The organism is Blastopirellula sediminis, from assembly GCF_020966755.1.
In the GTDB taxonomy this organism is placed as follows: Bacteria; Planctomycetota; Planctomycetia; order Pirellulales; family Pirellulaceae; genus Blastopirellula; species Blastopirellula sediminis.
In genome coordinates, this window is sequence record NZ_JAJKFT010000002.1 from 230,687 (window position 1) to 288,357 (window position 57,671).

Below are 57,671 nucleotides of genomic sequence, written 5' to 3' on the forward strand. Positions count from 1 at the left end.
AAACTCGTCTTTTTCGCGCTGCGCCAGCGGCATATCACGAATCGACGACATGTTGGCTAAGGGGGATTCGTCAGGCGGACAGAAGAAGCCTGTTCCGATCGTCGCCTGGGGAACGTTAAGTCCGCGAGCCGCAAGTAGCGCCGTCGGCGCGTGATCGAATAACAGCAGGTCGGGGCGAATGAAATCAAAGAGTTGACGCCAAGCCTCGGTCATTGCCCCAAGTTCCTCCACGTCGCGATAGCCTTTGTTCCGCAGAATATGCCCGAAGGTCGGCGGGTTCTGGATGTGCGGAATCGAGGGGGATGTCTTGACCGGGGCCTGGTAAGCGTCGAGCGGAATCTCGCGAAATGTCGCGCGCACGCGTGAAAGATCTTTGACGATCAGCGATAGCGAATGTCCGAGTTTCTGCAGGTGCCGAGCGATCGGCTGCAGCGGTCCGAGATGCCCATGACCCCCTCCCAATTCCCAGCAGAAGCAGATTCGTTTCGACTTGCGCATTCCAAGCAGGGGGGGGGCGAATCGGGAGGAAAAAAATGACGAACATTCGTCTTTTTATCGATGCAAGTATTTTGTGTAAAGCAGGTTGCGCAGTTTCCCGTGCTTTTGTAAAGAATTTATATTTTCTCGAAAAAGGTGATTGTACGACATTATCTACTCCCATAGACTGGGCCTCCGATTGGGCCAATACAAACCACACCATCGGCCCTTTCGGCAAAACCGTTCTCGTTGGCCACTTCTCTAGATCGTCCAAAGCGCAGGGAGATTCGCGCATGCGATTGCCGATTCGTTCGTGGAAGTCGACTCTTTCCAAGTTGGGACTACGTTTGGTTGAGGCGAAGCGACCGCGCCCGGGCCGCAAGGCTCGCCATTCGATCATTGAGACGCTCGAAACGCGCCAGATGTGGGCCGTCGATCTGGTCTCGCAAGAATCGAACGACGAGATCGGCTATGCCCAATTCGCAGCGGCGACAGCGGGCTCCGAATTCGTCATTGAAGGGGCGATCGGTTCGGGATCCTTTACGTATGACGTCGATCTCTATCGCGTCACGTTGAGCGCGGGACAAACGCTTGAAGCGGACGTCGACGCCTACGCGCTGGATGACTACGGGCAGCTTAGCTTGCTCAACAGTTATCTCCGGTTGTTCGACGCCTATGGAAATCAACTTGCGGCGAATGACGACGGCTATGATCCAGACACGTACGCCTACTCGCAGGATTCGCTGCTTTCCTATACGGCGATCAGTTCCGGCGACTATTACCTGGGGATCTCGGAGAATACGAATCCGAGTTACGAACCCAACGATTCCAGCATGATCACCGGGTACGGCGGATACGGCGGCGCCTACCAGTTGCAGTTGAATATCAGCGACGGCTCGAGCGGATCAGGCAGCGGTTCCGGCTCAAGCGGCGGCTATGGCGGTACCGACCTGATCGGCGATTCGATTTACGACTACCAGAGCGTTTCGCTAACAGTCGGGGGAACGACGCTTGAGACGTCGGCGATTGAGACCTACGACGACGTCGACATGTTCCGCGTCTACCTGACGGCGGGTCAGACTCTGACGGTCGACGTCGACACGCCGACCGGTAGCTTGGATAGTTACCTGCGGCTGTTCGACGACTACGGCTCGCAGCTCGCCTACAACGAAGACGATGGATCGGACTACGGCGATTCGTCGCTCCAATTCACCGCGTCGTATGACGGTTATTACTATGTAGGACTTTCGAGCAGCGGGAATGACGCCTACTCGCCTGGAGGTTCTTACGATGGCTATGGGGGCACGACCGGTGAATATGAACTGCGGTTTACCCTCGAAGATTACGGCGGTTCGAGCGGTTCGGGTTCGAGCGGCGGATATGGCGGGACCGACCAAGTCGGCAACTCGATTTATAACTACCAGAGCGTCTCGCTGACGATTGGCGTCACCACGTTGCAAACGTCGGCGATTGAGACCTACGACGACGTCGATATGTTCCAAGTTTACTTGTCGGCCGGACAGACCCTCACGGTCGACATGGATACGCCGACGGGCAATTTGGACAGCTACCTGCGGCTGTTTGATGACTACGGTTCGCAGCTTGCCTACAACGAGGACGATGGCTCCGACTACGGCGACTCGTCGCTGGCGTACACCGCCGGTTACGCTGGTTACTACTATGTCGGCGTCTCGAGCAGCGGTAATAACTCCTATTCTGCCGGCGGATCATACGCTGGTTATGGGGGCACAATTGGCGAGTACGAACTCCGCTTCACGCTCGCGGACTACGGCGGATCGAGCGGATCAGGGGGCAGCTCGGGGTCTAGCGGCGGCTACGGCGGAACCGATACGATCGGCGATTCCATCTACGACTTCCAAAGCGTCTCGCTGACGGTGGGCGGCACGACGCTGCAAACGTCGGCGATCGAAACCTACGACGACGTCGACATGTTCCGCGTCTACCTGACGGCGGGTCAGACTCTGACGGTCGACGTCGACACGCCGACCGGAAACCTAGACAGCTACCTGCGGCTGTTCGACGACTATGGTTCGCAACTCGCCTACAACGAAGACGACGGGTCCGACTACGGCGATTCGTCCCTGCAGTTCACCGCTTCGTACGACGGCTACTATCAAGTCGGGATTTCGAGCAGTGGGAACAATTCCTATACCGCGGATGGCTACTATCCGGGTTATGGCGAAACGATCGGCGAGTACGAATTGCGGTTCCTGCTAGCCGACTACGGCGGCTCGGGTTCCGGTAGCGGATCCGGTAGCTCCGATTTGATCGGCGATACGATTTACGACTACCAGGACGTTTCGCCAACGATCGGCAATACGACGTTGGAGACCTCCGCGATCGACACGATGGATGATGTCGATATGTTCCGCGTATACCTGTCCGCAGGCCAGAAATTGACGCTCGATATCGACACGCCCAGTAGCGACTTGAACAGCTATGTTCGGGCGTTCGACGAAACGGGCTCACCATTGGCGGCGAATGACGACGATCTCGATAGCGACTCCTATTTGGAGTACACCGCTTCCGTCGCAGGCTATTACTATATTGGCGTTTCGAGTAGCGGCAACGATAACTATGACGTGACGGGAAGCTATGTCGGCTCCGGCGGATCGGTTGGTGAGTACGAATTGCGATTCACCCTTGAAGATCCTGTCAGCGCAAGTCCCGACGCGGCCGGAGATGATTTGTCGACGGCCCAGGCGATCTCGCTGACAACCGACTCGCCGGTTGAAATTGACGCCGAGATCGGCGACGGCATGAATGCTGATAACGATACCGATCTCTACTCAGTGAGTTTGGTCGCCGGCCAAACATTGTATATCGATATCGATGCTGCACGTCTGGATGTCGGTAGCCAATTGAGCCTGCTGAATGGGTTCATTCGCGTTTTTGACGCAGCGGGTACGGAACTAGCGACCAATGACGCCGCGATGAGTTTCAATGACGCTGTCGGATCCGGAACTGATCCCTACCTTGCGTTCGCCGCCCCTGCGGATGGGACCTATTACATCGGCGTCAGTTCCGCACTACGCACCAACTACAACCCCGGCGTCGCGAATAGCGGCGACTCCGTTTCAAACGATGAAAGCGCGGTCGGCGCCTATAAACTGCAGTTGTTGCTGGAGGATCCTCCTGCGCCAGGGTTCAGCGTCTCTGACATTACGGTGAACGAGACGGATGGAACGGCGACGTTTACCGTGACGCTTACCGGCGGCGCCAACGGTACGACGACCGTGAGCTACTCGACGGAAGACGGCACCGCGACTTCGGGCATCGACTACGTCGCCACTTCCGGAACGCTCGACTTTTCCGATGGCCGACTGACCGATACCGTTACAGTCGTGATTCTCAATGACGGCCTCGTCGAGTCGCCGGAAACCTTCAAGCTGCTATTGTCTGATCCGGTTGGGACGGTGATCGCGACCCCTGATGCGGTTGCAAAGATTCAGAGCGACGACGAGCCCTCCGAGTTGGCGCCGCAACAGTTCGGTCATGTCCCGGATCAGTTTATGACCGTCGATCAAGTGGACGTCGAGATCGATTTGCTCGACTATTTTGAATCTTCGGACCAATTGAGCTTTGCGATCTGGAATTACAACTCGGCTTTGGTCGCGACCAACGAAGTCGATGGCGTCTTGACGCTTTCCTTGACGGCAGGCGCGGATGGCGAGGCGGAGATAACTGTCATCGCGACCGATAGCGAAGGTCGCCAGGTGAGTGATACGTTCCTCGTCATCGTCGAGCCTGAAAACGCAGCTCCGACTGTCGCCGCTCCCATTGGGGATATCTCCCTTGATGAAGATTTCGGCGAATGGTCGATCGATCTGACGACGGTATTTGACGATACGGAATTGTCGGATCCGGACGACTCGCTCCTCTATATTGTGCTTGGGCATTCGAATGATCTCGATCCCGAGTTGCCCGTCACGTCGACGTACATTTTAGACGATATCCTGTATGTTTCGGCGCCTGAGAACTTGCATGGGCAATCGACGATCACGGTCCGTGCGATTGATGCGCTAGGAGAATTCGTCGAAGAGACCTTTACGGTGACGATCGCGGCGCAAAACGATGCGCCCGAGGTGGTCAGCGAACTGGACGTCGTTACAACATCGTTAAACGCTACCGCGACGACGATCAACCTGAGCGGCCTATTCGACGATGTGGATATCGTCACCGATGCGGACGAACTAACGCTCAGTATCGAGGCGATTAGCGATCCAGCTTTGATTGGCGCGGCCATTGTGGGGAACGAATTGACGATTACCCCGCAAGCGAATCAGTTCGGCGACACGAACGTTACGATTCGAGCCACGGATCTTGCCGGCAGCTATGTGGAATACGTCCTCCCGGTCCATGTTCTTTACGAAGCCCAAGCTCCGACCGTTGCCGACGGTATCGCCGATCAGTCGGTCCAGGAGGATGCGAGTGATCTGACGATTGACATCTCGTCGTTGTTTGCGGACGCGGACTTCGCATTTACCGGGGATTCTCTCAGCCTTACGGCGTCGGTTGACGCGGCTGATTTGCTGACTGCGGAAATTGCCGGGACCGATTTAACGCTGCACTTTGCGCCGAATGCCGTGGGAACCGCCACGGTTACGATCACGGCGACCGATGAATCCGGGCTGACGGCGAGCGATGAATTCGTCGTGACGATTACGCCCGTGAATGACGCGCCGACCAGCGCCGGACCGATCTCGCTGTCCTATTCCGCCGCAAAGGAATCGTTAGTCGACCTGTCGCTCTTATTTAACGATGTGGATTTAGGCGATTCGCTCACCTATCAGATAGTTTCGGAGACGAACGCCGCGCTCGCCTCGTCTGACTTGACCGGCGACTTGCTAACGTTGACGTATGCCGACGCCGTTACCGGCGAAATGCAACTGGTGTTGCGAGCGACTGATACTGCGGGCGCGTGGGTCGAAACGACCGTTGCGATTACCATCGGAGACGCGGTCGCCGACTATTACGGAAAGGTCTACGACCTTGCGCTTGCGAACGATACCGGCAGTAGCGGGGACAAGGTTACCTACAATGCGGCCGTGCAAGGCCGCATCCTGTCGCAGGTTCCGTCCGGTCATATCGAACTTGAGTTTGACCACAACGAGGACGGAATTGCGGATGGTGGAAAGGTTCTCGAGTCGCCGGAATACTTCGCCTACGACTACTTTTTCTACGATCCACGCTACTTAGACGAGTCGCTCTATTCGTACGTTGGAAACTTTTCGCTGGGTTATCGCTCGGCCGAAGTCGACGACACCGGCGTTGTGCGAACGTACCACGAAGATTGGGCGCAGTTTGCGTTTGAAATCGTCGCGCCGCCAGTGTCATCCGTGACGGCGACCGTTTCTTTGGTCGAAGATACAGGCGTCAATACTAGCGATAACATCACATCCAATCCTGCGCTGGAAGGGGATGCTGGCGCCGCGTACGCCAATGCGCGAATCGAGTTCGATATTGACGGAGATGACCAGGCGGACGGTTATACGTACGCGGACGAGGATGGGAAGTTCGCCTATACGCCTCTCTTGTCGAACTATGACGATGAGAATAGCTCAACCGTCGTTTCGCATCGCGTCTCCTATTGGTCGAGCGACTTTGGCGGCTATTTGTCGGGCCCCTGGACCGATTTTACCTTTAAGCTCGTGCCCGAAGCGTCGCCGGATGTCGTCGAATTCCATTTGGCCACGCAAACGGCGGATGAAAATGGAAACTACGCAGATGGCGTCGACTCCGATTCGACGTCGCTCGTCGGCCAGATCGATCCGGAAGCGGAAAACCTTTCGAATGTCCGAATCGAGTTCGATAACGACGGGGACGATCAGATTGACGGCTTCGCTTTCACCGCGGATGACGGCAGTTTTGCGTATTCGCCTACCGGCGTAAGTTCGGGGATAGCGACGATGATCCGCGCTCGTAGCGTGCGTCTGGACTATCGAACGGACGAAGAGGTTTACGGCGAGTGGAAGTCTTTCACGTTCGTTCTGGAGCAGCCGGAAGTTCCGGAGGTGACCCAACTGCGGCTGGCGAACGACACCGGCACGCCGGACGACAATTCCACGACGGACGACACGTTGATCGGGCGGCTTACGTTTACGGAGGGGGTTAATCTCGATGAACTATTCGTCGAGTTTGATCACGACGGCGACGACGTGATTGACGGTCTGGCGATGGTCGAAAGTGACGGAACGTTCGTTTACCTGCCAGCCGGTTTAGCGGCCGATTCCTACGATGTCCGAGCACGCGTCGCAGTTTGGAACGACACGCTCGGGGACTTCGCCGAAAGCGGCTGGACGACGCTTTCGATCACGATTGAAGCGCCGACGAACGTGCCGGCGACGCTTGAGACATTCCAGCTCTACAACGACAACGGTTTCGACAAAGAAGACGGCGTCTCGACAGACGCCGCCCTCACCGGCCAGATTACCAACGATGGGGAAGTTGGATATTGGACCGTCGAATTCGATCACAACGATGATGGCATCGCCGATGGGACGGTGAACGCCGACGCATCCGGCAACTTCGTTTACGTGCCGCTTGGTCTTGGCCAGGGGCCCCATACGGTCAGTGCTCGCGTTCGCGAATGGGACTACGCCTCTCGACAGTTCATCTACGGGAATTGGCAAGACTATTCGTTCGAGATTGCCGAACCGATCAATACTGCGGCGGAAGTGACGCAGTTCTATCTGCTCGGCGCACCGAGCGATTTCGGCACGACCGGCGTTACCGGCAATTCGCTACTCGGCGGCGTTGTTGCGAACGACGAATACCTTGAAGGATTGATCCTGGAATTTGATCATGACGAAGACGGTACCGTCGATGGTCACGCTTTCGCCGCCGCCGACGGCTCGTTCGACTATGACCCGATCGCGCTCACCTATGGGCAACACACGATTCGAGTTCGTACTCGCGAATGGGATTACGGTACTAACGCTTATCTGGTCAGCGGCTGGTCCGACATTTCGTTTGATTTCCAACCGATGACGAATACGGCGGCGGAGATCGTTAGCGTAGGGCTGGCCGACGCGAGCGCCATCGTCAACAACGTTACCTACGACCCCACGATCGCTGGCGTCATTCGCAATGAAACCACCTTGGCGGGCGTAACCATCGATATTGATCTCGATGGCGACAATGTCGCCGATGCGCTCACGACGACCAACACGCGCGGTCAATTCAGCTACACGCTGACCGACCTTGCGGATGGGGCAGTCACGCTCCAGGTTCGCACGCGGGAATACGACTTCGAGACCGGTCAGGAGTTGACGAGCGTCTGGACCCCGATTTCGTTCGATTACGCGGAACGCACCAACGTCCCCATCTCCATCACGGAGTTTGGCCTGGCGACCTTCACCGTCGACGAAGAAGAGAACCTGATCACCTCCGATCCGACCGTTACCGGCAAAGTCGACAACGATCAATCAATTTCCGGGGTCGAAGTTCAAATTGACGTCAACAGTGATGGCGTGTTCGATCAGACCGTTTATACGGATGACGCAGGCGCGTTCCAGTTCACGCCGACGGGGCTGATCGCAGGCGAGCACACGATCACGATCCGCGCAAAGGAATACGACGACCATAACGTCGCCGTTTATAGCGGTACGTCGACCGTGACCTTCACCCTTGAGGTTGCTGCGACGACATCGTCCAGCGGCAGCATCACGCTGTTGCAGTTGTTGAACGACACTGGCAACGACGACGCGGATGGAGCCACTGCCGACGCGACCTTGTCGGGAACGCTTTCCTCCGCGCTCGGCGCAGGCAACATCACGATCGAGTTCGATCATAACGGCGACGGCGTCATCGACGGCACCGCCGTCGGCATCGCCGGGCAGAGCTTCAGCTATCTGCCGGAAGGGCTCGATGAGGGCTACCACAATATCAGCGCGCGAGTCGTTGGGACGAGCGATTGGCGCAGCCTTGGCTTCATTTCCAGCAGCGATCCCGATTCGCAAGAAGTGCAGGATCTTCTGGCGTCGTACTCGAGCCTCAACAGCCAACTCGCTGGAATCAGCGACGACTACAAGCTTGCGATTGACGGCTCGAACTTCCAGTACAATTCATCAATCACCAACGTAATCAACCAGTTCGACGCGTCGATCGCCTCCGCGACCGCCAGTTTTGAATCGACGATGGCGACGGCGCGCACCACGCTCGAAGGAATCGTCAACCAGGCCCTGCTGAACGTCAGCACCGCTACCGCCGCCGCGAACGCCAACTTCATTACCGACCTGGCGAACTACACCGGCGACAAAACCAGCTTCCAGTTCGACGGATTCACACTCGGTCCGGCGCCAACGGCAATCAGTTACAAGCTCAAGACAGGCGACGAACTGATCACCGCTCCGCAGTACGACGAAGTGGCGACCTACTTCCGCTTTGATCCGACGCAGGATCCGCTCTACAAGACGCAGACGCGCACCGCTGAACAGACGAAATTGCAAACCCAAAAGTCGGCCCTTACCAGTTACAAACTATCCCTAGACGATTTGCGCCAAACGGCAAATGAAGAAATCGCGACGGCGATGCAAGACCGGGAACTGGAGGTCAACGCCGCTCAGCGCCAGCACGAGCAAGAGGCGGCCAACGCCAATGACGTCGCCGCCGGACATGAGGAAGGATTGCCGGAAGGGGAAGAGTCGTTCGATCTGCAGGCCGAGTTGAAGAAAATCGATCAAGAGCGGGAAGAGCTTAATCGAGTTCATCAGCAGAAGCTGGCGATCCTGAACGCCGTAGAGAATTATGGTACTGAAATTTACGATGCGCAATGGGCGATTCAAACGCTCGTCAATTCGCCAGAGACTTCCGACTTGGTTCCTTACGACTTGTTCTTAAAAGCCTACCTATGGCTCGATGGGGACGTAGGGACCGTCGTCTCCTCCGAGTATTCGAGCTCGTTTAGCTCAGCACGTTCAGAGTGGTTTGACACGGTTGATGCGGCGACTGGTACGCCGGAAGAAATCGCCGCGATTCGTTTGGAAGCCTGGAAAGACTTCTATTCCGCCGTTGCGCCGGAAGACTACGACGACACGGAAAAACAGATCGAGATTCTCAAGGCCTTCAAGAACGAGCTGAACGCCACGAAGCATGAATTTGAGCTGCAAAGCAATGAGTTAGATGAGAAGGCGGCTCTCGCTCATGCGACGAATTGGAAGCTCACGCAATTGTTGAACGCGGAAGCCGACTACAAGCTGCTGAAAGGGGTTGCCGAAGCGAACGAAACTGCCCAATCGTCAACGGTCGACGCCAGCGAAGAGGAGCAGCAGGGAGAATCCGACGCTGCGGCGACGAATGAATCGACCGTCAATGACACGGAGATCGCCGCCAATCGCGCCAGCTCGACTGCGGCACTGAACGCCGTCAGCGAGTTCGCGAGTCAGGACGGCACTGCCAGCGGAACGCTGCAGCTAGCGCAAGAGACCCTGCGAGACGAGACGCAACAAGCGATTTATGACCAGGTCAAGCAAATCGGCGACAACGATGACGACTCCCGCTTTGTGACGCTCAACAATTTGACGAGCCAACAAGCCGATTTGTTCCGTACCTGGACCCAGTCGCAGGCGGAGCTTCAGAAGCAGAGCGCAAGTCAATGGTTGACTAGCTACAAAGCGTCGCTGGAGAGCGAGTTCGCCTTCCGGAAGGCGGAGATCACCGCCTATCGGACCGAACGTGACGCGTTCGTCGAAGCCGAATTTGAAGCGACCCAGTCCAAAATTGACCTCGTCGCGCAGCATCAGACCGAGGCCGCCACCACGCGGCTTTCCGAGGTCCTCAACTGGAGCGGTCCCGCCAATCAGTACGACTACGACTGGTACGTCACCTACGCCCCCAACAATCCGGGGCCGTATGACCCGTCCCAACCGTTTCGGGCGGTGCCGCGGGACATTGAAGATTCCAACGGGGACGCTTCGTGGGGAGACGCTCCCACGGTCAGTCATCCCAACGTCCGCAAGGAATTTGCCGACGTCGACCACACCGAACAAAAGGCGAAACTCGACGCCATTCAGGCCTACAAGACCTCCGTCGCCGAAGCGAAGCTGGCGTGGCAAAAAGCAAACGCCGAAACCTGGACCGCCTACGAAATCGCAATTTTGACGAAACAAGAGGAGGCCGCAGAGCAGCGGAGCGACCAGCAGGCCGCCGCCGATCAGTCCGCTTCCGAGGCGACGCAGCAATACGAGGTCGAATCGGCCGGCCGAAGCCGACAACTGCAAGACGAAATTACGACGCAAAATTCCGCCCAGTCGATCAGCGAAAACGCCCTGACGTCGCAGTACGAACGGCAGCGCGCGACCGAGCACCAGGCCGCCCTGACCAGCTTCGACGCCGAACAAGCGACCGCCTACTCCGCCAACGCGTTAGCCGACTTCACCGACTACGTCACCAATATCGTCAACTCGGCCGGCGACGCCTACGACACCTTTGTCGAAGCGGCGACGAATCTTGCCAGCACGTTGAACAAGGCCCTATCGGCGGCGGCCGAACAGGCCTCCGTCGCCGCCGCCCAGGCTTCCTCCCAGGCCGAGGCGAAATCGATCAAGGATGGCGCCAAGGCCAACGACGAAGAAATGTCCGCCAGCTTGGCCTACCAGATCGCCATGCTGGGGCACGAAAAAGAACGCGATATCGCCCAATACACCGCGGAGAAAGAGAAGTCGATTGCCGAGATCGACGCCGATCACACGCTGCAATTAAGCTATGCGCAAAACCTGAATACCTACGACAAGTTGCGATTCGATTGGGAGTACTACAACAGCCTCTCACCGGCGGCCCAGGCCAATGCGACCGCCCCGTCGGTAACGCTGGAGGCGGGACAACGAACGAAGCTCGAGGCCGATCTCACGGCTCAATCCACCTACGCCATCGACATGTCCGCCGCCAACGTCACTTACGTCACCGACAGCGAAGGCGCCAAAACCGACTTCGCCGACCACTACGTGACCGCCGCCGGCACGCTCGCCGATGCAATCCAACAGGCGAGCGACTCTCTCTCCGACGTCGACAAGCAGACGATCGACCAACTGAATGCCAAGCTGGCCGCGAGCGGAACCGCCGCCACACGGTCGCAGACCGCCGCTTATCAGCAGTACGACACAGGCGTCACTTCCGCGCAAAACACGTATGACGCCTCCGCCTCCTCGTCCAATAATTCGCATCAACAGAATGTCACGGCCAACTATGGGACAATGGTCACATCGGTAGCGACCGATCATCAGACGGCCCAGCAAAACGCCGACTTCGGCGATCCTCTATCGACTTATTTGATCGGCCAGGCTGCTGCCGCCGCTTCCTTGGTTACTGCCTCGGTAGCAGCGCAAAACGCCTACGCCCAGGCGACTTTTAACGCTCTCAGTACAATGGTCGGCTCTCTCGCGCCGATCACCACCGCGTTTGTTTCCGCGACCGCAACCGCCGCCAAAACGGCCTTAGACACCTATGCGGCGAACTCGGAAGCCTATTCCAACTCGACGACAAAGGCTTCCACGACTGCATCAAGTGCTAAAGTCAAGGCTGACAATGCCTACAATTTCGCGACGCTGAAAGCTGGCGTCGCCCACTTCCAACAGCAAGCCGCCGCCGAGGCAACCGCAAAAATTGCCTACGCCCAGGCCGACTATGAATGGGTGGTAAGCATTGCGCCGGCAAAAGTGCAGTACGAACTTAACAAGGACGAGAACCCGACGATAGCGGAGACGACCTACCTTAATGCGGTTTCTACCGCGGATGCAACTCGTGATGCGGCAAGCAAGGAAGCGATGAGCGCTGAAGCGCAGGCCCTTGGCGATGCGATCAACGCTCATGCGAGCGCGACTGGCGCCGCCATCGTCGCTTACGCAGCTGCCGTCGGTTCCGCCTGCATAGGCTTTGTTAGCGAGTTTTCTGCCGCTGCGATAAAACTGGTTGGGATGGATAATTCGGCGGAATCAACGGCGCTTCAGCAGACCATCACCGCTGAAACCCAGAAGTCCTCCGCCCGACAGGCAGCTGGCAACACCTTTAGCACTGCAGTATCCGGTGCTGGAACGGCGCAGTGGACCTCCTTCATCCCGACGATCCAAACGGCCGCGACCAGCGGCGCGTCCCTTTTGCAGTCCTACTATGAAGGAAGTGCGGCGAGCGAAACCGCGGCTTGGTCCAGCCTGTCCACGGCTCAGCCGGGCGTCCGAGCCAATATCGGTCTTGCCCAGGCCCAAGGAAAGGAAACCTTTCTCGCGGCCAGTGCATCCGAGTCGTCACGAAATCAACTGGAGCAGACCAATGCACGGATCTCTTTCCAGACCGCTCGGCAAAATGCGACAGACACGCTTCTCTCATCGATTGGCAGCAAATTGGGATCTTATTCTAGCGACTTACGCGGCAGCGGCAGCAGTCTGGAGATCACCAATTCCGCTGCGGCGCAAAAATATTCGCTTGATCTGACCAATGCGAAACACACGCTTGACGACAAAACCACCGCCGCCAAAGCGAAGCAAGAAGAGACTCTCGCTGCGGACTACAGCGACTATCTAACCAAGGTAGTCGCTGCGCAAGTCGCCTATCAAATCGAACACAGCGAGGATGACAAATCAGCCGGCGCCGAAGCGAAACGGGATGCCGCCATCCTCGAACTGGACCTTAAGCAGATTGAAAACACCGCCGAAACCGATTTTCAATACGCTCAAGATATTGCAAGCTATTTAAAAACGTATAACGCTACGGTGATCGGCTCCAACCACAGCTTGGTAGTTAGTGTTGACGGCGCTGAATATGCTTTTAGCCTGAAATCCGCCCAAAGTGAAAGGGCCCTGAACCTTGGACTGGAGAATGCGAGCAACTCAGCTAAATCCCAAAACAGCGCTGCCAGCAATGAGTTAAGCCGCCGCTTGACGACGAACGATTCCGTGCACCAAGCCACTCGGGCCGCCGCTCAATTGACCGGCGTCACCGTTGTGGATACGGCTCTCAGCAGTGGCTACACGAACTTCCTGAAGGCACAGTACACGGGGCAACAAACGGCCACTTCTAATCTGCTTGCTGAAACAACCAATTGGACTCTGGACAACATCGCCACAAGCGAGGCCTATGAGACGCTCACTGCAACAGCCGGCAACAACTATGCCACCGCTCGCGAAAACGCCATTTACACCCATAGCCGTCTAGCAGCTGTTAGTTTCAAGCAGGCCGAAGATTCGATTGCCAGCAGCTATCAGTCCAATGGAAATGAATTAGCGGACGCCGTTGCGGCCTATCAAATTGCCGAAGCCAAGGCGCTTAAGGATCACCGAATCGCCATCGAACAAGCTGATCGTCGCTTTGCAGACGACAATGATGTAACGACTCGTGACAACTCGATTAAGTCCGCCAATGATACGCTCGCATCCGCCCGTAAGAACTTGATCGAGGCCTACTACGCTAGCGCAATCCATGTGGAAGACGCTTATCAGCTAACCGTTGCTAAAGCCGAAGCCCGGAACGAAAACAATGTTGGCCAGTCCCGTGTTGCGACGACTAAAGCTATCGCCGACGCCCAACTCGAATTCGTCACTGCAGAAGCAGGTGCTTATCGCACTGAGCAGGAGGCGTTTGCAGCACGAGATAAAGAGTTCGCCGAATTCCAATTTGAAAACGAATACGACTCGCTGGTCGAAGCTCTTGCTGCGCTGATCGCCGCTAACAACGATACGGCTGATCCCTGGACGACCAAGACGCTAGAAGTCGCCGCCGCCGTCCGCACCGCCGCACTTGATGTCGCCGCAGGAGCATATAGCTACAAGGGCATTCAAACGGCGGCAAAGGAAGCAAATGAACTCGCCAAAACGCAAGCAGACCACGACCGGACCATTAGCGAAGCAAAGGCGAACGTAGGGAAGAGTGTTACTGAAAAGGATGCGGCCGTGGATTGGGTTGCTCGTAAGTTAACGTTGCGGGAACAAAAACCATTCGGATTCCTAATGCAGACGAACGGCTGGTTCGACACCGAGGAAACCCCAGCTAGTTCTGAGATGGGAGCAACTCCTAGAGAACAGAAACGAATCGTATATGGACCACAACTTCCAGAATCGACTTTTGTTCCTTCCCCAGATACGCCCGTCGTCAACGAGTGGGAGTTGGTTTTTGGTAATACTACGACAGGCCCTTCGCTCCAAGAGAAGGTGGAAATTATTGGCGTTGCGCCACAGGCGGGCGCATCGAATACGGCCAGAATTGCGGAGAACGGAGACGTTATACTCCGATTGCAATGGCGCGACAGGACCTACCTAGAGGCGCTTGGCCATGGCTTCCTCGGCTTTCCAGTGGACAACTATGTTGAAGTCAAAATCGGAACGATCGTCAATTCTCCGTGGAGTGGGTCACGCGCTTTCTTGGAAGAAACACACAACTTTTTCAACGCAGAAAGCATTAATTATTCAGAAGGATATGCCAGATCAGTCAAGCTGGATGAAGAGTATGGCGGCGGAACGGTGCTATGGTTCGAGGTCAATGCTGGGGTTACGCATGTCAACCTAGCAGACCTAATACACGACGCTACTGAGGTTGAGACACGCCAATATGTCGGATATTTCGTGGATGCGGTGCGTGAAGGAGTATTTCATACCGATGACCCTAGCGGAGATTATGCAGCGGGATTTCTGCAGCATTTTGCTGGCATGGTCGATGATGCCGGGGAGCTTGATAAGTTTGTAGTTGGGCCGCACGTTAGTGCCGCCAGGAAGTCGATCAGCGGTGATCGACCGGCAACTCGACTTCGTGAGTATGTCTTGCCCGAGACAAATTCTTTGGGCCCGGGTGTGAAAACAGGTAAGACGGGAGCCATGGCTACGGAGTTCGCGGCCGATTTTTACGGCGCCTTTCCAAAGTCGTTACCTTCAGGAGCGTCGATTGTTCCTGTCGCACCGGAACAGCTTGAGGACGTCGCCAGGGGGGTTGCTAAACTTGATAATTCAGTGGAAGTACTTGGGAAAACAGAATCACTCGGTTCACTTGACACGCTCAATGGCAGTTATCGCCTAACATCGCCTCCGTTTTCTGCCGAACGTGCTAGAGTGCTGACAGAGATATCTAATCTTAAGAACGCCTTCCGCTCGAGGAACGGAACATTCGTAACCAAACTCGATGAAGCGCCAATTGATGCGTTAACAGGACGACGGATTTTTGGCGAGTATAATTCAAGGACGAACACAATCACACTCTATAGGGATTTCGATCTGAGTACAGTGGCGCATGAACTGCTTCATTTTAAGCAGGCGGACGCGGCCAATCGCATCGGTAGGAATCTCGCTAGAAATGCGGCTGAGAAGGCGACTCTTGAACGTCAGGTAGAGATATGGCTTTATGAGTGGACGTTTACGCCACGATTCTAGGGAGATGACAACATGACAATCTTTTGCGTTAAGGAGTACGATAGCGGGGATTTTCAGGGCGTCGTTTGTGATGGGCGACTCGCTTCCGACATTGATGACGAGGAATTCATTACGTATTTTGCGGTCGACGGCAAACGTTGTGATATACGTCAACGAGGCATACAAGAGTTCGCGTCGAACCCGTCAGACGCGTTCAGCGATCTGGCCATCGAAAGTCTACTTTCATTAGCAATTCAAAACGCAACGGAGTTTGAGTTAAAGGAGGTCACTCAATCGATTGAAGGGCAGTTTCTATGTAAAGAGTCGCAGTTTACCAATCGTGAACAGGTTTGCAGGCTTGAGTTATCTACGGAACTGGTTGGCGAGATCGCGACGTTTAATCGTTCTATTCATGAAATTCGCACCTTTGAGGAAGTGATACAAGGCTTTGACTCTGATCCACAAAAATCGAATAGCTCATTGCCAAGGCTAAGTGAGGTTTTGACGAAACGGGCGACTAATCTGCGTTTGTGGTCGGGATTATGTATCCCAATTTGCTTTCGCGACCAGGGTTTGAACATATTTGGAATTGCGCAAATCTCTAATTTGTTGGGACACGAGGTAAACGTTAGATGGGTAAACGGCCCAATTCAGATTGAAAGCGGAACGGAGCTCTTTTGTCCCGGAGAATCGCGTCCTCTGTGGAGGTTTGGCGTGGTTACGTGACATGTTGTGAAAGAAAGAGGGATGGAACTCAAATTGATTGCGTCGAATTCCGCAAGCTCGAATAGCCGTATTGCAATGGTCAGCGCGGCCATTGGCCTGCCCCAGTTTTCTGTACCAAGCGTCATGAAAGATCGGGTTGGGAAACAGGTAACGATTCAATGGGGCCGCTGTGCTGCTGGAACGGAAGGAGCGCAGCGACTGGAGTGGAAGCGGCACAGCGACGCGCGAACTCGGCCGGGGTCAGGTAGCCCAAGCTGCTGTGCGGACGCCGCTCGTTGAAATCTTCTCGCTAAGCCCGTGCTTTGATCCTGGCGTCCTCCTCGTTCAGCAGGTCGGTCTGGTGCAGGTATTCGTCGCGAAGGCGGCTGTTGAAGCTTTCGCACAAGCCGTTTTGCCAGGGCGAGCCTGGCTCGATGTACAGCACCTCGACGCCGATCAGAGCCAGCCACGTCTTGATCGCGCACGAGATGAACTCCGGGCCGTTGTCGCAGCGAATTCGCTTCGGCACGCCATGCATCGAGAAGAGTTCGGCCAGCGTATCGATCGCATCTTCGCTTGTGATGCTGCGGCCCACCTTGATCGTCAGGCACTGCCGCGTGCACTCGTCGACGATATTCAAGAAGCGGATTGTTCGGCCGTCGATCGTCGACGACTGGATAAAATCCCACGTCCACACGTCGTGCATGAAGCCGGCCGGCTGAACGTGACAGGCGTTCGTTGAGACGCCGGTTGCCCGCTTTTTGCGGCGTTTTTGCGGAACTTTTAGCCCGGCCGCTTTCCACAGGCGGTACATCTTTTTCATGTTCAAGGTCTCTCCCTCGCGTCGCAACAGCTGACAGATCTGACGATAGCCCCAACGCGGACGCTCGCGCACCAACTCCAAAATTCGCTTGGTGAGACGAGCGTCTTCGTCCTTCGGCTTCCCCTCAAATCGCTGGCTCGATCGGGGCTGATCAAGCACGCGACAGGCCCGCCGCTCGGAGACCGAATAGTTCTCCTGAAGTTGCTTGACCGCATCGCGGCGTGACTGAGGGGTGGTCAATTTCCCTTGGCGATCTCCTTCAGCATCGAGATGTCGAGCGCCTGGTCGGCGATGATCCGCTTCAGCCGGTTGTTCTCTTCTTCGAGCGATTTTAACCGCTTCACCTCTTCGCTCTTCATGCCGCCGTACTGCGTTCGCCAGCGGCTGAGCGTCGCCTCGCTCACCTCCAACGCCTGCAACACTTCGCCGACGCTCTTGCCCGCCGCCAACATGGCGTCCGCGTCCCGCAACTTCTTGATGATCTGTTCGGCCGAATGCCGTCGTCGCTTCTTGCTCATGAAAAATCCTTCGCTGAAATTGGCACTGGATCTTTCATAACGAATGGATCAGGATTTGGGGAGCATTCCATTCCCCGGAATTGAGTTCTGATTGAGGCGAGATAAGATAATGAACGATCCAGCAGCAAACTGGCAATCCATAAGGGAACTCTTTCGTGTCTTTTTAGGCAATGATGTTGCGTTCCGCAAGTTTATTCAAACCTGCAATACGAAATCGCGAGAGAGCGGCCGTTTAACTTATGCACAAGAGGAACGTTGGAATTCGTTTACGAATGCCAATCCTGAGTTCAAGTCGTTGACGTTTGAAGAAGTCGTAGCGGCATTTCATGTGTGCCATATCCACCTTAAACCGCTACGTAGCGTCGAAGTTCCAATACGCAAGGATGTCGTTTCGGTTTCACGGACGCGTGAGTCGGAAGCGCAGATTTCGCAAGCAGCCTTCTACGCCATTCCATTCGTAGTTGATTCGCCAGCGTGGGGTGAGGCAACGCATCTCTCCGTGGACCATTGCGAAGATTGCGTTCGCAGGCGCAAGCAGATTGAGACTGGTCATGATCATCCAACCGCCGCGACAACAGGCGTGAATCCAAGGGGGCGGCAGGAGTAGCGGACGAATTCGGCAGGGTGGCCCCCGAAGAGCGTCAGGAGGCGGCCATTGAATAAACTCATCGGCGGCGTAGCACAAGCAGCCATTCTTTTTCGGGTGCCACCTATAGGAATTCCCCTGTCAAGGCGTACCTCGTCCAGGCCTTCCCTCTTCTTCTCTTTTTTGCAGGGGAAGGGGCTCGTAGGTTAACGGTGGATCCTGTGGTCTTGCTTCGTCGTTGAACTTGTCGTCGGTTTCGCTGGCACGTTGATTCGCTTTCGTCCGCTTGTTGGTCAGGGGCTTCAAGGTTCGCCCAGGCACCTATGCGAGACTCTCTCTGTTTTGAGATCTATGCGGATTTCGGAGCGTCTCCATGATTAACAAAAGTGCGGCGGGTTCATTCACTGGCAGGAACTCGAAGTTCAGGGGCACCCGGGGAACTCCGCCGCACGCTCAGTTTGCGTAGTTAACGTATCTCAAGCGACGACGAAGGTTCGATGCGACTTGCTTTGACCGGATCGTAATTCTCTTCATGTTTCCACATGCTCCACAGCGTAGCGGCGATGCTGCGCGCGACGTTGCGACGAGCGATCTTCGAATTCATTCCTTTCTGTTGCGTCCAGATTTCATATCTATCGGCCAAAGGACTGCCGGTCTGGGCGATCGCCGTTCTCGCGGCGCCGATTAAGACGTTTTTCAGCGGACGATTTCCTCCCTTGGCGAGTCGTACTTGCTGCGGACCGTTGCCGCTCCGCCGACGCTCTAAGCCAAGTCCGCAGTATCGCCAGAGGGCCGACTTACTGCGGAAGCGACTTGGCGTATCGATGTAAGCGTAAAAGGTCGCCGCCCAAATTGGCCCAACGCCTGGCGTCTCCAAGAAGCGGCGAATCGGCGACTCTTTCCGGGCCATTTGAATCAAGCGTGCTCGCAACTTCTCCTCTTGAACCAGAAGCAATTCATATACTTCCAGCACGCAGTGGAGATCTTCGTGCAAGACCTGACGGCGCGGCAGTTCTTTCCAAAGCTCATGCCGCCGCTCCGGATCGGTTACGGCGCTGATGGTTGCGAAGACGCCCTGACGTCGCAGCAGCGCCGTGAGCTGATGTCCCTGACGAACCCGTTCTCGAACACGATCGTGATAAAAGGCGACATGCTGTTTCAGCAGCGAACGATCGAGTCGACCTGATGCACTTCCTTGAGAAATCCGCCGCGCAGAAGTTGGGCGAGCCGCTGGGCGTCAATCGGATCGTCTTTGTCTCCCTCTTTGGCGACATAAGCGTTACGGCGCGGATCGCAGACGAGCAACTGATCGGCATAGGGACGTAAGTTCCGCGCCAGCCATCCGGCGAGCGGTCCCTCTTCGAAGGTCACTTGTCGCGGCCGCTTCAACGACTCGATCGCTGCGACCAGCGCCGGAATCGTTGTCTCGCAACGATGCTGGCGACCAGTTTTCCGCGAGAATTTGACCAGCCTCAAATTCCTGTACCACCCGTTATGAAGTTAAGGCCTGGGTAAGATCGCTGGGCTGCTGAAGCAGCGGCGTAGGCGTAGCCGGAGCCGATGCGGAAGCTGCCCAGCGAGCCGCGAACTCGGCCGGGGTTACGTAACCCAGCGAGCTGTGCGGCCGGTTCTCGTTGTAGTCCTCTTTCCATTGCCGGGTCAGTCGCTGAGCCGACGCCAGACTCTCGAAGATCTCCATCGCCAAGAACTTATCGCGAACGCGGCTGTGAAAGCTCTCGGCATAGCCTTTCTCCCAGGAGCTCCCTGGTTCAACGTACATCGTTTCGATCTCCAGCAGCTTCAATCAGCGCTGAATCTCCTTCGCCACGAACTCCGGTCCGTTGTCGCTCCGGATCCGCCGAGGCGCGCCGCGCATCGCGAACAGTTCGGCCAGCGTGTCGATGACGTTTTTCGCTCGTCACGCTCCAATCGACCTTCAGCGTCAGGCACTCGCGAGTGAACTCGTCGACGATTGACAGCCATTTCAACGTTACGCCTCGTTCGGTGATATCGAAAATGAAATCCCAGCACCAGACGTCGTTCGGGCGTTCCGCCTTGCGGCGATCGCAACCGTTCTCGCTCGTCCCGGCATTCCGTCGTTTTCGCTTCTTTTGCGGCACTTTCAGCCCTTCCCGGCGCCATAGCCGATAGGCCCGCGTGTCGCTGACGCGAAAGCCTTCGCGCCGCAACTGCCAGGCGATACGGCGATAGCCCCACCGCGGACGACTCGCCGCCAGCTCGCGCATTCGCTTCGCCAAAGCCGCTTCGTCGTTACGCGGTTTTGCGTCGTAACGTTGCGTGCTACGCGGCTGGCCGAGCGCGGCGCAAGCTCGTCGCTGCGAAACGCCGAATTTGTCGCACCGCCGCCCGCTTGCGAGAAGGGCTTACCAGTTTCCCTCCGAAATATGCTTCAGCATCTGAATGTCGAGAGCCTGGTCGGCGACCAACCGTTTGAGTCGCTTGTTCTCGTCTTCCAACTGCTTCAGTCGTTTCGCCTCTTCCGACTTCATTCCGCCATACTGATTCCGCCAACGCTCGTACGTCGACTGGCTGATCTCCAAGGCCTGCAGCACTGCCGCTTCGTCCTTGCCGGCATTGAGCATCGCGTCGGCGTCGCGCAGCTTCCGCACGATCTGCTCGGGAGAATGTCGCCTGCGTCTCTTCGTCGTCATCCAAAAGTCTCCTTGCAAAAAGCGGCCTCAGGACTTCATAACGGATGGATCAGGTTTTTGATAGCAGGCCACACCCGCTCGTACCGTTTGTAACGCCTTGAACTTCTTATGCGACACGCTGGAAAACGCCCGGTAGAAGCCGTCCTTCTGATTGAGATTCCATTTAGGAGAGCGACAGGCAAATGGACCCCGTTTCTAATTACGTAATTAGAGATCGAAGGACCAGAAATTCCAGATTTCACCCGCGGGTGAAATCTTCGTTTCCCCGCTAACAAGAGAAACGTTGTTAGTCGCGCACGACAACATGGACGAAATGGTTCGCTTATGCTGCCCCAATCCTTCGCAGTTCCATTTCGACCAATTGTTGGGTGATTTGGGTCTCGCTGGTATCCACGGCCGCAGGACTAGCGTCTTTGACGGCACTGTTCCGAGCATAGTCGTCAAATATCGCCGCCTTTTTCGCGACGAGCTGACGCAAGCTTTCGTCGATTGTTTCTCGTGCTAGAAAGCGATGAACGATGACCCGGTTTGTCTGCCCCATTCGATGGGCTCGCTTAATCGCCTGCCACTCCGTCGTCGGTTTGTATTGCGGCTCAAAGAGAACTACGACGGATGCCGATTGAAGATTGATCCCAACGCCCCCAGCTTCGATCTGGCAAACCATTGCGGCGAAGCCCTTGGCGTTCGTGAACTGGTCAATGATCGCCGATCGGCGAATCGCAGGGACGCTTCCGTCAATACGATGATGCGCACCGAGCAAATCCCCAATCGCGTCCAAAGTATTTCGAAAGAACGAGAAGATCACCAGCTTTCGGCCAGCGTCACGGTATTCATCAACCAGTTCGCTTAGACGCTCTAGTTTCGCGTTCCCGCCGGCGCCTCCATTAGCCGCTTGGCGCATTGCCATCGCATTTCTGGAGTGGACTTGATTGGCGTAGTGACGCAATTCTGGATCGCTTAGCGTGATCCACTCTTCGATTTCTATACACTCCGGCAGTTCTCGTAATACGTCGGTTTGGTTCCGTCGCAGATAGGCCGGCGCAACTAGCGTCTCGAACCGTCGGGCCATGCCTGGCAGGCCTAAGCTGTTTGTGACCGCGTTAGCCAGGTTAGAGCCCAATTGGTGATCGCAGATTCTTACTAGTTCCGCAAACTCCTTGGGATGATTTTCAAGTGCGGTACCGGTCATCAGGGCAATCCGGTCGCTTAGCTGCGCAAGTTGGCGAATATTGGCGTTACGTTTGGTTGCCCGGTTCTTGAGATAGTGGGCTTCGTCCGCGATCAGCAAGTGAATCGGCATATTTATCTGGTCGATCATCGCTCGCAACGTCTCAAAGGAAGTCACAGCGACGCCCCCTGAAGTCATCCAACGATGCAATTGATCCTGCCGTTGAGCGCCGTGCAGGATTCTCGCCGAGAATTTCGATCGCTTTTCGATCTCACGTGACCAGTTCCCGATGATACTGGCCGGGCAAACGACCATGAACCAGTTGGCGTCTTCGACGTTGTGCAGGTGCGTCATCGCCGCCAACGCCTGAATTGTTTTTCCCAAGCCCATTTCGTCGCCCAGCACCGTCCTTTTTTGATGAACAAGGTACTTTGCACCGAACTCCTGGTATCCACGCAAGTCGACGTCGAGAGAATCAAGCGACAGCACGACGGCTTCGACTCGTTCTGCGATTTGCGCTGGGACGCTCCCATGTCGGCCTTGTTGCGCAGGAGCAGACGTGGCGTCATCAACATGACGTCCCTCAAGTCCAGCCTCGAGGACCGCGGAATACTCGGCAAATCGATCACGGTATTCGTTACGGAGCGCGTCCCAATCGAGCGGTGGTTCAAGTCGCTGTACCGATTGGGCCGCTTCATTGAGCACGATGCGATATTCATCATGCCCGACCATCACATTCAAGCGTTCGAATGCTGCGGCAACTTTCGGCAGCGTAGCCGTCCGTTGAATCAAGCGAGCCCAAATGGGGCCCGCCGCCTTCACGTCGTTTATCGAACCTCGCAAAAAGCTTGCCGCTGCACGCAAAGCCTCGATTTGATCTCGGCTGATCCCTCGACAACGAATCCTCGTGTAAGCAGCGCGCAGGATAGCAGAATGCGAGATCTCGACGTCGTCAGGAAGCGGTATCACGAACGACTGGCGTCGGAGCGATTCGCAGATTTGTTGAACGGCCCGAACGATTTGAGGGGCGGTCGCTGGGCCGATTCCGGAAAGTTGCTGCAAGCGCGCGGAGGAAACGCCAACCAAATCGACGATGTAGCGGTAGCCGTGCTGCTTAAGGATCCCAACTCGAATCGACGTGGCGACATCCTTCAGTCGGTCGACCGGCATCTCCTTGAGCATCGCCTTGTAGTTTTCGTCACGAAAACGACCAATCGCGTTTCGAATTGCGGCGTCCGCGTCGCTCTTGGCGTTTGTGAGCCGATCGGCGAATTGATTCAGTTGCTTAACAAGGTTCGACGCGTTTTTGCGAATGGTTCGCTGTTCGCTAGAAGCGCCAAATAGGACCCACTCGAACCAAGAGACTTCGCTTTCGCGGTCGTTGTTGGAATTTGGAATTCGTCCGTTTGATTGGCCCGTACCTGCGGACGACTGCTGCGATGTCGCCGCTGAATTATTAACCGTTAAATCTGGATTTTCCGGCATCATCGTCTGGCCTATCCGACTGTCTTCGTGGCTAGGGGATCCCCAGGTAGAACCATAGTGTATATCGGCTATGGCGCCGGGAAGGGCTGAAAGTGCCGCAAAAGAAGCGAAAACGACGGAATGCCGGGACGAGCGAGAACGGTTGCGATCGCCGCAAGGCGGAACGCCCGAACGACGTCTGGTGCTGGGATTTCATTTTCGATATCACCGAACGAGGCGTAACGTTGAAATGGCTGTCAATCGTCGACGAGTTCACTCGCGAGTGCCTGACGCTGAAGGTCGATTGGAGCGTGACGAGCGAAAAACGTCATCGACACGCTGGCCGAGCTGTTCGCGATGCGCGGCGCGCATCATCGGATCCAGAGCGACAACGGACCGGAGTTCGTGGCGAAGGAGATTCAGCGATGGTTGAAGCTGCTGGAGATCGAAACGATGTACGTTGAACCAGGGAGCCCCTGGCAGAACGGCTACGCCAAGAGCTTTCACAGCCGCGTTCGCGATGAGATCTTGGCGATGGAGATCTTCGAGAGTCTGGCGTCGGCTCAGCGACTGACCCGGCAATGGAAAGAGGACTACAACGAGAATCGACCGCACAGTTCGGTGGGGTACGTAACCCCGGCCGAGTTCGCAGCTCGCTGGGCAGCTCCCGTACCGGCTACGCCTACGCCGCTGCTCCAGCAGCCCAGCGAGCTTACCCAGGCCTTAACTTCATAACGGGTGGTACAGGAATTTGAGGCTGGTCAGGTGGATAAGAGGGTGCAAAGTGAAGAAGACGTGTCGTAAAGAAGAAAATTCGTTGGCAATGGCTAATATCCTGCTCCATCGTAGCGTGAACTGAACGTTCTTAAGGGCATAGCAGCCTTGAATTCCACTACAATGAAGGAGCGATTCGATGCGAGGCCCGAAGCGTCCTAGACTGCACTCGATGCCGATCCCAGATTCGATTTTGCTGGGATGGACGGAGAAACGACCACCCAAGCGGCAGATCGGCTTTTTCAAGGACGTGAAGTATCGCGTTCAAAAACGGCCGATTTGGTATTCCGGTCATCACTTGGCGACAATTGCCGCTACCGGCGCAGGAAAGGCGGTTAGTGCGGCGATTCCAACATTACTTTCTTATCCAGGCTCAATTGTTGCGCTCGATACGAAGGGCGAACTGTACGACACCACGCATCGCTATCGCAAAGAGATGGGTCAACAGGTGATCGTTCTACGCCCATTCGCCGGAAGCGATCAGCCGAGCGATCGTTTCAATTTCACGGACGTTCGACATTGCCCGAACTTTGACGTCGAAACTGACTCTCAAGTTTTGGCCAGTCTTCTGGCGACCGACAAAGGGTTCTCGAAAGACCCGTTTTGGTCGATCACTGGAACGTCTTTGATAGCGGGGATGCTTACCTACATCTTCGCGCTCGAAGCACCCGAGAAATGCAATTTCGCCCGTTTGGTCGAGATGCTTTACGGCCGCGACGTCGCCTATGACGTGGCTGTTCGACTCGATACGCAAGAGTCGCGAATTCCGAAGTTCGCGTATCAACAATTCGCATCGTTTTTGAACATGCCGGAACGAGAGACGCGCCCGTCCGTGCTGGCGACCAGCCAGTCGTTCGTCGCGCCTTTGATCGCACCTCGCGTCATGGCGGCGATGGGGGAGTCGAGCTTCTCGATTCAGGACTTTCGCAACGGCAAGCCGATGACCATCTATCTTGTAATTCCTCCCGATCGAATGGTGAGCCATGCTTCGTTGATTCTGCTCTGGGTCGGTACCCTGTTGAAAATCATTTTCAGCCGCACCACGATCCCGCGGTTGCGAACGTTGTTGCTGATTGACGAAACGGCCGCCTTGGGAAAATTTCCCCTACTGCAGACGGCGATTACGCTTTGCCGCTCGTTCGGGGGAAGGGTGTGGACGTTCTGGCAAAGTCTTCAACAAATCCAGGCGTGCTATCCCGACAGTTGGCGAACGCTGATCGACAACAGCAGTTTGCAGGTGTTTGGAATCCGCTCGAAGCTAATGGCCCGCGAACTGGCCGAGGTGATTGATATCGACGCCCATTCGCTGATGCACATGTCCGCCGAGGAACAGTTCTTACAACTCGAGGGGCACAATTCGCTGGTCTGTCGGAAGATCAACTACTTGAAGGATCGGATTTTCGCCGGACGCTTCGATCCGAATCCGTATTACGCAGAAAAAATGTCCAAGCAGCCGTTAAACGTCGGCCGATGTGGACGCAAGTCGTGAAACAAAAGAAGTTTACGCTTTCTTGATCAATCTTTTGAGATTCTTAGCCAATAGGGCACTGATAAGCGTTTCTAGAAACAGTGCCCTGGGGTTTTGCAAAAGCACACCATTTCAAACATCCAATTTGGGAGTCGGTCGATGAACGAAAATTCGGAGCAGGATCGGAAATCGCAGGATGCGGATTCTGAAGTCTCTCCAATCCAGCATTTCCTGCACGACATTCAGCGGGCGTCGGGAAAGCTTACCGCACGTCCCGATGGCAAGCCTGCGACCGCGCTTGATTGCCGCATTTACCCAGCGGTGGAGGCGCCTTCCCCGCAGGCGATCGCCGAACTGACGAAGCTAGGCGACGCCTGCCGGTTGTCGTTTCTCGGTCAGGGGCGCCGCAATCGCTTTGAGGCCAGTCTTTCAGCAGTGCTTTACGAAACGGGTCATACAACGGTCGCCGATCTACAGCTCACCTTCGCGGAGCTCAAAAGAGGCGAAATCCTCGATCTGATCATCGTTGAACGCAAGCCAAGCGGTCGCAGAATGTTCGAACAACATATCGACTTCAGCGGCCCCAAAAGCAATCATCCCGCCGAACAGGAGCCAATCAGCGAACATCAAGGCGCCGAAAACTATGACATGGCGCTGCGAGGCGCGATGTCAGAAGGCAAGAGAGCGACGTCGACCGGATCGTATGTCGTGGGAGTCGATTGGGACGAAGCGGCGCTGAACGTCGCGACGAATGCACTTCCCAACGAGGAGGGATCGCATGTGGCGATGGTGCAATTCGGCGAAGAATCGCCGATCGCGGTCATTATGGAAGAAGAGGAAGAGAATGGTCTTCTGCTGGCCGCTCTGGTAGCGCTTCCCGAGGAGTTGGCCGATGGAAATGGCGCGTTCGAACACATAACTGTTCGAGACGTTGAAGCCCGTGATCTTCCCAATTTGACTCCCGCTCAGGCCGCCGTCTGGCTGGCCGGACAGCAGTTCTCGTCGCTGCCGTTTCGCCGCGAAGGAGATAGTTACGCACTAAGCATTGACGCTAGCGAGCGACAATACCTGTCGTCGCATCCCAATTTGACCATCGCCCTTCGTATCGCCTTTGGCCAGGAGTCCTAACATGACGAATTCCAATGACGATGTTCCCTTTCCGCACGAGAGCCCAGAGTCGTTCGAGCGGCTGATAAAGGCTGAAGAGCGGCCGACGATCGCCTTCCAAGCCTATTGGACTCTTCGCGCGGCTAAAATGTCTCGCAAGACATTCTTCAGCTCGAGTTTGGCTGAAGCTTATGCGATCGAATCAGTGGTACATGCCAACATGAAAATTGTTGCGGGAAAGTGCAAGTACAGTTCGGGCGACAAGTCGATTGCCTGGACCCGACGTACGATCGCCAGGTATTTGGTCGGAATCCAGCGTCGCGAGATTCGACACGATCGCATTCCGATTGAGAAAGGCGTCGACGTGGCCAATACCGACGCAACGACCAAATCGAACTCTTCGGGCGAACGAATTATTCGGATAGAGATCGCGGAGTTTCTACTGCGGTGCGAACTCGCTGAAGCGGTGAAAGCGAGCGTGAAGAGTCACGAGGAGATCGCTGCGGACTTGAAGCTGTCTCAAGCGGAACTCTTGGAATTGAAGAATCGCGTTTACAATGGCCTCAACGCGCAGATTCTCAATATGAAGCTCCAAGGGTACACCGTTACTGAAATCATGGCTGAATTGAGAATCTCAAGAGCCAAAATAAGGTATCGCGAAGATCAGATTGAAAAGTGGTTCGACCCGAGAATCGAGCCTCGCAAACGTTAGCCGAACGTTTGCAAAAGCCGTCGCGGCCGCACTTCAATCAGCCGAGGCCGTACAAATCAAGGTTGGCCATCGTGTTGATGCCAACCGGCAAGTCGACGTCATCAGCGCGAACCGCCCGATGCTGTTCGGCCCAACGTCGACGGACGGCGGCGATCGCTGATGCTCGAGGCCGGGTTCCTAGCCAGATCGCTTCGTCAATCGCCGAGCGTGGATATCCATCGAAGTAATGTTCCGCAATCCACCCGGCCAATTGCACGCTTTCGGCACCATGCAGCGGCCAACGCCCTGCGACGACGGAACGCGCGCGATTACAGAAAAGTTCAACACAAAAGCCGTTGACATCCTGGACCCCCGTCTGGCGAAGCCGCCCGATCGAGCAGCTCAACTGCAAAATCAAATCGACTTCCGCGAGTTGACAAGCGGCTCGCCGTTTCCAGACCGGCGGCGATTCCGATATCCGCTTCCAAACGGTGGAGCCGTCCCAGACGCCGTCCCCCATAATCATCCCCTGCGGCTGGTCATGACCGTGACCGCAAATCGCAAGCAAGGCGACCGGCCTTTCGCCGATTTCGGAAAGCGTTCGCGCAATCGCATCGTGCGTGACCTCCCGATGCGAGAGCGTACGCCACTCGAAGTATTCACGCGGCTCCAAGACGTCGATGAAGATGTCGTCGAACATTTCCGCAAGGCGATCGGCGTCGTTGATTTCATCCGCGTTCAGCCCATCATCCGGATCGCCGAACGGTGAGTCCAACCATGCAGCGGTCGCCGCAATCGGCCGTCTTCGTGGGGGGCGTCCCATGTCCTTTTCGTACATCCATTCGTCCAGCAGCGGAGAGACGATCGTACGGACCGATTGACTATACTCAAATAGAAACGCCGTCGACCCGTCGTCGTGGCGAACCGTCAAAAACGAGAGAGGAACGCCGAGTAAAATGTCATCGCCCCAAATCACGAGATGCAAATCGCGGTCGAGCGCGGAAACGATATCCGCGACCGGCAATAGAGACGAAATTTCGCCAAGGAAAAGCTCCGTCGCATCGTTCAGCACGGTTTCCACGCGACTGGGAGTCTCGCGAAGCGCCACGCGACCGGCGAAGTACGCATTGTATCGTTCGTACAAAACCAGCTTATCGTCCCACCAGGCTTTCCAATTCGGTTGGCGAATCGCCGTGTCCCACGATTCGATCTGGCCGAACTCAGCGATCGCCGCATCGCGCAGTCGCGGAAGGTTGGCGAGCCGCCTGACGATCCGGGCGAGAACCGATTCCCAATGATCGGTCGCCAACTTGTCCTGGTCGAATTGCAGCGATTTCACGTCGCCAGCATGTCGGGCGTCTAGATTGGGCGAGCGACGCAACAACTCGTAACAGTCCCAGATCGTATTTACGACGCAATCGAAATCAGACAAGATGGCAGAGATGGCGTCGCTGATCGCGTCATCGCATTCCCCTTGATCACAAGCCGCCACGACGACCTTCTTTTCGACCAGGCGAAACAGAGTCCAAACAAGATGTCCTTCCATGTCGAACCCCATACGCAGCAACATCTCGTCGGGCTTTAGCCAACGCGCAATGCCTTCCGGGGACGCAACCGGGTTAAGCAGCGAGATTTCTTCCGTAGTGGCCTGCTTCGTTGCATATGGCTCCCACTCGGTGCGAGGTTGCTTTACGCGATTCAAACGCGTTTGCGGCTGCTCCATGGGAATAACCCGCTCCGACATCCGCCGGCGTGATTGTTCGCGGTGTGCGAAGCCCAGATCTCGAACGGCGGCGCGGGGAGTGAGTCGAGGCAAGTCCGCCGCGTTGGGAATTTCCGCAATCATGGATCCAAAACGTTGTCTCGTCACAAGCGTCCGCTGCGAGAACTCGCTTTCGACCAGCAAATTCCAGATGCGCAGATCATGGTTGTCCGGATCATGACGCACAAAACCGTTTCCCAACGCGACCAAGCCGGTACGAATCTTCGTCGAGTGTTGCGCCGCCAACAAGCGATCGTAGTCGACGTGCGCATCGGCTTGAAAGTAGGTGAAATGTTCTCGCAAGCATTGAATGATCGACGTGTGAATTCTGTACGCCGTTGAATACTCCAGCGGCGTCAGCAAGTAGCTGATCTCGATCGCCAGCGTCATGCTGATCGGGTGGCTGTACGTCGAGTAACCGAACACCGTGGAAACATGCTTCTCATCGCATTCTTCAAGCTGACGAGTCGCAAAATCTCTCAGGCCGTTCTCACGGAGAGATCGTAGGTAGACGGCTATGAAAGCGATCACGCCATTTCTCCAAACCCAGTCCATGTATGCGGGCGACGGAGGATCGTCAACCAGCTCGATTAACATCGGCCATCCGGTATTGGGGCCAAATTGGCGTTCAAGCATCGCCTGGCTTAGCGCAAGAAAGCGCTCCGAGTTTTGCTGTGTGACGAAGTTGCTCATCATTATGACGCCAATTCGGATCGTAATGAATTCCTCCACAGAGCAGTTCCGAATCCGGTCGCATACTTCGACGACCGGCACCCCCCAAAACTCTAGCATGATCTCTAAGACTCGCATCGCATACGCACCGCCATACTCATTTCCGACGCATTCGGCGATGCCGACAAGCGAGTCGAATACGACGATGCGAGCGAGCGGCTCTTGTTCTGCTGAAATGCGGGGGCAGATAGCGTCCCGTAACTCCTCGTCGCTGCTCTCGACAAAATCAGGAAGTTGAAGCGACCATTGAGCGACTTGGCGAACCTGGTAATGAATTTTTCCAAGAGAGGCCGTTCGAATGAGTCCCCCGAGCAAGATGGGGAGTACGTCGGGAGCCAATTCGCGAAGCCTCACGAGTCGTTGCGGCGTCCATTCATAGTCATCCTCGCTTCCGAAGAAGGCGTGGGCTAACTCCTCGGCTCGGTCGATGTAACACTCGTTCGCCAGCAAGAACAACAGAAGCCCGAAACCGACCGCTTCGGCGTTCGAACTGATGCTTTGGGCGCCGCAGTTATGCAGGACCATGCGACACCTTTCACGCAGATCGGCGCCCTTCAAATTCTCGAAGTCGTAGGCGGCGACGAGCAACTCTAGCGCCTCTTTGGAGAAACCGTCTACGAGGAGCGTCCTGGCCAACATCGCCGCCGAGAACCGGGAGATCTGCACGTCATGCGGCGAATTGGCGTTCGCAAACATCGTCCCGATGAACGTCCAGTCGTCGACGCTAAGCTGTTGAAGAAGCTTCTGATTAGCGTGGATGTCCACCTCGACTTGCAGCATGCTTCCCGTCACGAAACCGGCGAGCAGAAGCAAGATCCCCCGCGGTTCGCCGGCGTGCCAGAAGTCTCCTTCCCACATGCGGAGCGTCGACTGAAACTGTTCGATTACCTGGCGCTGCATCGCCTCGGCCTCTCCGCGCTCAAAGAGCGTTTCGACCCAAACGAGTGTCAGTGCGAGACCGTAGTTCAGGTTCCGACTGGAAAGAAAGTCTAGCGACGCCCAGGGAATTTGACCGCCCGACGCCCCAATCATGCAGTCGACGATAAAGTGTGAGCCGAGGAGCGGGAATTCGTCGTCAGCAGCGATCCGAGATAGAAATATTTCATTTTCCCGCAACGCTCCCACGATTTCGACGTGGTTCCTTACCAACGAATGAACGATAAACTCGTGAAATGGATCCGAGTCGCGGAAACTCTCCAGGCGAAGGAGACGATCGACCTGCTGCGTTACAATCTGCCGAAATTGCTCGGGGCTTGGAAACGGAGTTTCAATTCGTAGCCGAAACATCAAGGCCGCGCGCGCGTGGAGATGATAGCCGCCAAGCGTAAGACTCTTGGCAAATTCCTTAAGAAACAAGCAAGCGGGAAACGTTCGCTCATCGGCCATTGTCTCTTTGAGTCTCCACAACATCGCTTCTGGAGATGGCAAGCCGTCATCGCGGGAAAACCCAAGCACGTCGAGCGCAAGCAAAAGTGCTTCTCGCCAATCTCCAAGTGAATGCAGAATTACGGAGAGATCGGCGACTGTACCGATACGGGCTTCCAGATCCGCAATATGTCCAGTCGACAGCGAGCCCATCGCTTGCCAATAAGCGGAAAACGCGCAGTTGAGGACGACTCGCTCGTACGTAACGTTCAAGTCGGCTTGCAACAGCAACAGCCCAGACTCAGCGAAGGTCTCAGCCGGATATCGCGCTAGTTCCTTATCGAGCACACCTGGTTGCGCGAATCGTTCGATGACGCTGGCCATCTCCGCCGATCCGTCGCTGAGTCGGCGAACGAGACGGTCCAGAACATCTTCCGTTATTTTCAGGTACCGGCTGATCGCATCGCGACTTGCGTCTTCCCAGGGGAGCTTGCCTATTTCTTCACGGATGATCGGAGGAATCCATGGGTAAACGGCCAGAGAGTCGGCAAGCGCTTCGCGGTCGACAAAAGGGGATGACATGAGACGAGCGGAGCCTCAATTGATGGAGGGGTAAAATCGATTCTACAAGAGATTGGATGAAGTCGTCTCGTCGACGAAGTCTTCCGCCAGCTTGGCGATCTCGCGCGATTGGAATCCGCTCAGCGAGATTCCATCGCCATTGATCACAACGGAGAAACCCTTCCCCTGCCGAACGAACGCCGCTGCGAGAGACGCCTCCTCATAACGTTCGGTCAGACAGTTCAGTCGCTGATTCGTCGAACCACGCCAAGCGAGTCGTTCATCGCGCAACTCCGGCAGAAATGGACCGTCGACGAGTAGATCGGTCGCATCCAACAGGCGGTCGATCTTGCTATCCGCCTGGCGCCGCAAATGAGTCAACGTATGGCCGGAGTACACCATCGTCGACAACCCCGTTGCGCGAGTGGCCTGACAGATGTCGGCGACCGGACTTGGCTGTTCGAACGGCTCGCCTCCCAAAACCGTGATCCCCTCTAATCGCGGCGCAGTCTTGGCGACTTCCAGGATCGCGGCGACCACCTCTTCGGTTCGATAGCGAAAGCCTCCTTCCGGATCCAGATAGTGTGGATTCAAACATTGCTGCGTGCAACGATGAACGCACCCCTGGGTCCATATGCACAGGCGTAATCCCGGTCCATTGTGTAGATTCGGGTGAAGTCGCGACAAGCCGTGCCCAAGGCGAATGTAGGTCATTTCAGGCTCCTATGGGGTAGGAAACAACTTTGCGTTCGCGAAATCGTCGGCCGTTAACATTACACGATTTTCCCAAGTGCCATCCAGGTCGGCGGTTCGCACGTCACGGGCGATGCATGCCATCTGAATTAGGATTCTTGCTTCCCCGGCATTGCCGAAGGACTGATTCTGCCGACGCCGATAGGAACGAATCTCCGTTAGTCGCTTCTTGATGATCGCATCGCATTCACCGTCCAACACTTGCTGCATTTTCCGCATCATCGCCTTGACGATCTGGGTCAGTTGGTCATCATCATAATCCTCGAATTTGAAGGTTTGCGGAAATCTTCGCCGCAAGCCTGCGTTTGAGTCTAGAAACGTTTCAATATCCTTTTCGTATCCCGCGATGACGAAGGCGATATCGCGGGGATGTTCATCCAGCCACTTCAGTAGCGTCGTGACGCATTCAACGGCGAAGTCATTCCCGTGCCGCGGCACAAGATCGTAGGCCTCATCGATGAAGAGAACTCCACCCAGCGCCTTCTCCACCACTTCATTGGTCTTAATGCGAGTTTGTCCGACGTACTCGCCAATCAAATCTTTGGAAGTAACCTCCGTGAATTGGGTGCCGCTTAACAGACCTTGTTCGGCCAGCAACTTGCCGACCAGTTTCGACACTTCCGTCTTTCCGGTCCCCGGATTGCCCTCCATGACGCAATTGAAGTGATACTCCAAACGAATTCCCAACGCCTCGCGATCACGATTCGCTTGAGCAACGCTGCACCACTCGTAAAATTGCTGCTTAACGCTTTTCAATCCGATCAGCTCGTCAAGTTCGTCTCGGACCGATACTTTACGCTGCGGCACGTCTTTTCGAATGACGTCGCAAAGTGACTTTTCGCCCAGTTCAGGCTGAAAGGCGGTATAGGCGCCGGGAAATGCAATATCCTTTTCCAGCGTACAAAACAGAGAGCTGGTGAGAGCATCGATCCTGAGCAATGGGAAAGTCGGTGAAAATGCATCGATCTTTCCAAAGTGCTCGTCGTCGAGGTGTTGAAATCGTTGATCTTGGATTCGCATATACTTGCGGGCGACGGAACGGATCAAATCCCCCGATTTCAGCAATTGGGGAGTTTCCTTGCGCCAGGTAAAGTAAACCAGATCGTTTCGCGCGTTTCGAATCTGATCGAAGAGTTGATCAAATTCATCTTGCAGATTCTGCGTCGTCGCTTGTTTAGAATGCGACGTGTCCCGCATCGATTCCTGAAACAAACTGCTCAATTGCTGGGTATCCGGCATTAACAGTTCAAGGTCGATGATGAATAGAGTTCGTCCAACGCCGGCGGCGGATTCGTTCAGACTCGTCAATTGGTCGATCAGCCAGCCCGCATGAAGGCCCCAGGAAGCCTCTTGGCGCTCGTCAATGATCCGTCGGCCCGCCTCATTCTGCGAGATGGCGAGCTCTTCGGCGTAACGAAGCTGTTGATTATCCCCGCGAGGACTTCCGCCGTTCGAACCCTGAGGCGCGTTCGACAGTTTTTGTCCGCGGTAATACCAGAACAACGGCACCGAACCGATCCGCATCGTGTCGTTTAGCATGATTTCTCGCGGCAGATGCTCGCCACGGGCCGTTCCCACGATCACTTGACGATACGTGGGACTCGAACCAATGGCGGCCAGTATCGCTTCAAGCAACGTCTTGGCCGGCTTTTGACGCAGACCAACATAGTAGGGTGGTTCGCTGCCGACGCAGCAGTGGAGCGATCCGCCCGATTCGTTCACCACTTTGCGGAGCTCATTCAGCGCTCGAGAGCTGTGTGACATAACATTCCCTTAATCTTGCAGGTGGCGAAGATCGCGGCGGATCGAGTTGAGCCGGTTTTGCAGGTAGCCGCCGCTGACCGTCGGTATGCGGCGAGCCGCGCCGCAAGCGCTGCGGGTCATTGGGAAACGCTGGAGAAAGCGTTGCACCGGCAGGAACGCCTGACCGCACTCACGATCCGAAGAATGGCCGAAGCCATCCATGGAAAACCCCTCCGTACGATCGAGCGGAAAGGTGATTTGCACGCGTCCTGACTGGAACTCGAGGGTCACAATCTTCGCCGACTTCGGATCGTTCGGGTCGGCCAATTCATCCTTGGGAGCGCTCAACAGCGTCCCCAGAGCAGACGGCTGTCGCAATTCGCGGATCATCTCCAGGATATGATCGTCGCGGGTCTGATACTCCGAATCGGCCATCGGAGTCAGGGCGACCATCTTTGCGACTCCGGCATCGATGCTTTCAAGTTGCCGATCGAAATAGCTCCGATCAACCTCCAGCGTCGCCGCCCGCTGAAAAGAGCGTACCAAGTCGGCATCGAGATCCTGCAGAAACCGCTGAACCTTCGCGGCTTCGACCGCAAAATACTTGCTCACCAACGGATCGGAAATCGCCTTGCGGAGGCGAGCGATCCGCGCTTCCGTACTCTGCCGCAAGCACTGAATTTCGGTAGCCTTGCGAGTGAACGCGTGCTGCGCAGTTTTCGCCTCCGAAAGGGCCGCTTGTGCCGTTGCATACGCCGCCGACGCCGCTCCTTCCTGGACCATGCGACGCGCACTGGCAAGGTCCAACTGCAAGCGATCAAGCGCCGGAGTTTCGCCAATTTGATGGGCCTGTTTTTGCAGACCCGCGAACATTTCCTCGATGAACTCGATGAAAACGTTGGCTTGCGCAAGCTGGTCCTGGTCTTTGGCGATCCGAGACTGGATCTCGGCGTCCAGTTTGTCGTCAACCTCGCGAATGGACTTCCGTAATTCCGCTTCCAGTTGATTTTGCGATTCGCGGGCTTCGGCCAACCCGGCGACAAGGTCCGACTCCAATTCGCCGAACTGTCGCTGCACTTCCTCTTTTTCCTGCTGCACGAACTGGTCGAGCTCGGCGACGTCCCGCTGCGTCGAGGTCAGGCAATCGCGAACGCGGGAGAATTCCTCCTCCACTTCTCGGGCCATCGCCTGTTGTGCATTGCCCAAGACGCGCAAGGTTCCCTCTTGCTCGGCAATCTGCTCCGCAAGCTGGGCGTTGAGCTGAACTTGTCGCTGGTAGTTGTTGTTCGCCTGCCGGAGCTCCTGCTCAGTGCGGCGAATCGCCTCTTGCTGGCGCGAAAAGTCGCGTTGCAGCGTGTCGAGGTGAGCCCGCACTAGTCGCTGGTCACGCAATCTCAGCGCTTGCTGATACTCAGCCCAGTCGTGATAATAAACGCCGTCCACCTTCCAACTCATGGAATCTCTCCTTGGGAAAACTCGACGTGAAATAGGCTTGTCTTTTCTGGGAAACGCAACATCACTCGGAAAAGGCGAAAAGATTTCACAATTTGGCGAAAGAATCTCCGTCTTTCTAGGAAAGCGGCTCGGGAGACGCGTCAGGTTCCTCTCCGGGCGAATCAGGCGGCAGCCGAAATCGTCGGTTGAGAACCGCCATTAAGTCTCGAAACTCCACGAGCATTTCGTTGACCTCTTCTTTGCGTAGCCGAATCGTTCTATTTCTCTCCAGCTCGTCGACCGCTTTCAGCGCTTCTTCGGCTTCCATCTCGATTTTGGACCGAAACTCATTGCGGGTAGTGAGCGAAAGAGGCTGCCCAGCGAAGGACTTAGCGACTTTTGCAATTCGGGGATCAACACCCCCATCAGAAGAATCGAGCAAGTCGCCGACGGAAAGAATTCCTTCTCGTAACCGCAATTTGACTTCCGGCATTTCCGCCTGGAAGGAAGCCTCGCCTCGCTGAGCGCATTCCTCTAAATAGGCAGTAAGATCCGCTCGAAGCAAACGCAGCATATGAATCTGTTCCGTGGCCGAAAGCGATTCGGCATCGGCTAACGCGGCATAGCGTTCCAGCAGGCGACGCCATGCGAGAACATTTGACGACATAGCGTCCATGAGTTGCTCGCTATTTGGACTTGACGTTCCAGTTTTCCCAGGGATCACAAAGATGCCAATCCAGCTCCAGAGTCGCGTCCTTTTTCATCTGGGAGATTACTATTCGGAAGGCGTTAAGATCGGGTCGGTCTTGAATCGCCTGGATGACGTCGTCTCGGACGCCATGTCGCTGGAGATCGTATAGCAATTCTTGTCGAACTTGATCAGCCTGAGCAATTTGCTCGAGAATTTTGGTCGCTTCTCTACGAGTGTCCGCGCTGCCTTGACGTTCAATCGAACGCAGGACTCGTTCGAGGTCGTTCCGCATATCGCTTCGAACACCTTCGAATTGGGGGCGGTGAAATTCCAACAATTCCTCAAATACGACAAGCGGCATCGTTTCTAGCTCGCGCTGTGCGACGCCCGTCAATTCGGCAAGCTCCGCCATCGCGTCGCGAAACGTCTGGCCGTGATTGCAAACTACTAGCTGACGACATTCGGCCGTCAGCCGTTGGCAAAGCTGCTCCGCGTTATGCTGGTGTTGATCTCGCTCCGTTTCGAGCTGACTGACGTCTTTCTCCAAACGCATCACTTCGTCTTGAAGATCGGAGATCTCGCGTCCCAGCTCCGGGCCTTGCTCCACCGCCGCTAATTGTCGCTGCAAATCGGCGATTCGCGCCTCTAAGTCGGCCAGTTTCTCCGCTTCGGCCTCGCGAAATGAACGTTGCAGCGATTCCACCCATTGCTGCAATATCGCTTTCTCTTCGTTCATTTCGTTCCCTCCATGACGGCTCTCAGCATCTCGATTTCGGTTTCAATTAGTACCCCTCGCTGAACCAGGGCGTCTCGCTGCGCCAGAAGTCTCGCCTTTTGGTTCAAGGCTTCGAGAATCTCGCCGTTCTGGTGCGCGGTCTGCATCAGGCGATGTCGTAGGTTTTCCAGCTCTCGAAGCTTATTGACGACAGCGGGAGAGTACTGCAAAAGGTCCTGGCGGCGCCCATCCGTCTTTTTGAGCGACGTTAGCAGCGTTGGAAAGGAAACGTTTGCAGATCCCGCCAACTTCCAGAAGATGTGCATGTTGAACGCTTTCTCCCCAGGATCATCGGCGGAGCGATCCTCCTGGAGGACGTAGCGAGTCCACTCTTCCAACAAGGCGTTGACCCCTTCGGACAACGCCTGCTTCCATTTTTCGAAAAGCAGAGCGGACTGCTGAGGATCAATGGGCATTGTCGTCCTCACCAATTTGGATTCGGAGATAACTGGGCTCGGCTAGCAGCGACATCGCCCGCTGGAATCCGCCCTGCACGCCGACATGGTTCGCTTCGGCGTCAATGACCGGAAAATACTCGCGTAACGCATCGCTGAGCAACTGTTGCAGATGGAGAAAGTTGTCGTACGATGAGACCTTGTTCGTCGTAACATGTCCGCGCAGAAACAAGTAAATGATCTTAGCTCCCTGCTCTTGCAAGAAATCGACGTCCCACTCGAAGGTGCTGGAAGTCGCCCCCGATGTCGAAACGAAGTGAGGTTCGCGTCGGATCCGCTTGAAAGGGTTGTTCAGACTCTCCGGCATTCGCGGCGGGGAATTCCCCACGATGATCACCGGGTAGAAGTTCTTATCTTGCCGCATATTGTCTAGTGCGAGCCGAATCGCCCCGTCGAGCGGATCCCAGACGTCAAGTCCCGGCGAATACCAGAAGCTGCTCGTTTGCATGCGATGTATCGCTTCTTCGTTCGACAAAGTTCCGACGCAAAAAGTTTCGCGAGCCGGCCTGTCGAATAATTCCGGAAAATCGAGTCCCCCCCCTTCCTTATCAGCGAAAGCGTACAGGCGAATTTGGCAGCGTTCCATGGGCGTTAACCGAAACGCAGCCGCCAAGCCTTCGCGAATCTCCGCGTTCAATGCCGCAACTTGATCCTGATTCGTCGAGCTGCGGTCATCGGAAGATCGTTCTAAACGATCTTCCGACATGATCGCTTCCTCTTCTTCCTGGATTGCCTTACCAAGTCCGCGCACGAGGAAATATGCCGAGTCCCATTCGCACGACGACGGACATGTCCGATCAAAGATCAAGGCAATCTTTCGGGGAAAGCGGGGTTTTTCGGGGTCGACCTTCTGAATCGCGTCGACGAACCTCACGGGAAGAAGCTTCAAGCGATTTCCATCGCGTAAGTCCGGCACCAAACGGACTTGCGCTAGTTGTCCGAACGTGCCGGCGACCTGAAAACAAGTTTCGCTATCAGAGACGTCTTCCACCGATGCGCGAAAGTAGTTCTGGTGTTCCTGGACCAATTGAAAGCTGAGCGTAACCGGCAACAGATCTACACATTCGACCGTCTCCACTCCGTTCACAACGATCTCGGCTCGCCGCGGTCCTGGACGGCGCGGCGGCGCCTCCTGAGGCGGGTCAATCGGTACGATTCCGGCTGCCGTATGGCGGAGGGCGATACAGTTTCCCTCTCCTAGCTTTTCGGCCAGACTTGCGTAGTAGGCCATGTATTCTCCAGACAGTTCATCGCGTTCCCGCATCAGGCAAACGTGCTTCCAGTCGGTCATCGGAGCCGATAACGGGTCTGAACAGGCATCGCTGTAAACACCATCGCGGCAATGCGGCAGGAATCCGACGAGCCGATACGTCGGCTGCGACTCGCGCAGATCGACGACGACGCAGCGATCTTGCGGGTAGACGACCTGCCAGATGGCGTCATACTCAACGGGCGTTAGCGGCATAGGGAGCTGTCTGGGAATCGGAGAAATTAGTAGTCGAATCAATTACAATATCGTGCCAGCCCGGCAGCTCCCGCAGTCGCGCGATCCAATCGCGATGCTGCTGGACAATATGCGCCGGGAGGGGAGTCGGGGGAGGAAGGCTGATGCGGAGCTTGTCGAGCAACGCTTCCAGCAGCGCCGGCGTGTTGCGGGAAGCCTCGCGCCGGAGGCAGAGCCGCAATACGCTCATTGGATCAACGTTGCGAATGGTGAGAATGGTCGCCAAATCCGCCGCGGCGAAACTGTCGGGAAGCGGGCCGACTTCGCCCCACTCCAGCAACAGACTGCGCAGCCAGATCTGCTCAAGCTGACTTAGTCGAGGACTGTTGCAGAGTAACGTTAGGGATCGAAGGCTGTCCGGGTTTGGGGCGACGGTCGACCATACGGCGATTTGGGCGAGAACTTCACCGCGTGACGTCATTCGACGGAACAGTCCCAATTTTCGTGGAGGGAGCGGTTCCGACTTGGATCGAGAAAAAAAGTTACGCATCCGGGTCACCAAGTTGGCCATTTCGTCATCATCCTGTCTCCGCTGGAGCCAATTGAAAAGCTCTTCTCGCCAGGCGAGAAGATCCGCCGAATATGGATCGGGCCCGAGCCGCTGAAAAACATTGCCTTGCAGACCGGACGGCTCGGCGCCATCATCCGCCATCAATTCCCGCAGGTCCTCACGGATAAGCGAATCAAACGCCGGATGCCATTGCGGCGGCGGCAACGACAGCGACTGTTCATCCCTCTTCAAGAATTGCGCCAGCTGTAGATTGCATAAGGAGGCCAATTCATACGAGCGCCGGCGAACCGCCAATTCCAAAAGTTCGTGCGGCGAAATCTCGCCACACGAAAGTCCCTCGCGAATCGCCGCCGACCAGTAAGAGCGGTCGCCGGCTTGCGACTGCAGAAAGCCCTCCAGGATCCGATCGATTTGAAATGCAGGGAAAGCCGCGACGGCCAGACGTTGACGTAGCTGCGGAGCGTTCCGTTCCACAGTCCCTTCGCCGAACAAGTAGCGCACGGTTTCTAAAGCGAGTCCATCCTCGACCAGCCTTTTGCCTAACGCAGAGCGGGCCGCAGAGCTTCCGCACCTGGTGCCGCAGGCAAGAACCGTCGTGGGAATAACCTGTGAGGTCATCTCGCCAGGGAGTTCGCGCAGCATTTGATCAAGAGGGGCTGCGTTCGCGTCGCCCGATTTTCGCTCGAGCGCCTCGAGCGACTGTCGACACTCAAGCGGGACCAGCATCTTCAATCGGTCATAATTCAGCGTTTCCGGCAATACCTCGGCCAGCGTTCGGACGGTCGCGAAACTCCCATCGACCTGCGAGGCCAGACGTTGCACGATGGACCGCTCAAACTGGAGCACCTGCGACTGCGAAAGAAAACGCAGCTGTTCGATGCGGAACGCGGGAGATAGCAGCCACGTCCCCCACTGCGTTTCAGGAATGGTTTGAATCAGAACCGGAACCAAGGCCGGCGACTCAAGAAGCGTGCTTCGAGACTGCCAGGAAAACTGTGCCAGTTCCGTCATCGTAGGTTTTTCGCCGCTCAACAAGCGGAGCGCTGCTGGTCGATCGCATGGGGCGACCCTGGCTAGGAGCCTGCCCTGAGATTCGCCGTTTGCCTGAGCGACGAGTTGCAAGAATTGGTTCAGTAATGGAGGCGACTCGGCAGGCTCACCGGAAGGCACCGTATGGGCGACAACCAGACTAGTCCCTTCGTAGACTCGCCGCGGCGATTTGCCGCCGAAGACTGCTATCCAATCGACGTTCTCCAGACCAGCTCGCACAAGAACTGCGACCGCTCGTTCCAGGCTTGAGACGGAGGCGGATCCGCCCTGAAACCAAATCTGAAAAATGGCCCTCCAAACATCGGGAGCGACTACTTCCGAAAACGACAATTCGGTTTCGATTCCCTGGAGGAAACCGGCGGCGTTAGGGCGTTGGGCTCGCACGACTTCAAGCAGCGTCGGAAAGTCGGCCGACTGCAAGGCTGTGCTGATCTGCGCGACAGTCGCCGTGAAATGGGCGCGGCCAGTCGAATCGGTCGCCGTTTCGAGTTGAGCCCGCAGCACCCACCAGGCGTCGCCAAATCGCTTCAGGACGACCGAAGTTCGTTCGATTTCGCCGCAAATCATCGTCAACTGTTCGGCGTCGGCGCGAACCGAAGGGGGAATCAATTCACCGGCTTGATCCTGCCAGCGGTGTTCCCCGCGTCCACCCAGCTTTCCGTAATCCGCCGCCGTGCGAAACTCAATACGCATTCGTCAACCCCTCCAGCATCCATTCCAAAGGCTGACTAACGTTTCGAGGCTTGATGTGCAGCGGAACCAATTGCCCGAATTCATCCAGTATACAGTTGGGCTGCCCGATCTCGTCAAACCCAAAGACCGACGTAGGCCAAACCGCTGGCCCCGCGCTTTCCAGAATCATGGGCAACTCCCGCGCCATCGGCAGCGGACGATCGCGCCACCACCCCGGCGCAAAGTTCCATGCCGGGTCTTTGACGTCAAGGTATTGCTCGCATTTCGTAAATACGATGCCGACGCGTTGCGTCGAATGGTCAAGCGAATGCCAGTACTTTGAGATTGCGGCGAAGTCGTCGAAATCTTGCTCCATTTCTCGCGTCCATGGAACGATAAACAGGACGCCGCGGGCTTCAATAATGCGATTGCGAACGTGGGGAGTATTGTCTTCCAACATACGCCCTCCGTATCCATCGATCAGCGTCACCACGCCTTGACCGTTCTCCAAGACCAATTCGCAGTCGACGAAACCGCTGGTAGACTGCGTTGGTCGGCTTTTTGAGATCGTCCCCCAGTGGTGCGAAAACACGCTGGGATAACCGCGCTCTCGCGTCATCGACTCTCGGAAATCAATGTACTTATTGAGACTACTCTTGGTCGACTCGTGATAAAGCGCAGTCGCCAGCAGGGTAGTCTTTCCCACGTTCGTATTGCCCCATACGACGATCGTGTCGGTCGACTGGGCTGTCTGTGATTCTTGATCAGCCGCCATATCTAAGAATTCCCTCTTCGTACAACGATTCCCATGTCCTGCAACTGACGAATTGGAGCGGAGTCGGGATCAATCCGCTCCAATTCGCCAAGGGCTTGGGGAAGATCGCTTTCGTGCTTCAACTGTACCAGAAAACCAGGATGCTGGTTGTGCGACGTCCGCAACAAGCGATAGAGCAGATCACGCAATAATTGATGAAATTCCTCTAAGGTGAGCTTGGCCGCGGTCAACGACTGGCAGTGCTCGGAGACACGCTCCGCGATCGAGTCCAGGCCGTCGAGATCCCGCAGCGAGGCCGTTTCGTGCAACAGAAATTGCATCGTGCGGACGTACTGCGCCAGATCATCGTGGGACGGTTGTCGGGAAAAACCGCGTAGCTCCCTTGCCGTAATCTTACTCGTCCAGCGCAGAGGGTCGCCGACGCCAATGAGCGCTTCCAGCGATGGCAGTCCGCTCAACTGACGGACCTGATCCGCGGTCTGGCGGATGGCGTTCAGGGCGTAATTCAGATCGCCAATTGCGCGACAGTTCCCCGCTTCGACCTGGCGTTCAACCCAGTTCTTCGAGTCCCCTTCGCCCACATCCAGGTTGAGCAATTGAAGATTAGCGAGCAGCGACGTCGATGCGATGTCGCAGAGTTCGCGATATCGCTCTTCCAGTCGATCGATCCGCCGCGACGCTTCCGCGAGTTGTTGGAGAGCGGTCATTTGCAGAGCGAAGAGATGTCGTTCGTCTGGCAGCGGGACCAATTCCTCGGCCACCGGCGACGAAGACGGAATATTGAGCGTCACGTCCAGGGCATCGCAGCGCGTTTGCAGCGTCTGAGAACGGTCGATCAGCTCGCGTCCCAGGTTTTCCGTCAGGTGCTCGGCCATCCAATCGAGATCGAACGTATGAGCTCTAACAATGGAACGGAGATGCGGCAGCGCAGCGACCGACTGAATAGCACGGCTGAAATCGGTTTCATCGGATTTCAGCTGATCAATCTGACGGAGTCGCTCCGGCACGTTTCGCCACTGCGACAAATCAGGTAAGTAGGCGAGTGCGGAATCGATCACAACCTTCGCTTGCTTCTGGCCGATTCGGCTGAAGAACTTGGCGCGGGTCCGAATCTTTCGCTCCAGCGATTGGCGGGCAAAGTCCTGATTCAGCCAGAATGCGATGCTGGCCGAGCGGGCCGACAACTCGTTCAAATACGCCTGCAACGGACTTTGCTGCAGGCGTTCCGAAATGCGATTGAATTGGGCTCTCAGATGGGCCGCCACATGCTGACAATCCTCCAGCTCTCCAGTTTCTTCTGGGAGCTGTTCGAGTTGTTCGATGAACTGTCGTAACTGCTCCGGGGTCGGCTCCTTACTGTCTTCAAGCGACTCGAAGCGAAACGGAAGTGACCGGTCGAAGATGATCTTGCCCAACCATCGAATCGTCTTGCCTTCCCATGTCGGCAAGTGCGACAAATTGAAAGCGTCGGATTCATACCATATCTGCTCCATGCGAGTTTCGACGTGCTCCGGGACCGAGAAGTTGGCGCGGTCGCTGCTGGTCGACCAACAGCGAACGAATTCGTTGCGCATTACGCCGGCCACCTGGTCGAATGACTTCGACTCGACGCCAGCGACGATCTTGCCAATAGCGTCCCGACGCCGCTCATGCTCAGGAAGATCCCATCGCAACTCCATTTCCAAGAAGTGCTTCAGCAGGCGATCGACGAATTTTCCAGGCGGCGGTTGCGCGTGCTCACGCTCTTGGCGGAGGAGCAGCGCCAAGGGAGAGTTGCGGATCAGTTCCGGTTCGATCAAGCTAATTTCGTATTGCATTCTCGACCTCCGCCAGAGAGCTGTTATTCAGCGTGGTTAGCCGCCGCGTAGGCTGCCTTTCCGATGAAAGTGCCGCCGGTGTCGTGGGACAACGACGTCAGGAATTCCATCAGTCGGGGGCGGACCTCCCCTCGCTTTACGGCCGCCGCTAAAGTTTCATCGCGTACCTGGGGGCGATATACGGGATAGCCGTAGTCCCCGAGCGCAACGGTGACGATCGGAATCTTCTTCTCTTTGGCTAGTGTCAAAATTTTTTGCGTCAACTCTTCCGGAGAACCATGATTCCCGTCGCTGGAAACGGTCGGCTCGCCATCGGTAAAGAGAATGATCGTGGAAACTCCGCGTTCGTACGCTTTCTCGAGCGCACCAAGCGTGTTCGTGTATCCGCCCGGCTTCAAGCTGTCGAGTTGCGCTAATAAGGCATCGCGATTCTTGCGACCGACGTCATCCTGCCCTGTTTCGAGCAACCCCGCTCCTTCTGGAAACACTTTGACGTCGGTACCGAATGTGATCAACACGCTTCGTTCCATATCGAGCCCCGCCAGCCAGGTTCGGACCGTCTCTTTGGCGACCTCCCATCCTCCTTGCGCCGCCTCCATATTCTTACCGTCGTCCTGAGCCTTCATGCTAAGGGAACGGTCGACGAGGATCGCCACGGACTGGAGATCGCTGGGAATCCCCAGCAACTGCCGTCGGACGATGAATTCTTCGACGCGGAATCGCTTCGCCTCCGTCTTGAGGCGGTCAAGCTCCTCCTGCATTTCTTGCATCTTCTTCAATATTGCGGCCAACTCCTGCTGCATCTTCAGGTTCTGGGCTTCGAGAGACGCATTCTTCTTTTTCAATTCATTCGCTTCAGCGAGAATAATTTCAAATTCCCGCTTCATTGCCTGGAGTTCGGCGTCGATTTGTTTGATTTGGGCCAGCAGTTCCGACTTCGTCTTTGACAAATCTTTCAACTGTTCAAACTCTGTTTTTACCTTCGCAAGCTCTTCCCCTTTCAGCTTCAGACTTTGCTCCAGCGCCGCAATCCGTTTGATGAGTTCGTCGAGTTCCTTCCGCAGCGTCTCCACATCGGCTTTGGCGGCTGCGTAGGCCAGCTTCCATTCGTTTTCGGCCGCTTCCAAGGCTCTCTGGTGACTTTCCAACGCGGCGATTGTTGCATTTCGCTTTTCGAGTTCCGCTCTCAGTAATTGGATTTGCGATATCAGATCGGCGATCTTTCGCTCCAGATCGTTCACCTCTGCGACGCCGGCTTCTTCCTTAAGATTCTTCTTGCGAAGTTCCGAATCCGCTTGGGCATAGGCGTACAACGCGGCGATCGCGACGAAAAACGTCAGAATCGAACCGATCATCAAAGCGTCAAGGTTTGAGATCCAACCCAGGGCGCCGTATTCACTTGACTCATGCTCGCGCCATGGTGATGACATGTTAATGCTCCGATAAACTCTGTTACTGCTTGTACTGCGAAAAGAGAGGACCAGCGTGGAGGGGCTTACCGGCGGAACGGCCACCATCCGCTTCCATTGGTAGCGTGTGAATTGTTCACCTGGTTGGCGCCGTTCCCATTGTGGTTCAGATGCTGTTGAAGGAGACTGAGGGCAGCAGCAATCTCGACCATGCCGTCGCGAATGGCCTTCCGGTCTTCTTGCGCGGAGGCGGCCGCCTCCGCGCAAGAAGCGTTGAATTGCATTCGAAGCGTCTCGAAGGTCCTTGCTGTTTCCGCCACCTGCGCTTGAGCGGTGGCCAGGGTCTTCTCGTTCGCCTCCTGCATCTGACCAAAACTGTTCCGCAACCTCTCGAACGACTGCGACATATCCTCAAGTTCGCGACGCAGTTCCTTACGGACTTCCGCGTTCAGGTCCGATTCGCGTTGATGAAGCTCCGACAGTTTGGGAATCGCGGCGGCCGATTGCTCCAATCGTTGGTTCAGTTGCTGCAATAGCTCGGCCGAGCGTCCTGCGTTGTCAAGCTGGATTTGCTGCGATTCTGCCAGATGGCCGATGCCTACCGTTACCGCTTCATTCAACGATTCGAGCGGACTTACAATGGCGGACTGCAACTGCGCTAGGCCAGCTACCGAGCCGTGAAGTTCGGAGTTGGTCTGCGTCCAACGTTCCGCGAGGCTTCCCAGTTCTCCCAGCATCATTCGAGCGCTGGTCTCGGTCGTAGAAATCGTCTGGTGCAATGAATCGACTGCCTGCTGGAACGAGTCCTGAATCGCGCCGCGGTACAGATCGCTGGCCGAATGGATCGTCTCGCTGGAAGCCTGCAACTGACGAGCGGCCTCCTGGCTCATTTTGCCCGCTTGCTGATAGTGCGCCAGCATCTGCTGTGAGGATTCAGCCGTTCCGGTGAGCGTACTGACGACCTGGGCGAATACGGCCGAGATTTCTCGCAATTCTTCCGTTTGGTCGCGGGCAGCCTGACCAAGATTATGTGTGGTTTGGGCAATGTCTAGGTCGCGTTGAACCGACGCTTCCATCGTGTCCGCTACTTTCGACAAGCGGTCCGCGACGTCGATCGACGTCATTTGTAGGTTCTGCGACTGCATGGCCGAGTCAACGATTAGGCGATCGAGCGCGCTAGCGGAAGCCAGTAGCCCGTCTCCGATGTCATCTCTCAACTTCAAAGCGGCGTCGCGCATCGCACTACCCGCGGAATCGAAATTTTGCGAGGCCTCGGCGGCTCGCAGGCCCAGGCCGGAAAGCTGTTTTAGAAATAGATCGCCCTCGGCGATAGAGTCGATCAAACGAGTCGACGTTTCCGTGAGTCTTTTGAAGACGTCACGATCGATCAAATTGGCGGCGCTGGAGAAATTCTCGGCGGTCACCGTCAGTTGCTTGACGGCCGGGGCCAGGCCATTGGTCGACGAATCGATGTTCTCGAATGCCCGTTGCAGCGTGAGCGTGTTTTTCTCCAGGGCCTCCCCAGCGGATGCGAGCGCGCGGACGGAATTCAGCACATCTTGCTGCGCGTTATTCATCTGTCCGCAAGTTTCACGTAGCGTCGCCGTCGCGGAGGACATTTCAACTCCCCATCGCTCGATCGCTAGTTCAATTCGGTTCGATTGCGACTCTCGCCAATGCTTTCGGAAAAGTACGTCGTAGTACTCAAGACATACGTTGCGTAATCGATCTCCCCAGTACTGTAGTATCAGGAGCAGTAGCAGATTCAAGATCGCGAGGGCAGCGCCAGCCAACGTGCCCCAAAGAAGCGGTTGGATTTCGCGAAGCAGGCCGTCCAGGAAGCCAGTAAAGGAAGCGTTGGCCTCTTGGCTCGCAAAAATCGGGCCGAGATTCAACATCAGAAAACTGACCGCCGTCACGACGACGCCCAGGAGCGGTGCGACTGGCCCGATGCGTTGCAAGATGACCAGTCCCGGATAGCTGCCGAGTCGGCGATCGAGTTCTCGCAAGGCTGCCCCACGGTCGCCGGAGTCTCCGCGATAACCGAATTCGGCTTGCAACCAGGTGAGCCAATCAAATTGCGACGTCGATTGGGGTGTTCCCGCAGTGCTGTTCGGTTTCGCTTCCAATGCAAGTTTTGCCCGGACGATTCCCAGATTCCTCCATAGCCACACAAGCGAAAATCCGAAACAGACCGCCTGAATTGCGAGGAAGGCACCGACGATGACAAGGATGATGGTAAGGGAGTAGGTCATGGCTGGCACTTTCAGGTCCGCCCCCGGGAGGTGGGGATGGGGGCGTAAAAAAAGGGAGTAGGACAATTCTACCGGGTGTAAATAGTAGTCTAAAGAATCAAACATCCATTTTTCCCGATATTTAATAGCGGGATTAAAATGGGACTCAGCCGCTCCAATTAGAAGGAACGACCGCCCCCCAGGAAATTGGCTACAGGTCGCAAAGAAAAATCGCGACTTTGAGAAGACGCCATTGCCGCGCGCGACGACAGTAGAATTAGTTGATACGAGAATGACTGCGAGGAGAGCACGTCATGGAAAACAGGTCGTAGCCGACGTTGCAAAAGCCGACGCTCCGCCGAGTCAAGTCAATCGGCAAGCTGCTAACGACTTGGTACATGGTGTTCACTCCGCGCCCCTGTAGACGTTCTACTGGCAGCGTCTTAACTTCAACGGGACTAGGAAGGCTCCGGCCCACGATCGCTTGGTGAAGCAATCCGACCGAAAACCTACGGAAATTCGCCAAGGAAGCCGTAAGAATTGTAACTTCGGCGACCGATGACCTCGAATTCGTCGCAACGCATGTCAATCCTCTCGACGAGTTTAGAGAGGGCGTTCGAGCGAACCAACTGACGGCAGTCGATGTTCGTGACGATGAAGAAAGTTGGTGGCCGACAGCGGCCCCGGATCTGCCGGTAGAGGAAAAACGCCCAGCCCGCCGTGGTAAGTACTACTACGAGCTGGACTGGGCTTCTCGCGGAATTTCTCGGCCCTAGGAGGCGCTGCGGGAGCCGCCGTTACGGCGTCCGCTTCGGTTCGTTCTCACGAACTTTCCACCCCGTTTCCCAACTTGGCCGCGCTGTTTGCTGCCCCGTTGAGCGATGAAGCCGCCCGAAAACGGACTTGCATCGACGGCTTGGTCCGCACAGTGGAGCTGTCGGTTCGAAACTCCGTCGATCGAAGCGGCTTGTTGAGCCTTGGCCGGATCGTAGGGGGCGAGAGTGTGAAGCAACAGGCTAGGCACCTTCCAATGGGCGACGATTCGCTTCAGTTGGCGGCGTGATTCGAGCTGGTTTTCCGAAACAGGTTTGAGAAAGCGGTTCAGCCGCGAGTTGGAACCTGAGATCGTCAGCATCTGGGTGCGGGCCACGATCGCGAACTGGCGAATCCCCAAGTGCTGAAAAAACTTCGACTGTTCGTCCGGAAAACCGATACCGCTCAACTTGGCGGCCGCCTTATACGTGAAAACTGTCGGACGTCCCGTAGAATGTTGCAACACATCGTCGAGCGACAAACGTTGGACGACGCGATAGTTAACGATCCAAATGCGCCCGATTGTACACCGCAACTTGTTGGCCGGCTTTTCTAACTGGCATTTCATGAGACCCGTCTCCTTGAGATTAGGGGGATGATCTTTCGTCTATAGGCCGCGTTGACCGCGGATATCCAGAGGAACGCTAACTTCCGACGTTGATGTTCGGAAAATCGACACGCTAGTGGCAGAAAATCGTAAATTCCTCACCAACATCCAATTCGCTGCCTGGCGTTTTAGCTGTTCTCGCTCGTCGCCGGATGACCTTTTGGAACTAACTGATTTTCGATGAGGACCGACGACCGCAAGTGAGACTCCGCCGGTAAAGCCGGTTGCCGGCAATTGGGACGAGAGCTATCGCCCTCCTCCCCGCCATGGTTACGGTGCAGGGACATACGGTGATGCGTGCTTGCGAAGTCGTTCTGTTGAGAAACTGGATATCGACATGACGGGAGAAGTTTGGATCCATCAGCCGCATAGTCGGTAACAGAGCTTTAGAATTCGTGACATCGCACGCACGACCTGTACGTTTCGTCAAGAAGCTTGCTTTCGAACTCGTGGACGGCGAACGCAAGCATTTCACCTGCAAAGGTCGTCAAGTCACCGTCGTGAACCGGGCCGAGTACGATTCCTCGGCTGTTCCAAGGGAGATTGCGGCATGGATCCCAAAACAGGCTCAACTGATAGGCAGTGACGCTTCCGATTTCTAATTACGTAATTAGAAATCGGAAACTCAAAACGCCCTGCTGTAGGCGGAGGATGCACTTCATGTGGTGCGATAGTCATTTACAAATACAGGTTGACGCAATCTGTTCGAAGACAAGCGACTTTCGTGTTTGCAAATTGGGTTGGCTTCATCAGAAATCGCCCCAATTTTCACAAAGAGCCGTACAGTAGTTTGTGGAGAATGCGGTTGAGATCCTCAAACCTCCCAGCGGCCGATCTCAGCAGTAGCAACTCGCAGCACCCGGCCGATCCGTCCCCCGAGAATGTTTGCCGAGCCCCCCTTGGCTTGGTACATTCAGAAACGCATCCGTGCTCAACACCTAGTCTCGCTCTGGCTGTTTGTGAGGGGATTGCAGCGCCTTTGGCGTCGCCTCCAGTTTCGCGATGCGCCTCCCGCACCTTGGTCTCGCCTGCGAATGACCCCATCCCCGCCAAACTCGCCGAATTTCTCATTCCTGGGCCTGTTCGATGACGTTCTTGTCCGTCACGCCGCTCTCGCCGAGCGTTACGTCTTCGATGACCCCAATTCGGCCCTGATCAAGCTCCGTCAGTTCGCCGAATTGCTTGCCGATCACTGCGCCGCCTTTTCCGGCATCGCGGTCATGGAGCGCGACTCCCTCCTCGATACCATCAACAAGCTCCGCGACGGCCGAGTTTGCAACTACGAAGTCGCTCAAGTCTTCCACCAACTGCGAAAATCGGGCAACGACGCCGCTCACGCAAACGCCGGCGATCGCCGCGAAGCTCTCCAGCAGCTTCGCATGGCCCACAAGCTGGCGATTTGGTTCTATGCGTCGTTCAGCGGGGATCGCTCGTTCAAGCGTCCCACGTTCGTTCCGCCCCCGGATCCCAATCAGGCCGCAGTCGACCTCCAGGTAGAGCTAGAACGTCTACGCGAGGCTCTAGCCGCCGCCCAGGCAACCGCCGACGGCGCCCAGGCCTCTGCCGAAGAACATGCCCAACAGCGTCAAGCAGCAGAGGCCGCTGCCGAAAAGGCTTACGAAGACCTCAATGCCGCGCTCGATCTCGCCGCTGAGACCGAGCAGCAACTCCTCGCTGAGCAGGCCCAGTTCCGCGAAAAGCTGAAACTCGTCCAGGCCGAGGTCGCCGCTGCGCCCGCCGAGCAGCGCGAACAGGTAGCCGCCGTCGCCCTCGAAGAATCGCAGAACCTCGATCTCGACGAGACCGATACCCGCCGCATCATCGATTCGCAGCTGCGCGACGCTGGCTGGGAGGCCGACTCCGAGACGTTCCGCTACGCCAAAGGAACGCGTCCCGTCAAAGGTCGCAACCTGGCGATCGCCGAATGGCCCACCGACAGCGGACCGGCCGATTACTGCCTGTTCGTCGGGCTGACGCCCGTCGCGGTCGTCGAAGCGAAGCGTCAGAACAAGAACTGCGCCGGCGCAATTGTTCAGGCAAAACGCTACAGTCGCGATATTCGCCTCGATGAAACGCTCCCCAGCAACGGCGGTCCCTGGGAGAACTACCGGATCCCGTTCCTCTTCTCCACCAATGGACGTCCATTCCTGCGTCAGATCCAGGAGCTAAGCGGCATCTGGTTCCTCGACGTCCGCCACAACCATCACCACTCCCGCGCCCTCGAGTCGTGGTACTCCCCGGAAGGGCTCACGCAGCTCCTTGCCCAAGATCAAGCGGCCGCCCAGCGTCGACTCGAAAAGGAGCCGTTCGACTATCTGCCGCTACGCGACTACCAGGTTGCCGCCATCCGAGAAGTCGAGCAGAAGATCGCCGAAGGCCGCCGCGATATGCTCGTCGCCATGGCGACCGGCACCGGCAAAACGCGCACCTGCATCGCGATGATCTATCGGCTCATTAAATTGGGACGCTTCCGCCGCGTGCTGTTCCTCGTCGATCGCAGCGCACTCGGCGAACAGACCAGCAACGCCCTCAAAGATCTCCGGATCGAGAACTACCAGTCCTTCAGCGACATCTACGACGTCAAACAGCTCGGCGACTTGCGCCCCGATACCGAAACCAAACTGCACATTGCCACCGTGCAAGGGATGGTCAAACGCCTGCTCTACCCGGAAGAGAATAGCCCGCCAGTTCCGGTCGATTGGTACGATTGCATCGTCGTCGACGAGTGCCATCGCGGCTACAACCTCGACCAGGAGATGAGCGAGGGCGAGCTCGCTTTCCGGAGCGAGAGCGACTACATCTCCAAGTACCGTCGCGTGATCGATCATTTCGACGCCGTCCGCATCGGCCTGACCGCGACCCCCGCTTTGCATACGACCGAGATCTTCGGCGCCCCGATCTACCAGTACTCCTACCGCCAGGCAGTCGTCGACGGCTGGCTGGTCGACCACGAGCCGCCGCACCGGATCATCACCAAGCTTTCGGAAGAGGGGATCCGCTACGATCGCGGCGACGAGATGAAGTATCTCGACTCCGACACCAATCAGCTGGAGCTGTTCAACACCCCTGACGAAGTCAATTTCGAAGTCGAAGCGTTCAACCGCAAAGTCCTCACCGAGAACTTCAATAGCGAAGTCTGCAAAGTTCTCACTGACTACATCGATCCGACCCTCCCCGGCAAGACGCTCGTCTTTTGCGTCAATGATCTACACGCCGATATGGTGGTCCGTCTGCTCAAAGAGTCGCTCGACGACGCCTATGGCGCGATCCATGACGACGCAGTGATCAAGATCACCGGCGCCGCCGACAAGCCGCTCCAGTTGATCCGCCGCTTCAAGAACGAACAGCTGCCGAACGTCGTCGTTACCGTCGACCTGCTTACCACCGGCATCGATATCCCCTCGATTGTCAACCTGGTATTCCTCCGCCGCGTGAAGAGCCGTATCCTGTTCGAGCAGATGCTCGGCCGCGCGACGCGACTTTGTACCGACTTGTACGCCCCTGGCGAGGACAAAGAGCGGTTCCAGATCTTCGACGCCGTCGATCTCTACGCCCAGTTGCAAGACGTCAGCCAGATGCGTCCCGTCGTGACCAAGGCCAATATTTCGTTTTCGCAGCTCGTGACCGAGCTGTGCGAAATCGACGACGAAAAGTATCGCATTCAGATCAAAGACCAAATCCTCGCCAAACTGCAGCGCAAAAAGCTCTCGGATAGCCAGCAGCAGCGTCTGGAAACCGCGACCGGCATGAACCGCCAGCAGTTGATCCAACACATTCAAGCGACCCCGCCGGCGGAACTGGCCGCCTGGCTCCGCGACCGCACCACTACCGGCGAAATCCTCGACGACGTCCGCCCCCGCGGCGCCCGCTACGTCGTTTCCGACCATCCCGACGAATTCCGCCGCATCGACCGCGGCTACGGCGAAGCGACCCGCCCGGAAGACTATCTCGAAGCGTTCCGCAACTTCGTCACCGAACACCTGAACGACCTGCCGGCCTTGCTAGTCGTCGCCCAGCGTCCCCGCGACCTGACTCGCAAGCAGCTGAAAGAACTCCGCCTGGCCCTCGACGAAGCCGGCTTCACCGAATCGAACCTGCAAACCGCCTGGCGCGAGACGACCAACCAAGACATCGCCGCGTCGATCATCGGCTACATCCGCCACGTCGCCTGCGGGCAGCCCCTTTTGGCGCACAAAGATCGTGTCCAAGCGGCAATGAAGCAGATCCTCGCCAGCCGAGCCTGGACGGCGCCGCAGCGCATCTGGCTGGAGCGAATCGGCAAGCAGTTGGAACAGGAAGTGATCGTCGACCGGGAAGCGTTAGAGTCCGGCCAGTTTAAGCAGCAGGGCGGATTTTCGCGGCTCGATAAGATTTTCAAGGGAGAGCTGGCGGCGATCTTGCGAGAGATCGCGGATGCCGTTTGGCAGGCGGCTTGATCAAGTCCCCAATTGAGACACAACATCCCTCATTCCTCATATTCCGCTAGGAACTTTCTATGGCTGACAGTCAAGATCCTGGGGTAGTTGCGATAAACAAGCATTCCAGTCCATGCTGCGCGAAGTGCGGATCAGACGCTTTTTGCTATGTAGAGGTATTTGGTCCCGCCGCTGAATCCGTTTCTCTTCGTACGCGGATGGCCCACGTCGAGGATGAGCGAAGTCAGATCGAATCCTCTCTTCATCAGCTGGAATTGGACGCCAATGCGCAGGTTGCTCGCATCCGCGCGGAGTCCGACGACAAGCTGAAGACGCTAGCGGCTCAAGCGGAAGCCAAGCGAGTCGAGATGGAACGGCGAATCGCCGAAGAAATGGCGGCCGAAACCGACGAGGCGATGAAGTACTTGATCGGCGATGACGAAAAGCAGCAGATGACGGAGTTCCGAATGCGCGAGTTTCTGGCGAAAGTTGACGAGCGCCGAAAGTCGATCCAAGAACACTTTTCCGCCGAAGCGGATAAGGTGGTCTCCAGCAGGCTGTCTGCCGAAGATCAACTCCAGCAGCAACTGAAAGAGATCAATGAGGCGAGCCTGAATACGCTCGTCAAAACGTCAATTGCCGTGATCGTTTGTGAGAATTGCGGTCACGTCCACGGTGCAGCGCCAATCCCGCAGGTAACTTATCGCCTGGTCGAGATGCAAATAGCGACGATGCGCGAGTTCATGGAGTCTTCAACAGCGCGATTGGACCGTGCGGTAGGACGACTTGAACAAATTGGCCATGACGTGGATAAGCTCAAGTCGAATCAAATCAAAATCGGCAACGCACTGTGCGAGCGTCTTGATCGATTGATTAGCCAGATGGCCATGGTGAAAACAGCTTCAGCGGTTTCTGGCGTTGCAGACGTGGAAGGAGCTGCAAACGCCGTAAGAAAGATGTTCACGGGGGACGAGTAAAAGCGATTGATTGGCTGAAGTACTATTCGGCGATTCAGGGTATTAACGCTGCCTCGCGTGATGCGTGGCAGCCTTTTGGAACTTGCTTCTGCTGTGCTGAAGCAGGTCCTTTCCCGTATATGGCATACGGCGACGTAGCGGTTTGCGACTTGTGCGCAGCGATTAGTGGATGGAGGGATTAGCTGACTTTGTTCGTGGCGCAACCGATTCCCGATAAGCAAGGCGGGGCGAAGATTTCTCGTAACTCTATATAGTTATCGAGATCGAGTTCGCGGTTACTTAGCGAAGACTCACCCATGCAATCTGTGGAGCTGCAGATTATAGATGCAACAGTCGCAACTTGATTCAATGCTACAGGCGCTTCGGAATCAGCTGAAGGAGCAGTCTGTTCAAGTAGCAATCGGCCTCGACTTCGCCGCCCAGGAAAGCAATTGGGGACTTTGCGTCTTGGTCATAACCGAAGGGCTCACTGTCGGTGAACTATGTTTATTGCTGCCGCAGCCGCGGGTTACTGCCAAAGGGAAGAAATCAAAGACGCTCCTTTGCAGGCCCAGTCAGCAAGCATTCGTTGAGATACTTGGTATCGTTCGCGAGGCGAACTGCGTGGCGTCGGTAGCGGTCGACGTTCCTTTTGGTTGGCCGACGAATCAAGCTGAATTTCTACAAAATTGGTCTGCGGAGAGTTGCGTCGAAGAGATGACCGCAATTCCTGACGGAAAGAGGTTCGCGTTTCGTTTCTGCGACCGTCAACTATGTGAAAGGTTCGAGAGTATTCAACCTCTAGCTGTGGGAGCGGATCGTATTGCCCTCGCGGCCAGATCTTGGGCGGAAACTAGACTCGGATTGAAGTCGATTCCGCATTCCATTGATTTTGGACTAGAGCTCTGTAAAGATCGTTTGGCTCTGTTTGAATGCTATCCCGGCGCGTTTGTCAAGCGAGTTGCTGCCAAATTGGGAAACTATAAAAAGATACCAGCCATACGTCGTCAGCTTCTTGAAGAACTCCTTGGGAAATACCAGATTCCACTTCGTGAAGAACAGCAAGAATGGCTCGAATGGGCGATTGAGCAAAAGGGTTCCCCCGACGCTTTCGATGCGTTTTTGTGCGCACTGTCCGCATGGGATCATCTGAAATATCGAAGAAATCCAGACGATGTTTGCCTGACAACGCCAAGGTTCATGTTAGACCGGGATTTGCGTGAAGAGGAGATCGATCAAGTGCGTCGTGAAGGCTGGATTCTAGTACGAGCAGAATAAAGAAAACCCGTAAATGAACACCCAAGACATCGTCGCCAAGCTCTGGAACCTCTGTCATGTCCTTCGCGACGACGGCATTACTTACCACGAATACGTTACCGAGCTGACCTATCTTCTCTTCCTCAAGATGATGAAGGAGACCGGTCAGGAGGGGATGCTTCCTGACGGTTATCGCTGGGACGATCTCGCTCAGCTTGATGGCGTCGATCAGCTCGGTTTTTATCGGGCTCTCCTCGTTCATCTCGGCAACGAAGGCGCCGGCCGGATTCAGGCGATTTTTCATGACGCCAATACGTCGCTCCGGCAGCCGAAGAACCTGGCCAAGCTTGTCAGCGATATCGACAAGCTTGATTGGTACTCGGCTCGCGAAGAGGGGCTCGGCGATCTCTACGAAGGGCTTCTCGAGAAGAACGCCAGCGAGAAGAAGTCGGGCGCCGGCCAGTACTTCACCCCGCGTCCGCTGATCGAGTGCATGGTCAACTGCCTGCAGCCGCAGCCCGGCGAGGTGATCCAAGATCCGGCAGCCGGCACCGGCGGCTTTTTGATTCAGGCCGACCGCTACATCAAACAGCGGTCCGACGAGTTGTTCGATCTCCCTGAGAAGCTGCAAGACTTTCAGCGCCGCCAGGCGTTCGTCGGCGTCGAACTGGTCCCCGATACCCATCGCCTCCTCCTGATGAACGCGATGCTGCACGGCATCGACAGCGATCCGAAGCTCGGCGATACCCTCTCGCCCGACGGCATGCAGCTTCCTAAGGCTGACCTGGTCCTGACCAATCCGCCGTTCGGCACCAAACGGGGCGGCGGCCGCCCGACCCGCGACGATTTCACCTTCGTCACCGGCAACAAACAGCTCGCCTTCCTGCAGCATATCTATCGCACCCTCAAGCCCGGCGGCCGGGCCGGCGTCGTCTTGCCCGACAACGTCCTGTTCGAGGAAGGGATCGGAACCAAGATCCGGGCCGACCTGATGGAGAAGTGCAATCTCCACACTATCCTGCGACTACCGACCGGTATCTTCTACGCCCAAGGGGTCAAGACCAACGTCCTCTTCTTCACCCGCGGCAAAACCGACGCCGGCAATACGAAACAGGTCTGGGTCTACGACCTACGGGCCAACATGCCGTCGTTCGGCGTCCGAACTCCCCTGACGCATGGGCACTTCGCCGAGTTCGAGAAATGCTACGGCAAGAAGGCGGATGGAACCAGCAAGCGAACCGACCAGGGAGAGGAAGGGCGCTTCCGCTGTTTTACGCGGGAGCTGATCGACAAACGGGGCGATAATCTTGATCTAAGTTGGTTGAAAGACGAGAACGCCAGTGATCACGATGATTTGCCCGAACCGGATGAAATTGCCGCGGCGATTCGGGAGCGACTGCAATTGGCCCTGGAAGAAATTGATGCGCTCGCGACAATTTTGAAGGAGAAACCGGAGGTGGGTGCGTGAGTCGATGGAAAATCCCTGCAACATGGAAGTGGACTACGGCGGAGAAAATTGCAGACATAGTCGCGGGAGGAACGCCACCATCGAAAGATCCGACGAATTTTGCAAGGAATGG

Annotated in this window: 34 protein-coding genes and 1 pseudogene (2 of these 35 running past the window's edge); 14 read left to right on the forward strand and 21 right to left on the reverse strand. The window is 56.2% G+C overall.

Going from position 1 to position 57,671, the window contains the following annotated elements; all coding sequences use genetic code 11:
* Nucleotides 1–360: the start of a glycosyltransferase gene (locus LOC68_RS01590; RefSeq protein WP_230214883.1), read on the reverse strand. Its footprint begins 705 nt before the window's first position; 360 of the gene's 1,065 nt are visible here — the first part of the coding sequence; it begins with the start codon at nt 358–360; its stop codon lies beyond the left edge, outside the window.
* Nucleotides 361–770: 410 nt separating this feature from the next.
* On the opposite strand from LOC68_RS01590, the gene LOC68_RS01595 reads away from it, so the two are divergent.
* Both LOC68_RS01595 and LOC68_RS01600 read left to right on the forward strand, forming a co-directional pair.
* Nucleotides 771–15,845 (forward strand): pre-peptidase C-terminal domain-containing protein, encoded by a 15,075-nt coding sequence (locus tag LOC68_RS01595; protein ID WP_230214889.1) that lies wholly within the window; start codon nt 771–773, stop codon nt 15,843–15,845.
* A 12-nt stretch (nt 15,846–15,857) separates the two neighbouring features.
* Complete coding sequence (locus LOC68_RS01600; RefSeq protein WP_230214890.1) at nt 15,858–16,550, forward strand: hypothetical protein; 693 nt, start codon at nt 15,858–15,860, stop codon at nt 16,548–16,550.
* Between the two features lie 289 nt (nt 16,551–16,839).
* On the opposite strand, the gene LOC68_RS01605 is transcribed toward LOC68_RS01600, so the two are convergent.
* Nucleotides 16,840–17,592: an IS3 family transposase gene (locus tag LOC68_RS01605; RefSeq protein WP_230214891.1), complete on the reverse strand. Its 753-nt coding sequence runs from the start codon at nt 17,590–17,592 to the stop codon at nt 16,840–16,842.
* Nucleotides 17,589–17,870, reverse strand: coding sequence for a transposase (locus tag LOC68_RS01610; RefSeq protein WP_230214894.1), 282 nt, complete (start codon nt 17,868–17,870; stop codon nt 17,589–17,591). The genes LOC68_RS01605 and LOC68_RS01610 overlap by 4 nt, the downstream gene beginning before the upstream one ends.
* Nucleotides 17,871–17,979: 109 nt before the next feature.
* Here LOC68_RS01610 and LOC68_RS01615 point away from each other — a divergent pair, with 109 nt between their 5' ends.
* The gene (locus tag LOC68_RS01615; protein WP_230214896.1) at nt 17,980–18,477 is read left to right on the forward strand and encodes a hypothetical protein; all 498 of its coding nucleotides are present in this window, start codon (nt 17,980–17,982) and stop codon (nt 18,475–18,477) included.
* A gap of 445 nt (nt 18,478–18,922) precedes the next feature.
* Here the strand turns inward: LOC68_RS01615 and LOC68_RS01620 are convergent, their stop codons facing one another.
* Nucleotides 18,923–19,429 carry a transposase gene (locus LOC68_RS01620; protein ID WP_230214897.1) on the reverse strand — a complete coding sequence of 169 codons (507 nt, stop codon included), beginning with the start codon at nt 19,427–19,429 and terminating at the stop codon, nt 18,923–18,925.
* Nucleotides 19,430–19,444: 15 nt separating this feature from the next.
* Between LOC68_RS01620 and LOC68_RS01625 the strand changes: the two genes are divergently transcribed.
* Nucleotides 19,445–19,642: a hypothetical protein gene (locus tag LOC68_RS01625; RefSeq protein ID WP_230214898.1), complete on the forward strand. Its 198-nt coding sequence runs from the start codon at nt 19,445–19,447 to the stop codon at nt 19,640–19,642.
* Here LOC68_RS01625 and LOC68_RS01630 read toward each other — a convergent pair.
* The 3 genes and pseudogenes from LOC68_RS01630 to LOC68_RS01650 all read right to left on the reverse strand — a co-directional run bounded on the left by LOC68_RS01630 (nt 19,615) and on the right by LOC68_RS01650 (nt 22,785).
* A complete protein-coding gene (locus LOC68_RS01630; RefSeq protein ID WP_230214899.1) occupies nt 19,615–19,845 on the reverse strand; it encodes a hypothetical protein in 231 nt (76 codons plus the stop codon). The genes LOC68_RS01625 and LOC68_RS01630 overlap by 28 nt on opposite strands.
* A 103-nt stretch (nt 19,846–19,948) precedes the next feature.
* Nucleotides 19,949–21,128 (reverse strand): annotated as a pseudogene (locus LOC68_RS28715) (IS3 family transposase).
* A gap of 322 nt (nt 21,129–21,450) precedes the next feature.
* Complete coding sequence (locus LOC68_RS01650) at nt 21,451–22,785, reverse strand: DEAD/DEAH box helicase (RefSeq protein ID WP_230214908.1); 1,335 nt, start codon at nt 22,783–22,785, stop codon at nt 21,451–21,453.
* A 444-nt stretch (nt 22,786–23,229) separates the two neighbouring features.
* Here LOC68_RS01650 and LOC68_RS01655 point away from each other — a divergent pair, with 444 nt between their 5' ends.
* From LOC68_RS01655 to LOC68_RS01675, 5 genes are all read left to right on the forward strand, one after another.
* A complete protein-coding gene (locus LOC68_RS01655; protein ID WP_230214910.1) occupies nt 23,230–23,640 on the forward strand; it encodes a hypothetical protein in 411 nt (136 codons plus the stop codon).
* Between the two features lie 450 nt (nt 23,641–24,090).
* On the forward strand, nt 24,091–24,495 hold the full coding sequence (locus LOC68_RS01660) for an integrase core domain-containing protein (RefSeq protein WP_390623334.1): 405 nt from the start codon (nt 24,091–24,093) through the stop codon (nt 24,493–24,495).
* Between the two features lie 178 nt (nt 24,496–24,673).
* The gene (locus LOC68_RS01665; protein WP_230214914.1) at nt 24,674–26,023 is read left to right on the forward strand and encodes a type IV secretory system conjugative DNA transfer family protein; all 1,350 of its coding nucleotides are present in this window, start codon (nt 24,674–24,676) and stop codon (nt 26,021–26,023) included.
* A 138-nt stretch (nt 26,024–26,161) separates the two neighbouring features.
* Complete coding sequence (locus LOC68_RS01670) at nt 26,162–27,130, forward strand: hypothetical protein (RefSeq protein ID WP_230214915.1); 969 nt, start codon at nt 26,162–26,164, stop codon at nt 27,128–27,130.
* A 1-nt stretch (nt 27,131) separates the two neighbouring features.
* Entirely contained in the window at nt 27,132–27,821 is a 690-nt protein-coding gene (locus LOC68_RS01675; protein WP_230214916.1) for a hypothetical protein, read from the forward strand.
* A gap of 37 nt (nt 27,822–27,858) precedes the next feature.
* Here the strand turns inward: LOC68_RS01675 and LOC68_RS01680 are convergent, their stop codons facing one another.
* The 14 genes from LOC68_RS01680 to LOC68_RS01745 all read right to left on the reverse strand — a co-directional run bounded on the left by LOC68_RS01680 (nt 27,859) and on the right by LOC68_RS01745 (nt 49,424).
* Nucleotides 27,859–32,241, reverse strand: a complete 4,383-nt coding sequence (locus LOC68_RS01680; RefSeq protein ID WP_230214917.1) for a hypothetical protein — start codon at nt 32,239–32,241, stop codon at nt 27,859–27,861.
* A 42-nt stretch (nt 32,242–32,283) separates the two neighbouring features.
* Entirely contained in the window at nt 32,284–32,934 is a 651-nt protein-coding gene (locus LOC68_RS01685; protein WP_230214918.1) for a 4Fe-4S single cluster domain-containing protein, read from the reverse strand.
* Nucleotides 32,935–32,943: 9 nt separating this feature from the next.
* Entirely contained in the window at nt 32,944–34,695 is a 1,752-nt protein-coding gene (locus LOC68_RS28470) for an AAA family ATPase (RefSeq protein ID WP_230214919.1), read from the reverse strand.
* A 51-nt stretch (nt 34,696–34,746) separates the two neighbouring features.
* Entirely contained in the window at nt 34,747–36,171 is a 1,425-nt protein-coding gene (locus LOC68_RS01695; RefSeq protein ID WP_230214920.1) for a hypothetical protein, read from the reverse strand.
* A 115-nt stretch (nt 36,172–36,286) separates the two neighbouring features.
* Entirely contained in the window at nt 36,287–36,826 is a 540-nt protein-coding gene (locus LOC68_RS01700; protein ID WP_230214921.1) for a hypothetical protein, read from the reverse strand.
* A 10-nt stretch (nt 36,827–36,836) separates the two neighbouring features.
* Complete coding sequence (locus LOC68_RS01705; protein ID WP_230214923.1) at nt 36,837–37,577, reverse strand: hypothetical protein; 741 nt, start codon at nt 37,575–37,577, stop codon at nt 36,837–36,839.
* A complete protein-coding gene (locus tag LOC68_RS01710) occupies nt 37,574–38,032 on the reverse strand; it encodes a hypothetical protein (protein ID WP_230214925.1) in 459 nt (152 codons plus the stop codon). The genes LOC68_RS01705 and LOC68_RS01710 overlap by 4 nt, the downstream gene beginning before the upstream one ends.
* Complete coding sequence (locus tag LOC68_RS01715) at nt 38,022–39,536, reverse strand: hypothetical protein (protein ID WP_230214927.1); 1,515 nt, start codon at nt 39,534–39,536, stop codon at nt 38,022–38,024. Before LOC68_RS01715 ends, LOC68_RS01710 begins: the two co-directional genes overlap by 11 nt.
* Nucleotides 39,517–41,829, reverse strand: a complete 2,313-nt coding sequence (locus LOC68_RS01720; RefSeq protein WP_230214929.1) for a hypothetical protein — start codon at nt 41,827–41,829, stop codon at nt 39,517–39,519. Before LOC68_RS01720 ends, LOC68_RS01715 begins: the two co-directional genes overlap by 20 nt.
* Nucleotides 41,819–42,583 (reverse strand): hypothetical protein, encoded by a 765-nt coding sequence (locus tag LOC68_RS01725; RefSeq protein WP_230214931.1) that lies wholly within the window; start codon nt 42,581–42,583, stop codon nt 41,819–41,821. The genes LOC68_RS01720 and LOC68_RS01725 overlap by 11 nt, the downstream gene beginning before the upstream one ends.
* A 2-nt stretch (nt 42,584–42,585) precedes the next feature.
* A complete protein-coding gene (locus LOC68_RS01730; RefSeq protein WP_230214932.1) occupies nt 42,586–44,400 on the reverse strand; it encodes a hypothetical protein in 1,815 nt (604 codons plus the stop codon).
* 23 nt (nt 44,401–44,423) lie between these two features.
* On the reverse strand, nt 44,424–45,830 hold the full coding sequence (locus LOC68_RS01735) for a vWA domain-containing protein (protein WP_230214934.1): 1,407 nt from the start codon (nt 45,828–45,830) through the stop codon (nt 44,424–44,426).
* A 65-nt stretch (nt 45,831–45,895) separates the two neighbouring features.
* Nucleotides 45,896–48,169 carry a hypothetical protein gene (locus tag LOC68_RS01740; RefSeq protein WP_230214936.1) on the reverse strand — a complete coding sequence of 758 codons (2,274 nt, stop codon included), beginning with the start codon at nt 48,167–48,169 and terminating at the stop codon, nt 45,896–45,898.
* A gap of 646 nt (nt 48,170–48,815) precedes the next feature.
* Complete coding sequence (locus LOC68_RS01745; protein WP_230214938.1) at nt 48,816–49,424, reverse strand: hypothetical protein; 609 nt, start codon at nt 49,422–49,424, stop codon at nt 48,816–48,818.
* Between the two features lie 1,073 nt (nt 49,425–50,497).
* Between LOC68_RS01745 and hsdR the strand changes: the two genes are divergently transcribed.
* The 5 genes from hsdR to LOC68_RS01770 all read left to right on the forward strand — a co-directional run.
* Nucleotides 50,498–53,899, forward strand: coding sequence for a type I restriction-modification system endonuclease (gene hsdR / locus LOC68_RS01750; protein ID WP_230214940.1), 3,402 nt, complete (start codon nt 50,498–50,500; stop codon nt 53,897–53,899).
* A gap of 59 nt (nt 53,900–53,958) precedes the next feature.
* On the forward strand, nt 53,959–54,855 hold the full coding sequence (locus LOC68_RS01755; RefSeq protein WP_230214942.1) for a hypothetical protein: 897 nt from the start codon (nt 53,959–53,961) through the stop codon (nt 54,853–54,855).
* A gap of 324 nt (nt 54,856–55,179) precedes the next feature.
* Nucleotides 55,180–56,112 carry a DUF429 domain-containing protein gene (locus tag LOC68_RS01760; protein WP_230214944.1) on the forward strand — a complete coding sequence of 311 codons (933 nt, stop codon included), beginning with the start codon at nt 55,180–55,182 and terminating at the stop codon, nt 56,110–56,112.
* 13 nt (nt 56,113–56,125) lie between these two features.
* Nucleotides 56,126–57,559 carry a class I SAM-dependent DNA methyltransferase gene (locus LOC68_RS01765; RefSeq protein WP_230214946.1) on the forward strand — a complete coding sequence of 478 codons (1,434 nt, stop codon included), beginning with the start codon at nt 56,126–56,128 and terminating at the stop codon, nt 57,557–57,559.
* On the forward strand, nt 57,556–57,671 hold the beginning of the coding sequence (locus LOC68_RS01770) for a restriction endonuclease subunit S (RefSeq protein ID WP_230214948.1). 730 nt of this gene lie beyond the right edge of the window; only the first 116 of its 846 coding nucleotides appear in the window; it begins with the start codon at nt 57,556–57,558; its stop codon lies beyond the right edge, outside the window. Before LOC68_RS01765 ends, LOC68_RS01770 begins: the two co-directional genes overlap by 4 nt.

Excerpts from the sequence above, each read along its gene's own strand:
- LOC68_RS01685 (WP_230214918.1), bottom strand. The coding sequence starts at position 32,934 with ATGACCTACATTCGCCTTGGGCACGGCTTGTCGCGACTTCACCCGAAT.
- LOC68_RS01730 (WP_230214932.1), bottom strand. The coding sequence starts at position 44,400 with ATGCAATACGAAATTAGCTTGATCGAACCGGAACTGATCCGCAACTCT.
- LOC68_RS01705 (WP_230214923.1), bottom strand. The coding sequence starts at position 37,577 with ATGAACGAAGAGAAAGCGATATTGCAGCAATGGGTGGAATCGCTGCAA.
- LOC68_RS01610 (WP_230214894.1), bottom strand. The coding sequence starts at position 17,870 with ATGAGCAAGAAGCGACGACGGCATTCGGCCGAACAGATCATCAAGAAG.
- LOC68_RS01760 (WP_230214944.1), top strand. The coding sequence starts at position 55,180 with ATGCAACAGTCGCAACTTGATTCAATGCTACAGGCGCTTCGGAATCAG.
- LOC68_RS01755 (WP_230214942.1), top strand. The coding sequence starts at position 53,959 with ATGGCTGACAGTCAAGATCCTGGGGTAGTTGCGATAAACAAGCATTCC.
- LOC68_RS01595 (WP_230214889.1), top strand. The coding sequence starts at position 771 with ATGCGATTGCCGATTCGTTCGTGGAAGTCGACTCTTTCCAAGTTGGGA.
- LOC68_RS01665 (WP_230214914.1), top strand. The coding sequence starts at position 24,674 with ATGCGAGGCCCGAAGCGTCCTAGACTGCACTCGATGCCGATCCCAGAT.
- hsdR (WP_230214940.1), top strand. The coding sequence starts at position 50,498 with ATGACCCCATCCCCGCCAAACTCGCCGAATTTCTCATTCCTGGGCCTG.
- LOC68_RS01745 (WP_230214938.1), bottom strand. The coding sequence starts at position 49,424 with ATGAAATGCCAGTTAGAAAAGCCGGCCAACAAGTTGCGGTGTACAATC.
- LOC68_RS01615 (WP_230214896.1), top strand. The coding sequence starts at position 17,980 with ATGAACGATCCAGCAGCAAACTGGCAATCCATAAGGGAACTCTTTCGT.
- LOC68_RS01600 (WP_230214890.1), top strand. The coding sequence starts at position 15,858 with ATGACAATCTTTTGCGTTAAGGAGTACGATAGCGGGGATTTTCAGGGC.
- LOC68_RS01735 (WP_230214934.1), bottom strand. The coding sequence starts at position 45,830 with ATGTCATCACCATGGCGCGAGCATGAGTCAAGTGAATACGGCGCCCTG.
- LOC68_RS01680 (WP_230214917.1), bottom strand. The coding sequence starts at position 32,241 with ATGTCATCCCCTTTTGTCGACCGCGAAGCGCTTGCCGACTCTCTGGCC.
- LOC68_RS01700 (WP_230214921.1), bottom strand. The coding sequence starts at position 36,826 with ATGGACGCTATGTCGTCAAATGTTCTCGCATGGCGTCGCCTGCTGGAA.
- LOC68_RS01725 (WP_230214931.1), bottom strand. The coding sequence starts at position 42,583 with ATGGCGGCTGATCAAGAATCACAGACAGCCCAGTCGACCGACACGATC.
- LOC68_RS01710 (WP_230214925.1), bottom strand. The coding sequence starts at position 38,032 with ATGCCCATTGATCCTCAGCAGTCCGCTCTGCTTTTCGAAAAATGGAAG.
- LOC68_RS01695 (WP_230214920.1), bottom strand. The coding sequence starts at position 36,171 with ATGAGTTGGAAGGTGGACGGCGTTTATTATCACGACTGGGCTGAGTAT.
- LOC68_RS01740 (WP_230214936.1), bottom strand. The coding sequence starts at position 48,169 with ATGTTTGATTCTTTAGACTACTATTTACACCCGGTAGAATTGTCCTAC.
- LOC68_RS01670 (WP_230214915.1), top strand. The coding sequence starts at position 26,162 with ATGAACGAAAATTCGGAGCAGGATCGGAAATCGCAGGATGCGGATTCT.
- LOC68_RS01720 (WP_230214929.1), bottom strand. The coding sequence starts at position 41,829 with ATGCGTATTGAGTTTCGCACGGCGGCGGATTACGGAAAGCTGGGTGGA.
- LOC68_RS01715 (WP_230214927.1), bottom strand. The coding sequence starts at position 39,536 with ATGCCGCTAACGCCCGTTGAGTATGACGCCATCTGGCAGGTCGTCTAC.
- LOC68_RS01655 (WP_230214910.1), top strand. The coding sequence starts at position 23,230 with ATGCGAGATCTCGACGTCGTCAGGAAGCGGTATCACGAACGACTGGCG.
- LOC68_RS01675 (WP_230214916.1), top strand. The coding sequence starts at position 27,132 with ATGACGAATTCCAATGACGATGTTCCCTTTCCGCACGAGAGCCCAGAG.
- LOC68_RS01765 (WP_230214946.1), top strand. The coding sequence starts at position 56,126 with ATGAACACCCAAGACATCGTCGCCAAGCTCTGGAACCTCTGTCATGTC.